Source organism: Sulfuricurvum sp., from assembly GCF_028712165.1.
Taxonomy (GTDB): Bacteria; Campylobacterota; Campylobacteria; order Campylobacterales; family Sulfurimonadaceae; genus Sulfuricurvum.
Genome location: NZ_JAQTQR010000016.1, coordinates 1 through 42324, shown reverse-complemented (window position 1 = coordinate 42324; position 42324 = coordinate 1). Strand labels below are relative to the sequence as shown.

Sequence of the window (42324 nt, the reverse complement as noted above, 5' to 3'; positions counted from 1 at the left end):
CTCGCCAAAAACATTTCCGATCTTCCCAAAGATGCCCTCTACTTTTACCTCTCAGGACAGCTTCTTACCGAAGAGAGCTATCTCTTTACAAAATTGATCAAAGGACATCTAGGAACCAACAACGTCGATGCAAACTCCCGCCTTTGCATGGCAACCGCCGTTGTCGCCCACAAAATGGCTTTCGGCAGTGACGGTCCCGTAGGCAGTTACGCCGATATCGATGATGCAGACGTCATAATCATCAGCGGTTCCAATCCCGCATGGGCACATCCGGTCATCTTCCGCAGAATACTGGCCCGTAAAAAAGCCCATCCGGAGACAAAAATCATCGTCATCGATCCGATCTATACCGAAACAGCCGAAAAAAGCGATCTCTGGATAGGACTCTCCGGCGGAAGCGATACGACCCTTTATAATGCCCTTTTAGCCGAGCTTTATCGACGCGGGGCATGCGATACCGCCTTTATAGACCGTGCAACCGAAGGGTTCGAGCAAACAATAAATGCTGCAATCGAAATACCGTTTGCAGAATCCGTCGCATCCTGTGGACTCTCTTTGAACGATGTCGAATCACTGGTTGAACTCTTCGCATCCAATAAAAAGATACTCGGATTATGGTGTCAGGGGCTCAATCAAGCGGTTGACGGAGTTATGCGCAATCTCGGATTTATCAACCTATTTTTGGCAACAGGACGCATAAATGCCCAAAAAGGGCTCCCTCTCTCACTCACAGGTCAGCCAAACGCGATGGGTGGACGGGAAGTGGGATATCTCTCTAACGGACTCCCGGGATACCGGGATGTGCGCAATCCGGACGATAGAGCAGTTTGCGAAGTGTATTGGAACCTCCCGACCAATACGATTTCCCCTACTCCCGGTATCACTGTTACCGATGCCGTCGATGCTATCTTGGAGAATAAAATCCGCTTTTTATGGGTTGCCTGCACTAATCCCCTTCTAACCCTTCCCGATCTGAAAAAGACGGAGCGGGCATTTAGTAATCCTGAGCTTTTTTTGGTTGTCCAAGACTGTGTTCTCAGTGAAACGGCATCGCTTGCCAATCTCGTCCTTCCGACACTTTCATGGGGAGAAAAAGAGGGGAGCATGACCAACTCGGAACGCTTTATCAAAAGAGTACGCCCTTTTAAATCCGGCCCTGATAAAGCCAAAAGCGACAGCGATATTATTTGCTATGTAGCACAGAAACTGGGATTTGAAGGCTTCGACTACACCGATACAGAAGCGATCTATAACGACTATAAATCCCTCACAAAAAATCGATTATGCGATCAAAGCACCCAAAAGTACGAATCCCTTTCATACCAATGGGGAGGTGAACGCCTTTATACGGATGAATGCTTTGCCACAGCAACGCTCAAGGCACAATTTCATCCGATCATCTCCTCTTCTCCTCATCTGGATACCGATACGTTTGTATTGATTACCGGCCGAACTAAAAAACAGTGGCATACAATGACCCGTACCGGGCAAGTCGAAGAGTTGCTCAAAGGAGAAGAAGCACCCTATCTTCTGATGAACAGTGATGAAGCGCTAAAGAAAGGTCTGCAGGAGGGAGACATTGCAATTATCAGTAATAATCTCGGTTCTCTCGAACTTCCCGTCCGTTTCGGAAAACTCTCACCCAACCATCTGTTTGCCCCGTTTGGTTATCCGAAAAACCCGATCAATACTCTGGTTCCTGCATTAAATGACCCTTTTTCATCCCAAAGTGCCTTAAAATCGGCTCAAGTCACTCTTAAAAATTTGGTGTGAGACTGTGTATAGGTATTTTCTCCTTTAACTTAGCAATATTCAAAAACATTGTGCTATTATCATTGATAAGTCATTCAGGATAAAGATCAAAGGAAGTTTTCCGTGCCTAACATCACTAAAGCGGTTACTCTATCCAAATATATTCCCCTTTTTATTATCGGGTTCATGATCCTTATCCTCACCTCGTTAATTTGGAATATTCATAATATCAATCAACAAATACTGCAACTTGCTACCCAAGAAGCAAAAACCAATCTAAACAAAGACCTCGCTTTCCGTTTGTGGGCAACACGCCATGGCGGAGCATATCTCACGGTCGATGAAAACACAAAACCTATCCCGTTTCTTGCCAATATAAAAGATCGTGATGTTAATATCAGCAGCGGGAAAATGCTCACTCTCTACAATCCGGCAACAATGTTACGAGAAATTATGAATGACTACGGGAAACTCTACGGAGTCAAAGCACGGATTACTGCAAAAGTATATATGAATCCCGAAAATGCTCCAGATACGTGGGAATCCAAAGCTCTTGATATCCTTTCATCAGGAAAAAAAGAGTACACAGAGATCATCCAAGTCGACGGAAAAAGATATCTACGTATGATGCAGCCGATGTATATGGAACAGGGGTGTATAAAATGTCATGCCTGGACAGGAATCCCCGTCGGCGGGTTACGGGGTGCGACCGATGTCACAATCCCTTTGGACTCATATAAACTTATTGAGCGAGATAGTATTTCAAATCTGATCTTGACCCACTTGATTCTCTGGATCATCGGTATTGGTATGATATTGTTTTTAGGACGCCGACTGATCGGAAGTGAAAAAGCGTTTGAAACAAGCCGACAGCGATTGCTAATGCTTACGCATGCATTGGAACAAAGCGGAAACGGAATCATTATCACAAACACACAAGGTATTATCGAATATGTCAATAAAGCCTTTAGTAAAATCAACGGTTATACCCGGCAAGAACTCATCGGCAAAAAACCCAATGTAATGCGAACCCATCTCAATAGCTCAGAAATATACAAAAATATGTGGGAAACAATTTCCAAGGGTTTTACATGGAGAGGAGAATTTAAAAATCAGAAAAAAAACGGTGCAATCTACTGGTGTTTGGAAACCATCTCTCCTGTATTGGATAATGATGGAAAAATCACTCATTATATCGGTGTTATCGAAGACATCGAAGATCGTAAACATACGGAAGAACATCTTCAACAATTGATTTTATTCGACCCTCTGACCAAACTTCCAAACCGTCATTTCTTCCGTGAACGTCTTAATACTCAAATCCTTGAAGCACAGGAAAACGACAAAATTTTCGGCCTTATCTATATCGACTTGGATCGCTTTAAAATGGTCAATGATTCACTCGGTCATTCAGTCGGAGATCAGCTCTTACAAAATCTTGCCGATCGATTCGCTCAGATATGTGATGAGAACCGATTCTGTGTCCGCTTAGGGGGAGATGAATTTGCGATTATAACCGAATTCTCTGACTCCAAAGAATCAATAGAAAAATCTGTTCATGACATTTTACATTTGATGAAGGAACCATTTTTTATTGATCAAAATGATATTTATATGACTGCCAGTATCGGTATTGCGTTGTATCCGCAGGATGGAGACGATGCTGAGACATTGATCAAAGCTGCCGACATGGCAATGTACGGAGCAAAAATCAAAGGCAAAAACACGTATCTCTTTTTTGAACCGACCAACGGCGATTTTGTTTCTGGAACATTGATTATCGAAAATGCTCTTCGCAAGGCGATCGGTTCGGATGAGCTCTTTCTCGTCTATCAGCCTAAATACAATACACGTGAAAAACAGTTTATAGGATTAGAAGTTCTCATACGCTGGAATAGCCCAACTCTTGGATTTATGAACCCCGCATACTTTATTCCGATTGCCGAAGAGACCGATCTAATCATTACCTTAGGTGAATGGATTCTCAAAGAGGCATTATCGAAAATGATGAAACTCTCCGAAACTACCGGTTTCATCCCCAAAATATCCGTCAATCTCTCTCCTGTCCAGTTTCGAAATCAGCATCTCAATGAGATCATTACAAAAGCATTGCAGGAAACAGGGTTCCCTTTTGAAAAGCTGGAACTTGAAATCACAGAAGGAGCTTTGGTCGATAATCCAACACTCGCTATTGAAAAGATGAACCAGCTGACAGTTCACGGTATCACTTTTTCAATCGATGACTTCGGAACCGGATATTCTTCTATGTCTTATCTAAAAAAATTCCCGGTCTCCACGCTCAAAATCGATAAATCCTTTGTCGATGATCTGGTAACGGATCCGCACGACCGAGCTATCGTTCAGGCAATTATCACAATGGCTACATCCCTAGGAATTAAAACAATAGCCGAAGGTGCCGAGACGATCGAACAAGTCACTATTTTAAATGATTTGGAATGTTTTGCTATTCAAGGATACTGGCATAGCCGTCCTTTAACTTATACGGATCTGCTCAACTATTTTGAGACGAATACATTATAAGCACCCTTAAACCACCATCCGCTATAATTTATCTATGAATAATGAGCAATTAACTTTCCATATTGATCCAACGCCTACATTGCCGACACGTCAATGCCGATTTTTTGCACGGATATTGGGATATGCACTGAGTTATGGAAACTATATTATTGCAGGGTTTGTATGGTGGACGAGTGATTGGTTTATCGTACTAGGAACGTTGCTTTTAGGTTTTATTGTCTTTGGAATCATCCGAAGCAAACTTCGCAACGATTCCATTCCCGTTGCTCAGCGTGAAACACCCTATAATGATTACGCGATTGCGACATGGTATCTCTCACGCAATCACTGTTTTTAAAGGGTATTTTTATTACTAACCCTTTTTCATTTCAAAGCGCCCTTAAATCAGCATAAGTTTCTGTAAAAGCAAAAAATTACAATACTGATTAAAAAATCATCTTATATTTATTTTTATTTAAACTTGACATAACAGAATATCCTTGTTATATTATGTATATAGATATGTGAGCGCTCAAAAACAACAATTAGGTTAAAATGAAAAAATATACGTATGTCGGAATCGGATCCAGTGCGGGTGGTTTGGAGGCGTTGCAAAAACTTGTTCCACTGCTGCCATCGGGTTTAGGCTGTATATATATTGTGGCACAGCATTTGACCCCCAATAATAAAAGTCTCCTAGCTTCTATATTAGCGCACCATTCCCTCCTCCCAGTATCCGAAGTAGACTATGACGCTGCCTTTCTTCCCGATCATATTTACATTATCCCGTCCAACTGCAATCTTTATTTTAAAAATCATCGCCTTGTCCTCGAAAAAGCTGAAAATATGCCTCATTCTCCGACACCTTCTGTCGATACACTCTTTGAAAGTTTGGCTTTGTACAAGAAAAAAAATACCATTGGAATCTTATTAAGCGGCTCTGGGCATGATGGGACAAAAGGGATGAGGTCTATTAAAGAACACGGAGGGAGAACTATAGCCCAGTCACTGGGAGAAACCCATTATGATGGAATGCCGAAAAGTGCCATTGAAGCTGGAGTTATTGACGATATTTTAACTCTGGAAGAGATCCCGGGACATCTTGATCATCTGATCCATGGATCTAAGTCACCCCTGAAAAATGCGACGATGGAACCGATGAAAACGATCCAAACCGTACTTCGTAATCAAGTTCACCTCGATTTGCGAAAATACAAAGACGAGACGGTTTCACGGAGGATTAAAAAACGGATGATGGCCCTTCACATCGATTCACTCCCGGAATATGCGGAATATTTACTGGAGCATCATGAGGAAGCACAACTTTTGTATCAGGAAATTTTGATTGGGGTCACTGCTTTTTTTCGAGATAAAGAGGCATTTAACGCTCTTGAGCATACTCTGACCTCCACCTTGGAAAAAAAATCCGAAAATCATGAATTACGCATTTGGTGCGTTGCCTGTTCGACCGGAGAAGAGGCGTATTCATTGGCAATTTTGGTTAGTGAAATTTGTAAACGTCTCCAAAAAAATCTTGATATTCGTATTTTTGCCACCGATATCGATGATGATGCACTTGCAACAGCGCGCGCAGGTTTTTATTCTAAAGAGTCTCTCCAAGAGGTGGATCAAACCTTATTGGACGAATATTTCACCCCGTTTAATGATGGGTATAAAGTAGTACAGACTCTCCGTCAATCCATTGTTTTTACCCATCACGATCTTCTCCAAGATCCCCCGTTTATCAATCAAGATCTCATCAGCTGCAGAAATCTACTGATCTATCTTTTGCCTGTCGCGCAAAAAGAGACATTTTCTCTTTTTCATTACGCCCTCAAAGATCATGGGATCCTCTTTTTGGGTTCCTCAGAATCAACCCTCTTGAGTGTCAATTATTTCACGCCGCTCAATACCCTGCATAAAATTTACGAAAAAGAATATATTCAAAACCCTCCCAAAATTTCTAACCATTATTTTTCAAAACATCTAGACCAAAAATCAGAAAAAGAACCGAATCCGGTCACCGAAATTGAAATGAAAAATATTGAAGATCAAATAGCCCATACCGTGTTTGATTTTTTTGCCCCTCACTGCATCATCGTAGATCAAAATTTTACGATGGTCTATAAAAAAGGTGCTATCCCTTATATCCGTTTTTCCGATGGTTTTCCTACCCTTAATCTTTTATTGAATCTGGATGAGTCGCTCCGTTACGATGTTAAAACGCTTCTCATTCGCGCCCTTGCTTCCAAAAATCCTGAATCAACAAAATTTATTGAAACGGCTTCAACTTCATCCGATGATACCTTTGTTCGTGTGATAGCCTACCCTTTTAACGGATTAACCGGCAGTCCAATGCTTTTGCTCTATTTTCAGGAACTAAGCAGTAGTGATCTTCAGTTTAACCCCGGAGCATTAACTCTTCCGGATGAATCAATGATGCTTAAGAATCTCACCTCTCAGCTCACAACTGCCAGAGAAGAAATCCGTTTACTATCCGATGAATTAACAATCAACAAAGAGACTTTGCAGCTCATGAACGAAGAGTTGCAAAGTTCTAATGAAGAGTTGCAAAGCTCCAATGAAGAGTTGGAAACATCGAATGAAGAGTTACAAAGCTCCAATGAAGAGCTCCATGTATCCTTGTCCCATATCGAAAATATCCAACATCAGCACGCTTTAATTCTGAACTCAACGCTCGATGGGATTCTGGGGTTCGATATGGATATGCGTCACACTTTTGTCAACGCTGCCGCCGCAAAAATGCTGGGATTGAGTGCGGATGAGCTTATCGGGAAAAAGAGTAATGAGTTCTGGCAACGTACTAAATCCGATGGAACCGCTTACCTAGAAAATGAATGCCCACTTCAAAATGTTCTTCGACTGGGTAAACACCATCGGGGAGAAGAAGTTTTTTGGCGTAAAGACGGAACCTCCTTCGAAGTCGAATTAGTCGAAAGCCCAATCATAGAAGGCGGAAAAATCATCGGTGCCGTAATCTCTTTTCACGATATCACGGAACAAAACCGACTCGAAAAAATTGCGATCCGTGAACATCAACTCTCCGATCTTTATATGAGTATTAGCGGAATGCTGGTCATGGCACTCGACACAAATGCCAATATACTGACCATCAATACTGAAGGGTGCACTATTTTAGGGCTTCCTTCTGATCAGGTTATCGGAAAAAACTGGATTGATATCTTTGTCCCATCCGAATCACGTGACAAATTTAAAGAGATATTTTCCTCGATTCTCAGTGGAGAAATACTGATTATCCCTAATAACACTTTTGCCGTAACCGACGCAAATAATGGTAGGCATCTGATGTCATGGACCAATGCCGCAATCAAAGATCAAGAAGGAAATATTACCGGAGTCATTTGCTCCGCTGTCGATATCACAAAAGAAGATGTTCTTATCCAAAAGCTTGCACAGCAAGAAAATCTTTATAAGCTCACCTTCCAAGAGGCGAATATTGGAATCGCCCATATCGGACTTGATGATAGCTGGATAGACGCCAATACATATCTCTGCACTCTTTTAGGCTATACCAAAGAAGAGCTGTTATACATGAACCTTAGTGATATTATTTATCCTGAAGATATAGCGGTAGATATTCATCTGAAAAAGCTTCTTTTGGAAAATCAACGGAACAATTATCAAGTCGAAAAGCGGTATCAGCATAAAAATGGAAATGTCATCTGGGTTAACCATTCAGCAGTTTTATTGCACGATGAATTCGGAAATCCGCTCTATTTTCTCCTCATTATCCGTGATATTTCACAGCTAAAATTCCTAATGTATGAACTGGAAATGGAAAAAGCGGAACGCCAAAATATTATCGAATACGCCCCTATCCCGATCATGTTGCATGACGATGAGGGGGATATTATCCTAACCAATTTCACACTGAAAGAGTGTACCGGGTATTCGTACAAAGAGATTCCGACACTGGATCTCTGGATGGATAAACTGTATCCGAATATAAGTTTGCCATACAAACAAGAGCTCAAATTATCGTATATTCAACCGATCCAAGGAGAACCAAAAGAGCACCATATCACGGTCAAAACCGGTGAAAATCGGGTTTGGCTGGTCAGTTCGGTACGGCTAGATCACAATCATAAAAACAAACCTTTGATTGTTTCCTCCGCTATTGACATTACCGAGATTCAGCGTAAAGATGAAATCATGATCTCACAAGCCCGTCAAGCGGCTATGGGAGACATGCTCGCGATGATTGCCCATCAATGGCGACAACCTCTGAGTATTATTTCGATGGCATCCAATACCCTCAAAGCACATCTTGAGCTCGATAATGAGATATCCGATGATGTACTCGAACAGGTGATCGAAACCATGGATGAGCAAACTCATTATCTTTCCCGTACAATTGATGATTTTCGGGACTTTTTTAAACCGGACAAAGTCAAAGACAAAGTGAATATGGCAACCATCATCGAAAAATTAGTCACCCTTATTCAAAAAGGGCTCGATAATAACGGTATCCTCTTGGAACTTCCAAAAAATCAAGAGTTTGAAATTCATACCTACCAAAATCAACTCCTTCAAGCCCTTATCAATCTTATTAACAATGCAAAAGATGCGATCAAAGAACATAATCCGACCACAGGAATCATCCGCATTGGACTCACACGTGAAGATAGGGAAATTATCATTCAGGTTTGTGACAACGGCGGAGGAATCAGCCCTTCGATCAAAAATACAATCTCCCAGCCCTACGTCACAACAAAAGCCGAAAACGGTACAGGGCTCGGACTTTATATGTCAAATATTATTATCTCCAAACATCTCGGAGGTAGACTGTGGTGGAGCAGTGACAGTGTCGGATGCTGCTTTTATATCGGATTACCGATGATACTATCTTAAAAGGCTTATGCAATGGCATATTTGAAAGAGCTCAAAGCAATCAGTTCGTCAATCTCTATTTTATATGTCGAGGATGATGCAGCCCTTCAAAAAAGTGTCGTTGATTATCTCAGACTCATTTTTCCGCAGGTAGATACCGCATCAAACGGAGAAGAAGGGCTAATCGCTTTTCGAAAAAAAATCTACGATATTATTATCACCGATATACAAATGCCCCACATGAACGGGTTGGAAATGATTAAAGCTATTAAAGAGATAGTTCCGGAACAAGAGATAATTATTACAACCGCTTTTTCGGAAGTGCCCTATCTCCTCGATGCGCTTTCCCTCCATGCCAGCGGCTATCTCGTGAAACCGATCGACTTTGACGATATCAATCTCATCCTTTTTAAAATCGTTGACAAAATCAACAAATACCGTGAAAACGAACTCTATAAAGAGTCTTTAGAAGAGATGGTAAGGGTCCGAACCGAAAAAAATATTACACTCGAAATAGAAAAAATAGAAAACTATGAAAAAACGCTCCTCTCATTCGTCGAACTGGTCGAAAAACGCGATACCTATACCGGCGGACATTCGGAACGTGTTGCAACATACTGTAAGCTCATTGCTGAAAAAATGGGGTATAGCACTAAAGAGTGTGATCTCGTATATCGTGCGGGAATTTTGCATGATATCGGCAAAATAGTGACTCCGGATTCCGTCTTGCTCAAACCCGGAAAGCTCGATGATCTCGAATACCGCCTGATTTGTGAGCACGTTACAACCGGCTCAAACATGCTGCAAAATATTCCGATGTATTTTGAACTCTCACAAATTGTTGCGGCACACCATGAACGGCATGACGGAACCGGCTATCCGCTCGGGATTCAAGGCGACGCCATACCTCCGCTCTCTCGAATTATGATTGTGGCTGATGCATTTGATGCTATGACAACAAACCGTATTTATAAACCCAGAATGAACATTGAATTGGCTATCGATGAACTCAAAAAATATTCCGGTACACAATTTAACCCTGAAGTAACCGATGCGGCCATCACCGTATTATCCGGTATCGAGATCAATACGAATATTTCTCAGCTCCCCTCGACGGAAATGGAACAGAAACGTTTTTCTTTCTTTTTTGAAGATTCATTATGTAAAATCTATAATCCCCATTATCTAGATCTATTTTTAGTTCAACATCAAAATAATCCAAATACTCTCTATCTAAAAATTATCTTTATCCATAATTTCAATCTCTATAATAACCGTTACGGATGGGACAAAGGCGACTTGTTTTTAAAGTCTTTTGCTGATATTCTACGTAAAAAATCGGAGGATGAAGTACTTTTCCGTCTGCATGGTGATGATTTTGTCCTCTTATCCAATAACCCAATCAGTTTAGATTTATCATTGTTCACACCACTTCTTCAAAAATCAGATAACCTAATCACTCTGGAACTCAAAGAATTTAATACGGATAGCTATCTGATACATTCTCTCGAAGATTTGGAAGAATTATTAAAATAAAATTCCTCCGATATAATTCATATATGTATAACAAGCAGTTATCGTTAATTACGCGATTGCGATATGGTATCTCTCACGCAATCACTGTTTTTAAAGGGTATTTTTACAATCAATCACGATCGTGATGCTTATGGTGTCCTTTATGTCTTCCATTATCATGGTGTTCTCGATAATCATCCCGATTTCTACCCTCTACATATACCGTGTTTTCTCTAGTCCCAGCCCGTGGCTGATCTTTGCTTCCGACCGCTGCTCCGAGTGCCCCGCCGACACCGCCGCCGATGATTGCACCGTTTTTACCACCGGTCGCTGAACCGACTGCTGAACCGACTCCCGCACCGACCATACTGCCCACGACTGCTCCGCCGTCTATTTGTCCTGCATTGACACTTACACTTGCTGCTAAAAGCATAGACAAGACTAATGTTAAATTTGTTTTCATACTAGTTGACTCCTCAATTGATTGCGGGAATTTTAGCACTTTTATAGTCATATAATAGTCATCTTTAGATATTAATATGAGATACCCCCTCTAAGTTCCCATCCGCTATAATTCGCTCACGTATCCTCACATAGGAATAAAACCAATATGGCATTAGTCGATCTCCTCGGTGTCAGCAAACACTACGAAGCCCAAAAAATTTTAGAAAATATCAATTTCCATATCGATGAGGGGGAACGCGTCGTCATCGTCGGCAAAAACGGCAGCGGCAAATCGACACTGATGAAGATCGTCCACGGATCACTTGATACGGATGGGGGTGAGCGGATCAACCGTCAAGGTATCGAGATCAAGATGCTCTCCCAAGTACCGAAATTTGATCCTTCTCACACGGTACGCGAAGCGATTGAAGCAGGTCTTGGTGAGCTGAAATCGGCAAAAGTCCGTTTTGATGAGATTTCCGTCCTCCTTGCCGAAGAATTTGATAATAGCGCACTTCTCGATGAACAAGCCACACTGACTAATTTCCTTGATCATCACAATGCCTGGAACCTCGATGATAAAATCGAGCGGGTGATGCACCATTTTATGCTCAAAGAGTATGAGAATAAAAAAGTCGATCTCCTCAGCGGAGGGGAACAACGCCGTGTCGCCCTCGCCTCACTCTTACTCCAAAAACCCGATATCCTTCTCCTCGACGAACCAACCAACCATCTCGACGTCTACATGGTCGAGTTTCTCGAAGAGCTGATTCTCAAAGAGCGTTTCACCCTCCTCTTTATCTCGCATGACCGTTATTTTATCGATCAGGTCGCGACCAAAACGATCGAAGTCGAAGATTGTTCTCTTCGCGAATTTAACGGGGGTTACAGCAACTATCTGGAACAAAAGCAGGAGTTGCTCCGTACCATGGCTCAACAGCACGACAACCTCCTAAAACTCCTCAAAACCGAGAACGAATGGCTCCGTCGCGGAGTCAAAGCACGTCTAAAACGAAACGAAGGACGCAAACAGCGGGTATTGCAGCTGCGCGAAGATGCTAAAAACAATCCTTCTAAAATTCGAAAAATGAAACTCGAACTCGAGCGCGAAGCAAAACACTTTAACCGTTCAGAGGGAATCAACCGCCAGAAGATGCTTTTCGAGATTGAGCATCTCGGACTTACTCTCGGAGATAAACTCCTCATCAAAGACTTCTCAACCCGAATCCTGCAAAAAGACGTCATTGCCGTAGTCGGCCCCAACGGGAGCGGAAAATCGACGCTGCTCAAAGCACTGCTCGGACGCCTCAAACCGACCAGCGGAATTATCAAGATAGGGGATCTCACAATCGGCTATTTTGATCAACACCGTGAAATGCTCGATGACAATCTCAACCTCATCGAGACATTCTGCCCTCACGGCGGAGATCGCGTCGATGCACAGGGGCAAGACTACCACGTTTACGGCTATCTAAAAAACTTCCTCTTCCCGAGAGAATTTTTGGACAAAAAGATCGGAGTCCTCAGCGGCGGAGAAAAAAACCGTGTCGCCCTCGCCCTGCTCTTTACGAAAAAAGTGGACTGTCTAATTCTGGATGAACCGACCAACGATCTCGATATTCCCACAATCAATATCCTTGAAGAAAAACTCCAAAACTTCCCGGGAGCCGTTATCCTCGTCAGCCATGATAGATATTTCGTCGACAAGATTGCCAAAAAACTCTTTATCTTCAAAGGTGACGGAACCATCGAAGAGAGCTATAAACCCTACAGCGAATACCTAGAAGATGAAAAAGAGCTCCAGGAAATGGACGCTATGGAAGCAGAGTTTGCCAAATCTGCAACCACTGCGGTAACCGCGCAAAACGAAAAACAAAAAGTCTTCAAACTCACTTTTAACGAACAACGTGCTCTCGAAAAACTCCCGACAGAAATCGAAGCCCTCGAAGCCAAGATCGATGAGCTAAACGCTTCCCTCGCCGATCCGAAAAAATACGAAAAAATCGGGATTAGCGTCCTCGCCGAAGAGCTGGAAAAAACAAAAGCGCTCTACGAGGAAAAAGTAGACGAACTCCTCACGATCGAAGAGAAAGCTGAAGAGATCGAAGCTCTGAAAAACAGTTAAGGAAGTTCAATGGACATCGAAACTCTCAACTCTCTGTATTCACACGCAGGTTATGTAACATTCAAAGATGGGCCAAACGGCTTTCCGATAGCCCTTGTCACGACACCTCACGCGACAGCAGCCATTACCCCTTACGGCGCCCATTTACTCTCGTATCGTTTTACTTCTGACACTGAGAATCTGCTGTTTCTGAGCGAAAAAGCGATTTTCAAAGAAGGAACCCCTATCCGAGGCGGAGTCCCTATCTGCTGGCCGTGGTTTGGTCCCGATCCTCAAAAACAAGGGCGTAGCGATCACGGACTTGTCCGCACCCGTATGTGGAATGTTATCTCTTCCGATCTTCTTCCCGATCAGGAGTGCAGTATCACCTTTGAGCTCACCGATACTCCTGAGACCTATGCACTCTGGCCTCATCGTTTTCGCCTTATCCTCAAACTCACCGTAGGCAAACAATTCACAATGGAACTCACGACCCACAACCTAGGGGATACATCTTTGGAGCTTACGCAGGCACTCCACACCTACTTTAGTGTAGGAGATATCACCCAAACGAGGATTACTGGGCTCGAAGGATTCACCTACACTGACAAAACCGATAACAGCCGAGAAAAACCTCAAAAAAATCCTATCTCCATCGAGGGCGAAACGGACCGTGTCTATCCTACTAATGGGGGAGAGATCATAATACATGACGATGCATACAATCGAAATATTCGTATTGAGTCTGAGGGGAGCCGTACTGCTATCGTGTGGAATCCGTGGATACGGGTATGTGAGCAAAAAGCGGATTTAAATGCAGATGATTACACAAAAATAGTCTGCGTTGAAACGGCAAATGCAGGTGATGACATCATCACACTGCAACCCGCAGAGAGTTATACGCTAAAAGCAGTCTATTCTGTAGAAAACTGACGGATAGAGAGGAGAGACGATTAACGTCCTCCCATCCCTCCGCCACCCATTCCGCCACCGCCCATGCCTGAGCCCATACCGCCACCTTGCATCATCCCTTTGCCTGAACCTTGGTTTTTCATTTTAGGAACACGATTTTCCGGTCTTTTCATGAACTTCTCATTTTGTTCTTTCGTCATCGTTTTCTGACGGCTCATAAGCTCATTATGGAGCTGTTCACGTTCTTGCTGAGTGGTCATAGTTCCCCGTTTTTCCAACAATTCATCCGTACTCATCGTACGAAATTTATTTTGGACTTCGTTTTGAACTTGTACCCGTTCTTGATTCATTGCGGCAGTTTCACCGAATGCGAATGAAGATAATAAGGCCGCAGCCGCTACAACAGTTACTAACGTTTTCATGTGATACTCCTCGAGTGATTTATACCATTATAGAACGGAAATGTTACAAAAGAGTTAATGAATAGTGTAGAAAATTATCTATTGGATATAGTCGACAACTTTGGAAAGACTCGTAACCTCTTTGATAACATTTACCACTTCTTGGTGTGCCGGATGAGGGGCATAGACATCCAACCCTGCCTGATCATCAAACGTTGATATCAGTACCAGATCAAATGATCGCTCACTTCGGCTGACATCAATTCCGACTTCCATACTGCGCAAAGTATCGATTTTAGAAGGGAGGGCTTCGAGCATCCCTTTGACTTTTACTAGATTTGCTTCTTTGTTCTCTTCTTTAAACTGAAACATAACGATGTGAACTAACATAATCAACCTTTTAAATAAAATTTTCCCAATAAAAATGGGCGAATAATACAATCAAAATAATCCCGATAATATTTAGAATCATTCCATACTTTGCCATCTCTTTGATTTTTATCACACCGCTGGACATCACGATCGCATTCGGCGGTGTCGCAATCGGCAGCATAAACGCATAACTTGAGCTGATCGTTGCCACCATCATAAAAAGGAGTGGATCAAAATGATTTTGGATCGAAAAGGAATAGATGACCGGTAGCATGACCGAAATCAGAGCCGTATTCGACGTAATTTCTGTCGTAAACGTAATCAATGCCGCAATCGCTAATATGATCATCCACGGAGCCAATGTTCCGAGTACTCCGAGACTTTGTGCCGTAGTATCTGCCAATCCCGTATCCGAAAATGCCTTGGCAATCGCAAATCCCGCACCGAATAAAAACATAATCCGAAACGGGATTTTTCCCTTATCTTCAATCCAGTCCAGCAAATTCAACTGCGGTAAGAAGAGGAGCAATCCGAACGTGAGCATTACCCCCTCTTCTGCCAATCCCAATCCGTTCCAATAGGGACGAATCGGAGCATTAACCAACAATACCGCCATCAACTCACCGAGAAGCGTCAATACCTTTCGCTGAGGCGGCGTCAACGGAGGGTGCGATTCGCTGGCATGGCTCGGCTCATTCGCCAATCCGATACCAAGTACCCAGCCCATCATCCCCAGCATCACAAATGCCAAAGGTGCCACCATCACAACCCACTGGACAAAAGGGACGACCGGAAGCGAATGTTCTCCCAATATCCCGAGTAAAATCAGATTTGGCGCCGTCCCCACAGGAGTTATGATCCCGCCGATACTTGCTCCGTATGCGATGGCAAGAAGATAGCGCATTTGGATTTTCGGAATTGTGGATAAAAACAGCCCCATCGACATCAACAGCAGTGTCGTGGTTGTATTGGAGAGGAGCGAGCTTAACATTGCCGAAGTAAATGCCAAAGCAAAAATCACCCCTTTGGCACTTTTGGGAAAGAGATTCAGTAAATGGTGGGCCATCCATCGGTGCAAACCGCTCTTCTCCACTGCAATCGCCAGTAAGAACCCGCCAAAAAAGAGGTACACAATCGGATTGGCATAATTGAGTGCCGTTGTTTTGGTATCGATAATCCCAAAGGCGGGAAAAAGGATAATCGGCAAAAGCGATACCACAGCCATCGGCAGCGCTTCATTGCTCCATAATGCCACGAGAAGGACAATTATCCCTAACAATGCCGCTTGTACCGCATTAAGAATTATAAAAGCGATAGCAAAAGTTATCAGTGCCGTTAAAAGAGCAATGATTAGTTTTTTCGATTGTTCCGACATATTCATGACTTAGCGTTCGATCAAATCACGTAAACTCGCACGCGGTGATTTCCCTTCTAAGATAGCATACACTTCTGCGGCAATGGGAAGATATACCCCTCTTGCTTCGGCAATCTCATGAAGCGCGTAGGCTGTCCCTATCCCTTCACTCACTTCACCGATCTCTTCGCATACCGCCTCTTTGTTCAAACCCTTGGCAAGTCCCAATCCGACACGAAAGTTACGTGACATTGAAGAGCTGGCGGTTAGAAACAGATCCCCCGCTCCGCTAAGACCTAAAAAACTCTCGTCTTTTGCTCCGTATGCTTTTCCAAAGCGTTGCATCTCTACCAGCCCGCGTGCGATCAAACTCGCAGCAGCGTTATGCCCCAGTCCGAGTCCCTCACAAATCCCCGCAGCGATAGCAATAACGTTTTTATACGCTCCCGTAATCTCCGCTCCGATAACATCTTCGCTCACATACGTACGAATAAATTTGGGAAATAAAGCGGCAAACTCCCGCGCCGTAGAAAGCGAAGTCGAATTAATCACCAATGCGGTCGGAAGTGACTTGATTACCTCCGCCGCAAACGAAGGACCGGAGAGAAAACAGAGATTTTCACTCGGGATATACTGCATATAGATTTCATTCAAAAATCGGCCGCTGGATGCTTCGATCCCTTTTGCCGCCACGAGGATTTTTTGTCCCGAAAAGACAAAATTTTCTTCCAGCCATTTCCCGACCTGCTGGGCCGGAACAGTGATGATGAGATACTCGCACTGCAATACTTCTTCGAGGGGTTTAAAATTTGGCCAATCCCGGGGAGTACGAGATGTAATAATCACCTCATTTTTTTCACTCATTGCAAAACTGAGTGCTTCACCCCATTTACCTGCACCGATAATCCCTACTTTTTTCATATCGATACCTCCATTAACTTCGAAAATGCAGCTATTTTATCCTCGTAACCGATAACGACTAAAATATCATCGGGATCGATGTGGTGATTATGACCGCGTGACGTAAAGCTGAATGTTGCCCCTAGCTGAAAATCCACAATGGCTAGCAGCAATACATCATACTCATTTCCCCAATCAATATCATACAGATGTTTCCCCACTACAAAACTATCTTTTGAAACGGTTATCTGTGCGATTTTCAATGTCGAATCTTCATAAAAAATATCATGAAGTACTTCAGTAACGGTCGGTTTTTCGAGCATTTCGCCAATAATCCCAGCCGTAATTTGCAAAATAGGCATCACTTTATTTGCACCGGCACTTTTCATCTTTTCAGCACTTTCATGATCTCCGGCTAAAGCAATGATAGGAATATCTTCAAACATCGAGCGTAATGAAATCGTGAGAAAGACATTTTCAGCATCATTGTCCAATGCACAAAAGACAATCAGTTCCTTGATATTAAAACGTTCTTCAATGCTCTTCCAATCTTCACTAAGGTCAAATATTTCAGCTTCAAAACCCGCTGATTGCGCCGCTGACTTTTCTGCATCATTCATAACAAAAACGGCAAAAGAGGTATATTCACCTGCTATTTGCAATACAATCTGCTTGGCGTATTCATTAAAACCGAATACCAGTGCACTGTGATGTGTCATTTTTTACCCTTTTTATACATCAGCGCTTTTAATTCATCAATGAGAGTCCGCGTACCGATAATGATTGCAACATCCCCCTCCTTGATTTCAAGTGTACTGGAAGGGTTAAAACAAAAAGAGCTCTCAGCAGTTTTATAAATCCCCAGAACAATCAGACGTTTATGAAACAGCGGAAGTTTTGAAGCCTCTAAAAAATGATCCGCCATTGAAGCATCTAATCCGATCTCTTCAATAAATACACCGCTATTTTCAGATCTTAGAGCATGAATCACCTCAAAAGCAACCGGTCTGCCACTGATCTCTTTACTGATCAATCCGATCAATTCCTGAGTATAAACAATCTCGTTAATACCGGCCAATGAGAGTTTACGACGATTCTCTTTTTGGTGCAAAATAGAAAGTATCGACACTTTTTTTGAGAGCTCGCGAATGGTTAATGCCGTATAAACATTCAGCACATCACTCTCTTGAAGCAAAATAACGGCTATAACCTGCTTCTCAAAGTCCATTTGAAGGGTCTGATAGGAATTAAGAGAGCCGGAATCATTCGCTAATGCAACAAATCCTTCCTTCTGGGCTTCTACCACCTTTTGTTTATCCCGTTCTAAAATAACAACATTTTTTCCATTTTTGTTAAAACGGTGAGCCACTTGCTGTGTAAGCGGCGTATATCCGCATATCAAATAAAATTGGTTAATTTTTGAAACATCTTCGATGAGTTTTTCCTCTTTAATCTCATCAAGCTTTTCGGTAAATGCCGATACCACAATCGACGTTGCAAAAGAGATAACCGCGATACCTGCTACGATAATCACCATAGCAACCATCCGCCCCTCATCGGTTACAGGGATAAAATCACCGTATCCTACGGTAAAAATCGTGACGACAGACCAATAGATGGCGTCAAAAAGGGTATTAATCCGCGATTCGGGATTATTGGCTTCCATTACATAAATCAAGACCGATGAAACAACGATGATCATCATCGCAAAAATACCGAGGGTAAAAATCTCGAATTTTTTAGAGGAGAGGATTGAGATGAACTGGGTCAAGCTTTTTGTATAACGAAAAAGCTTGAATACCCGAAAGAGGATAAAAACACGCAACATTCGAAGTTCATGGAAGAACGGCATAATGGCCAGTAAATCGATCATGGCAGAGAGGGAGAAAACATATGCCCGTTTACTCGCCAAAGCCAGTTTAAACGCATTTATCCATCGAAACGGACGTTGCAAAAAGAGATCGTGTTCATATTGCTCGATCACAATTTTCGATCCGTCGCTGTAGAGCCATAAACGTAAAAGATACTCGATCAAGAATATGAATGAAATAATATAGTTATTGAAATAAAGCCACTCCGGGCTCACTTCATGTTTAACATGACGGATCAGAATATAAACACTGATGACGATCAACATGATCATCGTATAATCAAAAAATTTCTTATACGGATATGAAGGATTTTCGAGGAGATTATGAAAAAATCTCTTAATGCGGCGATAGCTCGGAGACGCATGTATAAAAAATGCGAATCCTACGATCCATCTGCCAATCATATCTGTCCCTATTGCGCTAGTTTAGTTTGAAGAATCTCATTCAGCGTATTCGGGTTTGCAGAACCTTTCGACGCTTTCATAGCCTGTCCGACAAAGAATCCGAACAGTTTGTCTTTACCCGATTTGTATTCTGCCACTTTATCGGTATTAGCCGCCAAAATCTCATCGATCAGCGCTTCGAGGGCACCGGTATCGCTGACTTGTTTAAGCCCCAGTTTTTCAATCACTTCATCGACATCGCCACCCTCATTTTCGAGGAGATAATCAAGAACTTCTTTAGCTGCTTTACCGCTGATAACACTCTCTTCAATCCGTTTGACCAGAGTTCCGAGCGTTTTGGCGCTGACCGGAGACTCATACGCACTGATTCCCCCCTTGAGACGTCCCTGCAACTCTACCGTGAGCCATGTAACCGCATTTTTTGCGGTAACTCCGCACTCTAACATCGATTCAAAATAATGGGCATTTTCCAAATCAGCAGTGATAACCGCTGCATCGTACTCACGAAGGCCGAATGCCGTTACGAAACGCTCTTTTTTCGCATCAGGAAGTTCAGGAATATCCAAAACTTGAGCGTACATTGCATCATCCACGATTACTTTGAGCAAATCCGGTTCAGGGAAATAACGGTAATCCGCCGCTTCCTCTTTACCGCGCATCGAACGGGTCTCTTGTTTTACCTGATCAAACAGACGGGTTTCCTGAACAATCTCCTGCTCATACACACCATCTTCCCACGCCTCTTTCTGACGCGCTACCTCAAGCTCGATCGCACGTTGAATAAATCGAAAACTGTTGATGTTTTTGATCTCGACACGGGTATAGAGCTTTTCATCCCCACGAGGACGGATAGAGACGTTAACATCGACACGGAACGATCCCTCTTGCATGTTCGCATCGGAGATATCGATATAACGGACGATCGAATGGAGCTTTTTGAGATACGAAATCGCATCTTCGGCTGAACGCATATCCGGCTCAGAAACGATCTCGAGCAACGGCGTTCCCGCACGGTTCAAATCGACTTTTGAAATAGGTCCGTCATGGATATTTTTCCCTGCATCCGCTTCGATATGGGCACGGTTGATACGGATGGTTTTATGGCTGCCGTCTTCGAAATCGATGGTCAGTTTCCCGTGCTCGACGATAGGGGTGTAGAGCTGAGTGATTTGATACGCACTCGGGCTGTCCGGATAAAAGTAGCTCTTACGGTCGAAAAACGACGTACGGTTGATCGTCGCACCGACTGCCGTACCAAACATTCCCGCTTTACGGACTGCTTCTTTGTTCAGTACCGGCAACGCACCCGGCAAAGCAAGACAGGTTGGACAGGTGTTCGTATTTTGTTCGTGGTTAAAGCTGGTAGGGCATGAGCAAAAAAGTTTAGACTGGGTATTAAGCTGGACGTGGACTTCCAAACCGATAATGGTTTCAAACATACGAATAGTTTCCTTGGGTTATATAAAATATCGGATCGAAGCGAAGCCAAATACTCCGCATTTTTCGACCGCGTTTATTTGCTCTTCGGTCGTAATTCCGCCGAGCGCAAAAATAGGTATACTTATTTTATCCACTATTTCTTTTAAATCCTCTAAACCCTTGGGCTCTCCTTTGTTCGGAGACTCATATATCGGACTGTAGGTGATCGCATCGGCACCCAAATTCTGAGCCTTGAATGCTTCTTCATGAGTATGGGTACTGATAATGACATAAAGACCTAATGCTTTTGCCTTTACGATGAGATCAGACTGATTAGAAGTCAGATGCACACCATCCGCACCTAAATCATGCGCAAGTGTGCAATCAGCATGCAAAAGTACCGTTGGAACATTGTGGCTTCGGCATACCCTGATAAAAGTTTTTGCAAGAGTAGGATAATCAGAGGTTTGTTTATCTCTAAGTAAAATAAAATCCGGAATAGTTCGGGTAAAAACAGTTTTGAGAGAAGATGTGAGCGCCATAGGCTCACTTCCATAGTAGACGGGATCAGTGATCAGATAAGTTTTCACGCGTCTTCTGAAACTTCCTTGACACTGTCACGAATCTCTTCGAGAAGTGCTGTTTGTTTGAGCATCATTTCATGACGATCGCGATACATCGACATTGTTTCCAATACCAAGATCAAAAAAAGTGCTAAAAAGAGGAAAACAAACGTAAACATCAATGCGGGCACTAAACCCAAGAAGAGAAAGGATTTAAAAGTTACCAAGGCCCCAACAATAACGAAAGCCCAGGAAACCCCGCCAAGGAAGCTTAAAAGTGCGTCAAACGTACTTCGCTTCATAAGCATTGACTCAGTGTTCGTCGTGAAGAAGAACCGCACCGCCGAGGTAAACGTAGGTGAGCATCATGAAAATAAATGCTTGCAAGAATGCCATGAATGTCAACAATGCAAACGGAACGATTGGAAGAATCCATGGAGCCAGCATCAACAATACCATCAAGAACATATCGTCCCCTTTGACGTTACCGAACAATCGGAAGCTCAAAGAGATGATACGAGAGATGTGTGAAACGATCTCGATCGGGAACATCAACCATGCCAACCACCATACAGGACCCATAAAGTGTTTGAAGTAGCTGATGATACCGTTACGGCGGATACCTTCGAAGTTATAGTATACGAATACTACCAATGCAAGAGCAAGGGTAAAATCCAAAAACGCACTTGGCGCTTCAAAACCCGGAAGTACTCCGATAACGTTTGCAATACCGACAAAAAGACCGATAGTCGCAACAAGAGGCAGGTAACGGCGAGCTTCCGCTTTACCCATTACGTCCGCACCCATAGCAAGAACGCCGCTAAGATACGCTTCCATTACGTTTTGTGTTCCGGTTGGAACAAGACGAAGATTTGATGTCGCCATTTTTGCGATCACAAGAACAATAGCCGCTGTAAGCAACATGTGTGTGAGGAAAATGAACGTGTGTTCGTGGCTGATAAGGCCGAAGAAGGTAAACAACTCACCCATAAGTAGCGTTCCTTTGCATAGAAAATTAGTGGAATTTTACCTTTATTGATATTAAATTCCTATAAACTCAGAGAATGAAATCCCATCTTTGCGCTTATTATATGAACATTAAGTGCTTTTTTAAGCAATTTGATGGAAGTAAATTTCAGATATTGTGTAAAAATTTAACAAAAAAGAGAAAAGTTAGCAGATAGCCCCCGAAGGGGCAATGAAGAGAAGAAAAATTATTTTGATCCAAAAGTCGTAACGATGTAGTCTGCCATTTTTTCGTCGGAAATTTTCCCTTCACGCTCTTCGACTTTTTTCAAGTTCTTCTGCATTACAGAGTGAGCCGATTTACTGTCAAAGTCTTTGTTTCTTAAATCTTTCAATTTAGCCACAAGCTCTTCTTTCGTCATATTATTGAGCGGCGGTCCGTAAATATCGCTTTTTTCTTGTGACGCCATACCGTGTGCAGCGGCTTCTTCCACAGAAGTGCCAGGCTGTTCTTTAAGCTTCGGCACTCCGTTTGCTTTAAGACCATGACAGTTTGCGCAACGATTTTTATAAATCATACTCGGTGTTTCCAATGTTTTTGCACTGCAAAAACTCGACATTAACAAAGATGCAAGACCAACTACAAATAAACCACGTGTTTTCATCTACGCTCCTTAATGGGTGTACTTAATGATAACACCTTTGGTTTAAAAATATCTTATATTTTATAAGCTCAAATGACGCAACTCCGTCTTTGCAAATGCAATATCCTTTTGAATTGCCTCTTTCAGTGCATCAAGCGTTTCAAACTTCTGATTTTTACGTATAAATTTGACAAAACTGACCGATGCACTCGAACACGACTCTATCGTTTCACCCAAAATATGACTCTCAACCGCATAGCTCCCGTCCGTTGTTACACGATGTCCGACAAACACTACCGAAGGATGAAAATGCTCTTCATTGTCGATACGTGTAAACGCGGCATAGACTCCCTCATAAGGGAGCAGATAGAGCGGACACTCCAGATTGATCGTAGGGACAAGTTCGGTTTTACCGATACCCTGTCCTTTTACCACGGAACCTTTGATAGTGTAATTGTGTCCTAAAAAACGGTTCGCTCCGCTGATATCCCCGATTTGGATCTTGTTTCGGATTTTGTGGGAATGAACCGAGTCGTTATCGAGACAAACTTGCTCGATTACCCGAATTTCACCCGAAAAAAGTTCATGCAGATTGGCATGCGAATAGCGGCGGTTTTTCCCGAAATGAAAATCGTATCCAACCACTATTTTCGCCAAACGGGGGAACCGTTGCTTGAGCATAGCGATAAACTCTTCCCCCTCCAAATGACGAATATCTTCAAGTGAATAATAAAAGATCGGATAATGGGTGTAGTGTTCACGTTCACTTCCGGGAGTCAGGTTGGCATATCCCGTCTCGATGACGACAATCGCGCCATTTTCACCGAGCTCATCAAATAACCGCTGATGCCCGATATGCATCCCGTCAAATCCGCCGATACTGATCGAATCAACCTTTGATAAAGGCATAACACGTCTCCTGATTTCCCTCTTTGCCGCTAATGTGGGCTACTTCTTTGGCAATGCACTTCCATCCCATCAAAGCACAGGTGTCTTCAAAGCGGATCATTGCTTTGCCAATGGCTTTGTCGTCTTTGACAACCCCGTTTTTATCCCGTTTTACTTCGCGTCCAACCTGAAACTGCGGTTTAAAAAGGAGAATGAGGTAGTTCGAAGCCAATTGATCGATCGATTCGAGTATCAATTCCAGTGGGATAAACGCCACATCGCATGTTACGATCTCAAACGGCACTTCACTCGAAAAAGTCCGTATATCAGTATTTTCATAAAGGCTGATACGTGAATCGCCCCGTAAACTCGGATGGAGCTGTTCACTCCCTACGTCGACACAGGTTACACTGGAGACTTCGTTTTCCAAAAGCACTTGCGTAAACCCGCCGGTACTCGATCCGATATCCAATGCCCGCAGATTTTTTAGATCCCATCCGGTATAGGGGAGGAATCCTTTAAGCTTGATAGCGGCACGACTCACATACATCTCCGTGTTCGCGACTTCGACATACATTCCATCTACGACATCAAAAGAGACCTTGTCGACAATCTTGCCGTCAATGCTGACGGCATGCTCTTTTATCAACTGTTGTGCTTTGTTACGGCTTTCCACATGCCCCTGTTCAACTAAATAACTATCGAGTCTCATTCTTTTCCTTCTAAATAACGCTTATAAAATGTTTCTGCATCGAGAGGACAATCAAAATAGAATCCTTGGAATAAATCGCATCCGCTTTCACGAAGAATCTCGATCTGAGCCTGGGTTTCGACCCCCTCAGCCACAACACTAAGTCCTAAAGTATGTGCCATTGCAATCACGGCACTCGAAATTACTCTGTCATTGACGTCGATTTCAATATCGTTGATCAGCAAGCGATCGATTTTGAGTTCGTCTACTTTAAATCGTTTCAAATACCCTAATGATGAATATCCGGTACCGAAATCATCTATGGAGAGTTTAACTCCGGAGTTTTTCAACCGTTCGAGCATTCCTACCGCGCTGTGGGCATGATGCATCAAAAACGTTTCGGTAAGCTCAATGACAATGAAAGGGGCTAAATCAATATTGATACCGATAATGCGTAAAAGCGAATTGATATCATCATCGTTGAGCTGACGCCCTGAAATGTTAACCGACATACTCATCTCAACGTTGGAACGTTGTTGCCAGATACGCAACTGCTCAAACGCACGTTCCAAAACGTATTCGCCCAACTGTGAAATGAGTGCCGTTTGTTCCGCAAACGGGATGAATTCTCCTGGCAATACAAGGCCGCGTGTAGGATGATTCCATCGTATAAGCGCTTCCGCACCTCTCATTTCACCGCTGTTTGCATCGATTTTCGGCTGATAGTAGAGCTCAAAATCACGATTTTTCAATGCCTGATAGAGTTCGGTTTCAAGCCGCAGCGACGTTTTTGCCTGTTGGGTCATCTGAGCACGATAAAATGCGATACGGCGTTTCGGATCTTCTTTTGCTCTGTACATTGCGGCATCGGCATTTTTTAGCAAAGAGTCACGTTCCCGTGCGTCCTGTGGATACAAGGCGATACCGATACTCCCTTGTAACTGGTATTCATGAGAATTTATTTCAAAAGGTTCATTAAATATACTTAAAAACTTTTCGGCTACGATTTCCGCTTCAGAAATGTTTTGAAGATCTTCCAGCCACAGTACAAACTCGTCTCCCCCGACCCGCGCTATGAGATCATGTGATCGGATACGGGATGAGAGCCTATCCGCTACTTCGACAAGCATCTGATCGCCTACGGTATGGCCTAACGAATCGTTAATATTTTTAAATCGGTCCAAATCAAGATAGAGCAACGCACCGATCGCTTGGGTGCGACGTGAACGTTTGATAAATTGATCGATCCGTTCAAAAAGTTTCGTCCGATTTGCCAATCCGGTCAGAGGATCGTGAAATGCCATATAGGAGAGTTTTTCTTCACTTGCTTTGAGCTGGCTGATATCCAATGTTAATGCGAGATAATTTTTTGCCTTGGTTTGAGCATCATGAATAACCGAGATACTCATCCACTGGACAATTTCATGTCCGTCTTTATGACGATTCCATATCTCCCCGTTCCAGTACCCCTCATCATTGATTGCTTTCCACATTTGTTCATAATAGAGATGATTGTGCCGACCGGAAGCGAGGATTTTCGGGTTTTTCCCGATCACCTCTTCATAGGTATATCCGAACGCATCCATAAATGCTTGATTCACTTCTATGATCTGATTGCATTCATTGCTGATCATAATCCCTTCACGTGCTTTTTCAAAAGCGGTTCCTAATATACGAATCCGTTCTTTGTGTTCTTGGATCTGTGTACTGTGTTCTCGCCGTTTCAAAAGAATACCGACGATAAACGCTCCGATTTCCAGAAGACTTTTATGAAATGCGGTGGGAACACGTTTTTCAAATGATGAAAGGGCAAAGGTACCGATGATGGTGTTCCCCTCGCTTCGCACCGGCATAGACCAACACGCCCCCAGACCGAAAGCTTTGGCAACCGGACGGAGTTCATCCCACCGTGCATCGTTTTCGATATCGGTAACGAATTGTGCCTGTTTGGTATACAAGACGTTCCCGCATGAACCGCCTCCCGGCCCCGGGCGCAGACCGTTAAGCATCTTGATACCGTGTTGCGGAATACTCGGAGCTTCCAAAACATTCATCAATCCGGTAGACTCATCCAAAATCATAATCGATGCTACCGAACCGGGAACCAGTTTCTCTTCGAGTTCGCACAATCGATGTAAAACTTCAGTATCATCCACTCCCAACGCCATTAACTCTAATATTTGGTTCTGGAGGGTAAAAATTTCAACGTATTGGGAGGACGGAAAGGATTCGGATTCTATTGACATAGCTTCAATCGAACAGGATAACGGATGGATTGTTTCATTCATAACGTATCGTCTACCCTAATCCCTCCCAAATATCTAAGGAGCTTCTTTTTTAAATCGTGTTCAAATTATAGCCAGATACCTCTCAATAATAGTTGAGAAAGTGCATAAAATCCGCTACTATTGCAGAAAAATATTAGGGGATTTTATGAAGAGCGTTCATGTCGCTATCATCGGCGGAGGATATGGCGGAATACGCGCGGTTGAACATTTAGCTAAAAACAGCCACATCTCTATCACCCTGATTGACAAAAACCCCTACCATTACATGCAAGCAGAGGTCTATGACTTTATTGCCAACAAGGTCGATATGTCTCATATTATGATCGATCTCCCTTCTCTGTGCAAAAGTTTCGGATTGGTGGAATTTGTATGCGATGAGATCACTTCCATCGATACACCCTCTTCGACAATCTCCACACAAACCCGAACAATACACTACGATTATCTCATTATTGCAACCGGAAGCCGAACTTATTTTCCCGATTTCATCACCGGTCTTCGTGAACATTCGCACGGTGTTAAAAGTGTCCCTGCAGCACTCGATTTTAAACAACAGTTTGAGAGAGCGCTGCTCAACCGGATTGAAGCTCAATCACAAGGCTGTGATGTACAGCCTTTTAACATCGTCATCGGCGGAGCGGGACTTTCAGGCGTTGAAATTGCTGCTGAAATGGCGGCATATGCCAACAAGTTTTACCAAAACGGGAATTTCGGATGCCGCGGTATCGATGTTTACCTCATCGATGCGTATGAGAGTATCCTCTTTGGGATGGATCCGTTTCTAATTGAAAGTGCGTTTGAACGTCTCACCCATCTGGGGGTTCATGTATGGCACAACAACCGCATCAGCGAAGTCCGTGCCAATGAAATTCTTCTCGATAACGGTAAAACGCTCGGTTTCGAATTTATGATTTTCACCGGAGGAATCGCCGCATCGACTATCACCCAATATCTGGGATTTGAAACCAATAACAAAGGTCATTTAGTCGTCGATGAGATGCTCAATATTCCTTCACACAGCAATATCTACGCCATCGGGGATATTACCCAAGCCCTCGATGAAAACGGTAAATTCATCCCTCCGACCGCCCAACTCGCCGAACGGGGAGCGGAACACGCCGCACGCAATATCCTCCTCTCGATCAAAGGAAAAGCAAAACAACCGTTTCGTTTTAAAAATCAAGGTGTAATGATTGCCCTCGGAGGGGAATACGGAGCAGGAATGCTACCGGGAGGGATCAAGGTAAAAGGGTATCTCGCCTTTCTAATCAAAAAGGCTATTTTTAGGATGTACACTGCTCCCCTGCGCCGTCGGGGTACTATCGGAAAGCGGCGTTAAGGCACGAAACTCACTCTCGGTGAGTAACGCCACGCCAAGCTCTACCGCCTTATCGTATTTACTCCCTGCATCTTCACCGTACACAACGTAATCGGTCTTTTTTGAAACCGAGGATGCGACTTTCGCCCCCAGCTCTTCCAGTATCACTTTAATCTGATCACGCGGTACGCTCATCGAACCGGTGATGACGACGCTTTTGCCTTTGAACGGATTTTCTACCGCTTCTACTTTTACGGGAGCGACAGGAGTTAAAATCGATCGGAGTCTTTCGATCTTATCACTGTTGACACGGACAAATTCGAGGATCGATTCGACCATCTCCCCTCCGAACCCGTCCAACGCCAAAATCTCTTCACGACTTGCCGTGTCAAACGCCGTTCCGAATGAGATGCAGAGTGTTTTTGATGCCACTTCACCGATATGTTCGATCCCGAGGGCATTGATAAATCGCCAACAATCGCACCCTTTTACCGCCGCTATCGCATCGATCAGGTTACGGCTCTTTTTCTCTTTGAACCCTTCTAAACTGAGGAGCTGTTCCATCGTAAGACTGAAAAGATCGCTCACCTCGTTCACCAACCCCGACTGATGAAGGGCTTCGACGATTTTATCCCCTAACCCGTCGATGTTAAGACACTGTTTGGAAGCAAAATAGATGATCGAGTTAACGACCCGTGCTTCGCATGAGAGGTTTTGGCATTTGATCAATGCCCCCTCATCGAGAAGCTCAGATCCGCACACAGGGCAATGAAGAGGGCGAGGAATGACACGTTCACTGCCGTTACGCTCACTCGTGATCACTTTCACGATTTTAGGAATAACATCCCCGCTGCGCAAGATAATTACTTTGTCGCCGATGCGGATATCTTTGCGATCGATCTCATCGAAATTATGGAGTGTCGAGCGCTCTACCGTCACCCCTTCGATATCCACAGGCTCGACGATGGCCACGGGAGTGACGACACCACTGCGCCCCACTTGCAGTATCACCTCTTTGAGGGTTGTCAGTTTCTCGATAGCGGGAAACTTATACGCTGCCGCCCAGCGGGGATTTTTGACCGTATATCCCAGCTCATCCTGGACACTGATCGCATCGACTTTTATAACCATCCCGTCCAAAAGCATCGCGAAATTATCCCGTTCAAGGCGCATCTCATGATAAAACGTCTCGATTTGATCTGCACTGTCGCACAAATGGGTCATATGAGGATTACGGAAGCCCAGAGCATACACCCACTCCATCCGCTCCGAGAGATTTTTGATCTCCAATGTGTTAGAGCCTATCCCGTAAGGCATAAAGACGAGACGGCGCGACGCGGTAATACGGGTATCGAGCTGACGAAGGCTCCCTGCCGCGGCATTTCGAGGATTGGCAAACAGTGATTCGCCGTTGCGCAACCGCTCTTCATTGATCTTTTCAAAATCGTCTTTGAAAATAACAACTTCCCCCCGTATTTCGATCCGATCTTTATAGTCGATCGTTAAAGGGACACTCTGAATCGTTTTGGCATTTTGGCTAACATCTTCCCCCTCAACACCATCTCCTCGGGTGATCGCCTGAGTGAGTACACCGTTGTCATAGATCAGGTTTAAACTTGCACCGTCAAATTTCGGCTCACAGTAAAATATCACGTCACCGTAGCTTTTCGTAATACGATTTACCCATGTCTCCAACTCTTCACGGTTAAAAAGATCCTCTAAACTCCACATACGGCTAAGATGCTGTGCCTTGTCAAATTTATCCTGAGGAACGTCCCCTACCCGTTGTGTCGGAGAGTCAGGGATAATATCATTGGGATGTTCCTGCTCATACGCCACAACTTTATGATAGAGGATATCGTACTCTTCATCCGTAGTGATCGGATCATCGAGGACGTAGTAGTGGTAGGAATATTTTTTTAGTAGTTCTACGGCATTTTGGTATTCGGTGTGGGTCATTTTTAATCTCTTCGTCTGGATGAATTTAGTGTATTTATGCGGGAATCAGTCTTGAACAGTACTCTCAATCCGTTTCCATAACTCTTCGGGCTCTTTTGCCAATACATGCGCTTCTTTAATCTGGTCGGAGTTCAGCTCTTTTGCAATCACGTATCGGATATCCTGTGCCGTTTCGTTTCCGCCAGCTGCCGCCATTTCCAACAGCGCATAAGATATAATCGAATTTTTCATAATATCCTGTCCGACTCCGTACATCAATCCCAGATTGGTTTGAGCAGTGGTCTCCCCCTGTTTTGCCGCTAACAGATACCAATAAATCGCTTTTTTAATATTTTTCTCGGTTTCATAATAATCCCCAAGCAATCTTTGTGCAAGAGAATATCCTTGGTCTGCGGCTTTTTGATACCACTCGAGTGCGATGCGGATATCTTGTGCCACACCATGACCATGCGCATACATCATACCCAAACTCGTTTGACCGGGTGCGTATCCCTGCTCAGCAGATTTTCGAAACCAAATCAATGTCTGGATATAATCTCGGGTAACCCCTCTGCCGGCATCGTACATGACACCGAGATTATACTGGGCATCAGCTTCCCCTTGCAGCGCAGCTTTTCGGTACCAGTTTACTGCTTCGGCATAATCTTGTTCAATCCCTTTGCCTTTTTCATACATCCATCCCAGAGCATTTTGGGCATTTGCCTCACCGTGTTGTGCGGCTTTGGTATACCAATATACGGCTTTTGCATCATCACGCATAATACCCAACCCGTATTCATACATCTCCCCTAAATTGGCTTCTGCTTGGGTATGGGCTTGATTCGCGGCTTTGGTATACCAATAAACGGCTTTTTTATAATCTTGGGGGATATAGGAACCTAAATGGTACATGACACCCAATTTATTTTGCGCATCAGGGTCGCCCTGTTCGGCAGTCTTCTCCAATTGTTTGAAGTTTATGGCATTAAATAAAGGACGAAAAAGAGATTTAAACACACCACTCTCCTACTTTTTAAAAGTATCCATTTATCGATTATATGATTTTAGCGTTTTAAAACCAAAATCAAAGACTGACGATCTTTGAGCCGAATCTAATAACACATCAACCTTTTAACAGCTTTTGTAGCAATATCTCTTCAATATTTTGTCTCGAATCCAAAATAGCCATGATATAAACCGTATCATTACCGACTTTGTAGATAATCCGCCAAGGAGAAGCGATAACCTCTCGATAGAGTGTTATCCCTTCTTTGTGGAGTTCCGGTACAATTCTCCCTTTTAAAGGGAAAAAATTACTGGAATGAGCTACTTTTTTGATTTTCAAATAAATATCATTTGCATTACTCGGACTATCTTTTTTAATATATTCAATAATATTTAAAAGATCATTTTTAGCATTCAGCGTCCATTGCAGTTTATAGGTTTTACTCATTTATTCAGCAATTCTTCTACCGAACGAAATACATCCTCTTCACTCTCTACATTGCTGTTTTTTATATCTTCTTCTGCAAAAGATAGAAGTTTTAACAGCGAAATCGCATTTTTCATATCTTCATAACTTTGCGGGTCTTGGATAACCGCTTTAGCTTCACCGTTTTGTGTGATAATCATAGGTCTATGCGTTTCATTGATATGTTTTAGTACATCTGCCGCTCGACTCTTTAAATAGGTAATGGGTTTAATATCATTCATCAGTTGCATCATAAACTCCTTCGGTCTTAATATGATACCGAATTAAGACTGATTGTGTCAAATTTGATTTAGAGGAATTTGGAAGTGGGAACGAAAGAACTTAGTCATAATTATCACCTAACCCCTAATTCTTTCCCTCATGTTCTTAATGGTATATCAGAAATAACAATTTTATTTGATGTATCACTAACTCCAGCCTCATTTAGTAAAATATGAAATGCATCTAGAAGTGCTAAAGGATATTGAGTGGGTCCAATAATAATTTTATTAACTAAATTTGGAATACTCATACTTGTTACTTCTAAGTTTTTGTACTCTTCCAATACTAGTTTATAAACTATTTGTGGTACTCCGGCGATTGATTCAACTGATTTTTCTATTAATTCATTTGCTTGTTCTTGCATTTTAGGAAGATAAATAACTCGCCATTCTTCTTCCTCTTTAAAGCCTGGATGTTTTAAACAAACGGCTAAAGTAATTAAGTATGTTATTACATTCACTAAAACTTTGTTTGAGTCAAGTGTTTTAATAAATTCCATGTTGTCATTGATGTTATTAATCATAGAAAGCAGTTCACTTTCTAATTCTTCATAAGTAAAATATGCAGCTGGGCTTAGAATAAGTGCCAATCCTTTAATTGGTTCAGGAGGATTGTTTAATACAAGCGCAGCTTTTGCTTGATGTTCACCATATGCACGCCACATGGATAGTCGACCAGACTGATTCTCATCTGCATGGTGAATAGATATTGAAGCTATATAGATATCATTTTCTATTTTTTTCCACCATTCGTCAAATTGATTTAAGATGATATCAGACGCGTCTTCTGCAATTGAATTCATGATTTTTGAAAAATAATCTTTATGTTTCTGTGTATTGAAAAAATCAACTAGTTGGCTGTGCCCGTGTTCAATTTCCATGTAATCATTCATACATTTTGGACTTCGCATCCAGAGTCTTTTGCTCTGAATTATGTTTTTTGCATTATCTGCAGATGTATAATGTACAAATTGATTATTACGTTCTTTTAATACTTGTTGTTGTTTAGATAGGTAAGGCATACATATTTTTTGTAATTTTTCATCATCTAAACTCATCTACATTCCTCTAAATATAACAATATGATTCATTCCCAAAATCAATCAACCAAAATTAAACAAAACGACATATTTTTAAAGATTGTACTGTGAAGTGAAAAGATTTACAAGGGAAAAGGAGATAGATCCCGTATCAAGTACGGGATGACGGAGAGCTGAATTCCCGATTATGTCGGGTATGACAAAAGGAAACTGTTCATGGTTCGACACGCTCACCACAAACGGAAAGGAGAAAGAAGCCTAACGGTTATTGCCGTGACCTCTGTCCCCATGATCATTACCCCGGCCTTTGTCACCATGATCACGGTTGTCATGCCCGCGATCACCGTGTTTTTCTCTATAACGCGGAACATACTCGCGTTCGTACCAATCATCGCGCACAAAATAGACCCGCTCGCCGCAGGCGTGGTATTCGCGACAGTGATGCTTCCAATTTTTTGCGTGGCGTGGTGGGACGCGCAGATAAACTGGCGGACGATTTCTCGATATACCCCGTTCAATAATCACCGGTTGAGTATAGAGTACCCTTGGTCGTGGAAAATCGCCGATGTCAATTTGGCCATAAAAGCCGGGCTGACCGACGCTGATCGAAACACCGACATCGGCAGCGATTGCCGGAGCGGTGAAAGTAGCAGCGGCGATTACCGCTGACAGGAGAAAACGTTTCATTGTGACCCCTTTTTTTTATATATAAATATTACTATAACATAAATTTACCTTATTGAATAGTCTCTATTTTAAATTAAGAAAATACTCAATATCGGCTTCAATCTTCGGTGCAGGGGTGGTTGCTTTTTCGAGATTTCTCGCTCCCATCAAGAGAGTGGAAACAAGAGAAATCAAACAACTTGAGCTATTTATTAGGTATTTCATTCTCAATATTCATTATTTCAGCAATCCTCTCTTTACCTTTTTCCCGTCCATGTTGAATTTCGGCATTCAAATTGTCTAATTCAGATTTGCGCAGTAACTCAAATTTGTTTCCATATTCGTGACCAGCGAGGGCTTTAAGAACATAGTTCATAAGTGGACGTTTTCTTCCCAAGACACGGACTGCAGATAATACATTCTTTGTTTCTTCAATATTTGTGACAAAGAACTTCTTCATATTTAGTAACTGAGCATTCACATTAGATAAATTGTGCTGATAATTACTTTCATCTATATTCCCACCAAGTAAGGCATCTTTGGATTCCACATAAATAGAATTGATTGTATTTATGGAATCATTCAGCTTTTTCAGATGCACATCCAAAATAAATAATTCGTTTATGAGATCAATATTCAGTAACTCAAGCTTTATGTCTCCTATTAATGTGACCTCACTCAACCTGTTGCCCCACAGAAATACCTTATTTTGTATGCCACGACTTAAGTGTTCTTTATAATTATTTTCAAAAATATTTATTATATAAACATTATCATCTAGATCACTCAACAAACTATTCAATGTGTGTTCAAGTTTAATAAGAGCGTTATATCCTTTTGTGACACGATCAGAATATGATTTAAAGAAATCACCCAGCCTCACAAATAAAAAAGCCAAAAACGCACCGAGGAATGCTCCAGAAGCCGTATCAGAGAACTTATTATTTACATTAATAAATAGTTTATTGAATACTTCCGCACTGAATACTGCAATGAATGCCAATATTATGACAAATAAAGTAGCTGACATTTTTTCTCTCATTACACTTTTCCTATCTAACTATTTCTTCATTCAAAAATGCACCTTTTTACCCAATTCAAAACGGATCATCAGATGCTTAGAATATCTGAATATCAAGACCTGTCTATCAAAATTCAACAAAATGGCATAACTTTAAAGATTTTACTATTAAGTGAAAAAGTTTGCAACTAGAAAGAAGTGGTTTTTCGTTCGACCTGAGCTTGTCGAAGGGCATCCGATTCATGGTTCGACAAGCTTACCACGAACGGATACCTAAAGCCGAACGACTTTCGCCCCGAATCCGCCCAGATGTTGCGGGGCGTCCGTAAAACTTTTGACACTCGGGTGCTCTTTTAGAAACTCTTTGACAGCAAAAGAGAGTTTCCCCGTCCCGATACCGTGATAGATGATCACCTCATCGAATCCCTGCAAAAGCGCATCGGAGAGAAATTTGTCCATCCGCTCGCACGCTTCCTCTCCGCGTAATCCGTGAAGATCAAGTTTGAGACCGCTCTTTTGCTCCACCTGCATTGTATGGGTTGTTTTAGGCTTTTTCGGGAGGTTGCCGCTGGGTTTAAGATCGGTGAGCTTGACCCGCAGCCGCATCCCCTCCACCTCGATCATCGCATCTTTCGCCCCGACGCTCACGACCGTTCCGCGCTGGTTGCGATATTTTACCGTCTGCCCTACTTCGTAACGGATTGGTTCAGGTTCGGCAATTTTGATCGGCTCTGCTTTTGGCAGTTTCGCTTGCGCACGGTTCAGCTGTCGGTGGATCGCCGCCATATCCATACCTCGCGCCGCTTCTTTGGCTTCGCGTACCGCTTCGTTATACCCTGCGCGAAGCTTCGCTTTTTCAGCATCGAGTTCTGAGCGTAAGTGTTCCCGCGCCTCTTTGAGTGCGCTCTCCTGCGCTTTGAGCGCTTCGAGACGCTCGTCCACTTCGCGGTTTTTCCGCTTCAGCTCCCGCTCCAGCTCACTTCCCCGCTCGATGAGGACGCTCAGTTTTTCATGGTTTTCACCGTAGAGAGATTTCGCACGGGTGATGATGGCGGGATTGATCCCATAACGTGACGCCGTCTCGAACGCGTAGCTCTTCCCGATCACCCCTTGCAGGAATTCATAGGTCGGAAGACGACGTTCTTCATCGTAGAGTGCCGCCATCAGCTCCACATCGTCCCGATCCGCCATCAATGCGGCGAGCCGTTTGTGATGGGTGGTAACGATGATCTTCTGTCCCCGTTTGATCAACTCATCGAGAACGATGGCAAAGAGTGCCGCCGCTTCGTCGCTGTCGGTTCCCAGTTCGATCTCATCGACTCCGACAAGGGCGCTTTTGTGTTCAAACAGATGGCTAAACTGCACCATCCGACCCGCAAAGGTGGAGATGTCGTTACTGACGCTTTGGGGATCATCGATAACCGCCTCGATCCGCTTGAAACTCCCGATACGCGATTTGCTGGCGTTGATCTTCATCGGGATGAGATATTTCGCCATTAGACTCGCCGAGAGGAGCGATTTGAGGAGCATCGTTTTACCCCCCGCATTGACTCCCGTAATCATCAGAAGGTTGGAGCGGAAATCGACACTGATCGGTTTGGGTTTATGGATCGCCGGATGGGAGAACTCTTCGAGGATGATATCGGTGTTGTTTTGGGGCTTGAGAATCGCGAAATCACGTGCACGGGCAAACAATACCCGCGCTTGGTAATGATCGTACCGCTCGAACTCTCGATCACAAAAGCCGATGAACGGGACGAGATTCGAGAGTTTCGCACTGAATCGCTTCGCGTACTCATACAGTTTCGTTTCACGCTCCTGCATCGCGTAGCGAAGCTGCTCTTTGGAACGCAATACCGCATCGGGCGCGACGTAGAAAAATCCCGCACCCGTCCGTCCGACGACGGAACCTTTGAGGACATGGTTGAATCCGCCGCGCACAAGGAGACACTCTTCATCATTGACATAATGGATTTGGGTATCCACGAGATACGGGGTAAGCTTTTGAGTATGAAAGAGCCGTTTAATAGACTCGTTGATCTCCGTTTTGATCGATTTGATCCGCTGCGCGATTTTATAGAGTTCCTCATCGCGCGATTCGATAAAGTTCCCCTCATGATCGAAATACTCATCGATCTCGCCAAAGGGTTCTGGGATGATAATCGTCCCCATCCATTCGCCGATGATCCCCGGAAAATCATTGTTTCGCATAAGCCGAAAATAGCGAACCACTTTGAGGAGTTCAAAAATCTCTTCAAAGCGCAAAACACCCTGTTTTTTCAAATGGTTGATGATACTTTCAAACGATACGCTTTTCGGAGGGGCTTTGAACTCCAACGCATCAAGGGCTTGGATATAACGGAAATGACGTTCCTGATCTCCGGGGATAGCAATATTTTGCTCACGGGAAAAAAAATGCTCTAATGAGGCGATATGAGGGAGAAGATCGAGTTTTCCGAAAAGTTCGGCAAGGTTAGATGAGAGACGCGTCATTGACACTCACGCGCATTCAGTATTTGCTGTTCATGAGCTGTCCCTGGGTTACCGATAAAACTCTGAGTTCCGTCGCTGTAAGAGAAGGTTGTATTATTAACGTCAATCCCATGACAGATGAGATTTTTCCCTTGACGGTATTGGAGCTCAATCGCAATCACCCGTGAGCGCTCTCGGTCGCTTTGAATATTATAGGCTATCGCCCCTATGACAAACAGCGTTACGAGCAGAGTAATCAAACCTTTTTGACGGCTATTCAGTTCCGTAAAGTAGTGCATCAAAGCAAAAACAAGAGCAACGATCCCAAACCATACCAGATACCCCATAATTTACTTGGTTCCTCTGAGTTGATAGGTCAAATCCCCTGCCCCGAATCCGACGATCACGTTTTTGTCATACGTTTTCACCACTTCGTCTGCTACGATCACTTGGATCGCATCCCCTTCGCGGTGAAGTTTATCGGCCATAACGAGGTTGTAACGTCCGAAACGTCCCTCGAAATCGATTTCACGAGGCTCTTCGCTCGCTGCCCATACCGGAAGAATAATCAGCGTCTCACACCCTTCGAAACACTCAACAAAGGCATCGAGGTTATCGATTGTACGAGAATATTTATGCGGCTGCCAGATGGCTACGATGCGCTTAAATCCTTTTAGCTCGGTATAGGTTGTAAGCGACTGCATTGTCGCTTTGATTTCGGTCGGGTGGTGGGCGTAATCGTCGATAATGACGCGATCGCTTCCTTTGAAAATCACATCAAAGCGTTTTTTGATCCCACGGAAGTTGAGCAAATGGACACGGATAGAAGCGATACTCATCGTTTGTGCAGCTGCCATGATCGCCAATGAGGCGTCCATAGCGATGTGTTCCCCGAATCCCCAGACTTCAAACTCACCGAATCCCTTGAGATGAAAACGGGTGTAGGGTTCGTCATCGATGAGAACATAGGTAATATTGGTAATATCGACACTCGGATAAAGACGCAGTGCATCGCATGTCAGTGTTGCCATAAACGGATCTTCTGCGTTGATAACCCGTACACTTCCCATCTCGATAAAACGTTTATAGGCACTGTAAAACTCATCGAGATTGTAGTTGTAATATTCCATGTGCTCCGGTTCGGCGTTGGTCACGATCGAGCAGTACGGGTTGGAGTTGAGAAAACTGCCATCCGATTCATCCGCTTCGAATAGCATGACATCGGTACTTCCATCGTAACGAACATTGGAACCGAATCCTTTAGACTCCGCACCGATGATCGCACTTCCGTCCATTATCGCCGCCAAAATCGCCGTCGTCGTACTTTTTCCGTGTGCACCGCATACCGCATATACTTTTTTCTCACTCAATATTCGCAACAGGGCGTCACGGCGATGGAGCACTTCGATACCGCGACGATGCGCTTCTACGATTTCAGAATTGGTCGGTCGGATAATCGCCGAATGGATTACCAGATCACACCCTTCAGGGATATTTGCTGCGTCATGACCGATAAAAACTTTAATCCCGCGATCGATCAGACGCTGTGTGATATGAGTCGCTTTCATATCCGAACCGCTCACCTCATGGCCGCTGAAACGCATATATTTTGCCAATCCTGAAATACCGATCCCGCCGATTCCGATAAAGTGGATTTTCATTGTGCAATTTCCTTTTTAAAAGTGCTGATATAAAATTTCCCGCCGTTTTGTGTTGCAACCATATCGACATAGTCATCGATAAAATCATCAAACGGGATTTGAGTATCGCATGCCGCACGGTGCATCTTCATCGCTTCACCGAAAGGCTCATCATTGCTGATTCCGCCGAGGACTTCGAACAACGCACTTGCATCGCTTGCCGAACCGGCACTGTAATGCTCGATCGCATATTCATACAAAGCGCGTAACGTTGCAAAATCCTGTACTTCGTTCATATCCAGTTTTTCGAGACTCTCTAACGCATTGGTGAGACGTTCCAGTGCCAAATCGAGAATATTCGCATAATAGGCCATCAAAGTATCTTCATCAAACGTCTCATGTGCCTGCGATTCGAGTACATACAACGAGGCAATGTCCCCCTCGCTCTGCGCCTGAAAAATTTTATCTTTTAATTCTTGCATGACATTGCCTCCTTTAGGCGGTTAAGTGCTTGGATGGTACGTACCGTCTCTTCGACGAGCGCAATACGGATATAGCCGATACCGGGATTTTCACCTAGAGCATTCTCGCGTGCCAAAAACTCCCCCGGTAATACTTTCACATTATAGTCTCGATACAGACGCTGAGTCAATTCAAGCGCATTATCGACTTTGAGCCAGACGTAAAACGTCGCGTCTGAAGTATCAATCCCTAAAATTTCCTGAGCCGCTTTAAAATTCTCTGCGTACACTTTACGGGCACGTTCAACGTGTTCCTCATCTGCCCATGCCATTGCCGCCGCCGCTTGCAGAGGAAGCGGTGAAGCGCATCCGACATAGGTTCGATACTGCGCATACCCTTTGAGTATCTCAGCGTCTCCCGCGATAAATCCGCTGCGAAGCCCCGGTGCGGAAGAGCGCTTGGAGATCGAGTTGATGACGAGGACGTTTTTAAACGAGGTATTCCCTACGTAGACCGATGCTTCGAGAAGCGAAGGGACTTTCTCTGCCGTATAAATCTCGCTGTAGCACTCGTCGTTGATGAGGCAGAAATCGTGTTTGAGAGCAAGTTTTACCCACGTTCCCAACTCTTCGAGAGTGAGAACCGATGCTGTCGGATTGTTCGGGAAGTTCAAAATCACGAGATCGCATAGAGCCAGTTCGTCTTCATCGATACGGGGCTTGAAACCGTTTGCTTCGTTCAGGTTCAGATGGATCACTTTAGCACGGGAAGCAATCGCGGCCCCTTCATAAATCTGATAGAACGGATTGGTGTAGGCCATTACCGAGTTTGGTTTATCAAACAAATAGTATTGAGGGAAATTAAAAAGCACTTCGCGCGTACCGAAACTGCTGATCAGTTCATTGGGTTTGAGCTTGACACCGAAACGGCGTTCAACAAACCCGCGCATCGAGTCATTCAGGTACGTTTCCCCTGCCGTCTTCGGATAACGACGAAGCTCTTCGGAGTGTTTTGCCAGCGATTTTTGGATAAATGCCGGAGTCTCGAACTGCGGCTCCCCGATAGTCAAAGCGATAGGTGAATACGCGGGATTCGGAGTAATCCCCTCTAAAAGTTGAGTCAGTTTTTCAAATGGGTACGGTTCAAAATGCAAAGGATAATCTTTGTAATGGAATTAAGAGATATATTATAGCGTTGTGAGGCTGTATTTTATTTTATCTCTATCGGCACTCTCAATGTATCGAAATAACGCGCGGTCCCCATTCCAAAGCGTAATCCGAAATACACAACTACTCCAACAATCATTACTTGAGAGAGCATCAAGTATATGCTGAATAAGAGATGTGTTTTATCTATGCTAAAAACTATCATAGGAAAAATGGACCCAATGGTTATCAATCGAGTTAATAACATCGCATTTCCCTCTTTCCAATACCCCAACAATATCCCGAATGGAAACAAAACGATTATAGCTCCGATCAAAAATCCAAAAGCATCAATACCGACTAGCATAGCCTGTCGCTCGTTATAATCCAAGACATTACGAATCACATCCCCCATGAATGTAAAAAGATCTAATCTATTATTAATATCTATCACCAAAGCACTAAGTCCAATAGAAATTACAATCAGAGTAAGTTGAAAATTCCATGATAACTGTTTCAAATCTTCTTGGAATGATTCCCCCTTCATCGAAGCGAACCATTCATTTGATAACTTCATAAAAAGAAATACTGTTGCGACAATTGAAAGTAATGTTCTAAATACGCCTATGGCATACCCCAGATCCCATTTAGACGGTATTTGTATCATTAGACCAAAGAGTAAAACAGCGAGAGGCAAAATGAATAATAAACTTAAAAATAATAGATTTCTTCCCCAGCGATTCCCTCGCCATATTCCAAAAAGCAATACCAGTATAAAAGCGATTTGAGCTAGAAGTGCTGAATTCACATTGTGGTTCAAAACTCCTTCAATTAATCCTGTTATAAAAACAAAAGATAATAATCCTACCGCCCACTTTATCGTCCACGGTCTTTTGAGTTCTGTATTTTCTTCCATACGATTTCCATTATTTGGTTATTTTTTAATATTTAAAACCAAATATTGTATCTAATTTTATTCTGATTTTCCGAATGTGAGCTCACTACGAACACTGAAAGTTCAATACCTTTTCACCTAACTATGCCAATCCCAACATCATTTTCACACCATACTCGACTTTCGCCAATTCATCCGCACTCACATACCCGATGCACTCACCGATTCGACTTTTGGCAATATTGCGTAGCTGTTCAATCATCACGTCACTCTCATGTTTGAGTTTATCGCGCGGAGCCATCCGTATGCGCAACGGTTCAGCATCGTCTATGAGATTAGTACTAAAGGGGATGACAGTGACGAGATCGAGAATATCGTTGAGCATAGTGTCAGAGAGGATAAGGGCGGGTCGGACTTTCCCGACCTCTTCAGCTTTTTTTTGTGGATTGAAGTTGACTAAAACGATAGAACCGCGTTCATAGACCATCGTCGATGCTCTCGTTTAGCGCATTGTATTCTTCTAGTGCATGGCGACGAATTTTTCGGGCACTTTCAAGCAATTGTGCTTTCGCGCGATAGGCTTCAAACTCTTTTGCCGCTTCGACTCCCATGTAAATACCGAGGGTTTTATGCGCTTTTTTATCTTCGATAATCAATGTTTCCTGCGGATCGATCCGTAATAGCGAAGGGTTGCGCATTAATTCGCGCGTACCGATGATTTGTGTCATTAGTTCCTCCTTCTGACATCTTTATGTCAAACATTGTACACTTTTTGTGTCAATATTTCAAGAGCACTTTTTTCTTACCCCTACCGATATTTAAATATTTTCAATTATAAAATGCGTTTTTTTATGGAAACTTTTACTACTTTATCTCTATCGGCACTCTTAATGTATTGAAATAACGCGCGGTCCACATTCCAAAGCGTAATCCGAAATATGTGACAACTCCGACAATCAAAACTTTAGAAAGAAAAAATATACTAAATAGAAAAAGTGTTTTACCGACTGGAAAAGCCAATACAGGCAATATTGCCCCCATGGTTATTAAACGGGTCATAAAAAATATATTTTCTTTCTTCCAATATCCCATTAT

Annotated in this window: 39 protein-coding genes; 8 read left to right on the top strand and 31 right to left on the bottom strand. The window is 43.3% G+C overall.

What is annotated here, in order from left to right; translation table 11 throughout:
• The 5 genes from PHP90_RS04460 to PHP90_RS04440 all read left to right on the top strand — a co-directional run.
• Window positions 1–1773 (top strand): molybdopterin-dependent oxidoreductase (locus tag PHP90_RS04460; RefSeq protein ID WP_299925889.1); only part of this gene is annotated, 1773 nt, incomplete at its 5' end.
• A 102-nt stretch (window positions 1774–1875) separates the two neighbouring features.
• Entirely contained in the window at window positions 1876–4293 is a 2418-nt protein-coding gene (locus PHP90_RS04455; protein WP_299925888.1) for an EAL domain-containing protein, read from the top strand.
• Between the two features lie 34 nt (window positions 4294–4327).
• Window positions 4328–4630 (top strand): hypothetical protein, encoded by a 303-nt coding sequence (locus tag PHP90_RS04450; protein WP_299925885.1) that lies wholly within the window; start codon window positions 4328–4330, stop codon window positions 4628–4630.
• Between the two features lie 197 nt (window positions 4631–4827).
• Window positions 4828–9165, top strand: a complete 4338-nt coding sequence (locus PHP90_RS04445) for a PAS domain S-box protein (protein WP_299925882.1) — start codon at window positions 4828–4830, stop codon at window positions 9163–9165.
• A 12-nt stretch (window positions 9166–9177) separates the two neighbouring features.
• A complete protein-coding gene (locus PHP90_RS04440) occupies window positions 9178–10680 on the top strand; it encodes an HD domain-containing phosphohydrolase (RefSeq protein ID WP_299925879.1) in 1503 nt (500 codons plus the stop codon).
• 109 nt (window positions 10681–10789) lie between these two features.
• Here PHP90_RS04440 and PHP90_RS04435 read toward each other — a convergent pair whose 3' ends face one another.
• The gene (locus PHP90_RS04435; protein WP_299925876.1) at window positions 10790–11122 is read right to left on the bottom strand and encodes a glycine zipper domain-containing protein; all 333 of its coding nucleotides are present in this window, start codon (window positions 11120–11122) and stop codon (window positions 10790–10792) included.
• Window positions 11123–11269: 147 nt separating this feature from the next.
• On the opposite strand from PHP90_RS04435, the gene abc-f reads away from it, so the two are divergent.
• Window positions 11270–13228, top strand: coding sequence for a ribosomal protection-like ABC-F family protein (gene abc-f / locus PHP90_RS04430; RefSeq protein ID WP_299925873.1), 1959 nt, complete (start codon window positions 11270–11272; stop codon window positions 13226–13228).
• A 9-nt stretch (window positions 13229–13237) separates the two neighbouring features.
• Window positions 13238–14140, top strand: coding sequence for a D-hexose-6-phosphate mutarotase (locus PHP90_RS04425; RefSeq protein WP_299925870.1), 903 nt, complete (start codon window positions 13238–13240; stop codon window positions 14138–14140).
• 20 nt (window positions 14141–14160) lie between these two features.
• Here the strand turns inward: PHP90_RS04425 and PHP90_RS04420 are convergent, their stop codons facing one another.
• The 14 genes from PHP90_RS04420 to PHP90_RS04355 all read right to left on the bottom strand — a co-directional run bounded on the left by PHP90_RS04420 (window position 14161) and on the right by PHP90_RS04355 (window position 26880).
• Window positions 14161–14541 (bottom strand): hypothetical protein, encoded by a 381-nt coding sequence (locus PHP90_RS04420; protein ID WP_299925867.1) that lies wholly within the window; start codon window positions 14539–14541, stop codon window positions 14161–14163.
• Between the two features lie 78 nt (window positions 14542–14619).
• Entirely contained in the window at window positions 14620–14910 is a 291-nt protein-coding gene (locus PHP90_RS04415; RefSeq protein WP_299925864.1) for a Dabb family protein, read from the bottom strand.
• Between the two features lie 10 nt (window positions 14911–14920).
• Window positions 14921–16273 (bottom strand): SLC13 family permease, encoded by a 1353-nt coding sequence (locus PHP90_RS04410; protein WP_366141100.1) that lies wholly within the window; start codon window positions 16271–16273, stop codon window positions 14921–14923.
• Between the two features lie 3 nt (window positions 16274–16276).
• On the bottom strand, window positions 16277–17167 hold the full coding sequence (locus PHP90_RS04405) for an NAD(P)H-dependent glycerol-3-phosphate dehydrogenase (protein WP_299925861.1): 891 nt from the start codon (window positions 17165–17167) through the stop codon (window positions 16277–16279).
• Window positions 17164–17865 (bottom strand): NAD-binding protein, encoded by a 702-nt coding sequence (locus PHP90_RS04400; protein WP_299925859.1) that lies wholly within the window; start codon window positions 17863–17865, stop codon window positions 17164–17166. Before PHP90_RS04400 ends, PHP90_RS04405 begins: the two co-directional genes overlap by 4 nt.
• Window positions 17862–19421: an ion transporter gene (locus PHP90_RS04395; RefSeq protein WP_299925857.1), complete on the bottom strand. Its 1560-nt coding sequence runs from the start codon at window positions 19419–19421 to the stop codon at window positions 17862–17864. Before PHP90_RS04395 ends, PHP90_RS04400 begins: the two co-directional genes overlap by 4 nt.
• Before the next feature lie 8 nt (window positions 19422–19429).
• Window positions 19430–20860, bottom strand: a complete 1431-nt coding sequence (gatB, locus tag PHP90_RS04390) for an Asp-tRNA(Asn)/Glu-tRNA(Gln) amidotransferase subunit GatB (RefSeq protein WP_299925854.1) — start codon at window positions 20858–20860, stop codon at window positions 19430–19432.
• Between the two features lie 18 nt (window positions 20861–20878).
• A complete protein-coding gene (locus PHP90_RS04385) occupies window positions 20879–21430 on the bottom strand; it encodes a thiamine phosphate synthase (protein ID WP_299925802.1) in 552 nt (183 codons plus the stop codon).
• Window positions 21427–21585, bottom strand: a complete 159-nt coding sequence (locus PHP90_RS04380) for a hypothetical protein (RefSeq protein WP_299925800.1) — start codon at window positions 21583–21585, stop codon at window positions 21427–21429. Before PHP90_RS04380 ends, PHP90_RS04385 begins: the two co-directional genes overlap by 4 nt.
• A gap of 130 nt (window positions 21586–21715) precedes the next feature.
• Window positions 21716–22393, bottom strand: a complete 678-nt coding sequence (locus PHP90_RS04375; RefSeq protein WP_299925797.1) for a F0F1 ATP synthase subunit A — start codon at window positions 22391–22393, stop codon at window positions 21716–21718.
• 224 nt (window positions 22394–22617) lie between these two features.
• Window positions 22618–23034, bottom strand: coding sequence for a c-type cytochrome (locus PHP90_RS04370; protein WP_299925794.1), 417 nt, complete (start codon window positions 23032–23034; stop codon window positions 22618–22620).
• Window positions 23035–23094: 60 nt separating this feature from the next.
• Window positions 23095–23922, bottom strand: coding sequence for a bifunctional riboflavin kinase/FAD synthetase (locus PHP90_RS04365; protein ID WP_299925791.1), 828 nt, complete (start codon window positions 23920–23922; stop codon window positions 23095–23097).
• Complete coding sequence (locus PHP90_RS04360) at window positions 23903–24613, bottom strand: TlyA family RNA methyltransferase (RefSeq protein WP_299925788.1); 711 nt, start codon at window positions 24611–24613, stop codon at window positions 23903–23905. Before PHP90_RS04360 ends, PHP90_RS04365 begins: the two co-directional genes overlap by 20 nt.
• Window positions 24610–26880: an EAL domain-containing protein gene (locus tag PHP90_RS04355; protein ID WP_299925785.1), complete on the bottom strand. Its 2271-nt coding sequence runs from the start codon at window positions 26878–26880 to the stop codon at window positions 24610–24612. Before PHP90_RS04355 ends, PHP90_RS04360 begins: the two co-directional genes overlap by 4 nt.
• 145 nt (window positions 26881–27025) lie before the next feature.
• On the opposite strand from PHP90_RS04355, the gene PHP90_RS04350 reads away from it, so the two are divergent.
• Window positions 27026–28219, top strand: a complete 1194-nt coding sequence (locus PHP90_RS04350; protein WP_299925782.1) for an FAD-dependent oxidoreductase — start codon at window positions 27026–27028, stop codon at window positions 28217–28219.
• Here PHP90_RS04350 and ligA read toward each other — a convergent pair.
• The 16 genes from ligA to PHP90_RS04270 form a co-directional block, all read right to left on the bottom strand.
• The gene (ligA, locus tag PHP90_RS04345) at window positions 28145–30157 is read right to left on the bottom strand and encodes an NAD-dependent DNA ligase LigA (RefSeq protein ID WP_299925779.1); all 2013 of its coding nucleotides are present in this window, start codon (window positions 30155–30157) and stop codon (window positions 28145–28147) included. The two genes, PHP90_RS04350 and ligA, sit on opposite strands and share 75 nt — an antisense overlap.
• A gap of 45 nt (window positions 30158–30202) precedes the next feature.
• Window positions 30203–31153 carry a tetratricopeptide repeat protein gene (locus PHP90_RS04340; RefSeq protein WP_299925776.1) on the bottom strand — a complete coding sequence of 317 codons (951 nt, stop codon included), beginning with the start codon at window positions 31151–31153 and terminating at the stop codon, window positions 30203–30205.
• A gap of 106 nt (window positions 31154–31259) precedes the next feature.
• Window positions 31260–31589 (bottom strand): type II toxin-antitoxin system RelE/ParE family toxin, encoded by a 330-nt coding sequence (locus tag PHP90_RS04335; RefSeq protein WP_299925773.1) that lies wholly within the window; start codon window positions 31587–31589, stop codon window positions 31260–31262.
• Window positions 31586–31858 carry a type II toxin-antitoxin system Phd/YefM family antitoxin gene (locus PHP90_RS04330; protein ID WP_299925770.1) on the bottom strand — a complete coding sequence of 91 codons (273 nt, stop codon included), beginning with the start codon at window positions 31856–31858 and terminating at the stop codon, window positions 31586–31588. The genes PHP90_RS04335 and PHP90_RS04330 overlap by 4 nt, the downstream gene beginning before the upstream one ends.
• 128 nt (window positions 31859–31986) lie before the next feature.
• Window positions 31987–32946 carry a DUF2971 domain-containing protein gene (locus PHP90_RS04325; protein ID WP_299925767.1) on the bottom strand — a complete coding sequence of 320 codons (960 nt, stop codon included), beginning with the start codon at window positions 32944–32946 and terminating at the stop codon, window positions 31987–31989.
• A 240-nt stretch (window positions 32947–33186) separates the two neighbouring features.
• A complete protein-coding gene (locus PHP90_RS04320) occupies window positions 33187–33615 on the bottom strand; it encodes a hypothetical protein (RefSeq protein ID WP_299925764.1) in 429 nt (142 codons plus the stop codon).
• Between the two features lie 184 nt (window positions 33616–33799).
• The gene (locus tag PHP90_RS04315; RefSeq protein WP_299925761.1) at window positions 33800–34636 is read right to left on the bottom strand and encodes a hypothetical protein; all 837 of its coding nucleotides are present in this window, start codon (window positions 34634–34636) and stop codon (window positions 33800–33802) included.
• A gap of 252 nt (window positions 34637–34888) precedes the next feature.
• On the bottom strand, window positions 34889–37108 hold the full coding sequence (locus PHP90_RS04310) for an endonuclease MutS2 (protein WP_299925892.1): 2220 nt from the start codon (window positions 37106–37108) through the stop codon (window positions 34889–34891).
• Window positions 37105–37434 (bottom strand): hypothetical protein, encoded by a 330-nt coding sequence (locus PHP90_RS04305; RefSeq protein ID WP_299925759.1) that lies wholly within the window; start codon window positions 37432–37434, stop codon window positions 37105–37107. The genes PHP90_RS04310 and PHP90_RS04305 overlap by 4 nt, the downstream gene beginning before the upstream one ends.
• Window positions 37435–37437: 3 nt before the next feature.
• Complete coding sequence (murC, locus tag PHP90_RS04300; protein WP_299925756.1) at window positions 37438–38748, bottom strand: UDP-N-acetylmuramate--L-alanine ligase; 1311 nt, start codon at window positions 38746–38748, stop codon at window positions 37438–37440.
• Entirely contained in the window at window positions 38745–39209 is a 465-nt protein-coding gene (locus PHP90_RS04295; RefSeq protein WP_299925754.1) for a hypothetical protein, read from the bottom strand. Before PHP90_RS04295 ends, murC begins: the two co-directional genes overlap by 4 nt.
• Window positions 39197–40342, bottom strand: coding sequence for a succinyldiaminopimelate transaminase (locus PHP90_RS04290; protein WP_299925752.1), 1146 nt, complete (start codon window positions 40340–40342; stop codon window positions 39197–39199). The genes PHP90_RS04295 and PHP90_RS04290 overlap by 13 nt, the downstream gene beginning before the upstream one ends.
• A gap of 56 nt (window positions 40343–40398) precedes the next feature.
• Window positions 40399–41250 (bottom strand): hypothetical protein, encoded by an 852-nt coding sequence (locus tag PHP90_RS04285; RefSeq protein ID WP_299925749.1) that lies wholly within the window; start codon window positions 41248–41250, stop codon window positions 40399–40401.
• Window positions 41251–41371: 121 nt separating this feature from the next.
• A complete protein-coding gene (locus tag PHP90_RS04280) occupies window positions 41372–41716 on the bottom strand; it encodes a type II toxin-antitoxin system PemK/MazF family toxin (RefSeq protein WP_299925747.1) in 345 nt (114 codons plus the stop codon).
• Complete coding sequence (locus PHP90_RS04275) at window positions 41706–41957, bottom strand: hypothetical protein (protein WP_299925744.1); 252 nt, start codon at window positions 41955–41957, stop codon at window positions 41706–41708. Before PHP90_RS04275 ends, PHP90_RS04280 begins: the two co-directional genes overlap by 11 nt.
• Before the next feature lie 136 nt (window positions 41958–42093).
• Window positions 42094–42324, bottom strand: a 231-nt coding sequence (locus PHP90_RS04270; RefSeq protein WP_299925741.1) for a hypothetical protein, incomplete at its 5' end; no start/stop codon positions are given.

Bases quoted from the DNA above. Each gene is read 5' to 3' on its own strand.
- PHP90_RS04450 (WP_299925885.1), top strand. From the start codon at position 4,328: ATGAATAATGAGCAATTAACTTTCCATATTGATCCAACGCCTACATTG.
- PHP90_RS04445 (WP_299925882.1), top strand. From the start codon at position 4,828: ATGAAAAAATATACGTATGTCGGAATCGGATCCAGTGCGGGTGGTTTG.
- PHP90_RS04440 (WP_299925879.1), top strand. From the start codon at position 9,178: ATGGCATATTTGAAAGAGCTCAAAGCAATCAGTTCGTCAATCTCTATT.
- PHP90_RS04435 (WP_299925876.1), bottom strand. From the start codon at position 11,122: ATGAAAACAAATTTAACATTAGTCTTGTCTATGCTTTTAGCAGCAAGT.
- abc-f (WP_299925873.1), top strand. From the start codon at position 11,270: ATGGCATTAGTCGATCTCCTCGGTGTCAGCAAACACTACGAAGCCCAA.
- PHP90_RS04425 (WP_299925870.1), top strand. From the start codon at position 13,238: ATGGACATCGAAACTCTCAACTCTCTGTATTCACACGCAGGTTATGTA.
- PHP90_RS04420 (WP_299925867.1), bottom strand. From the start codon at position 14,541: ATGAAAACGTTAGTAACTGTTGTAGCGGCTGCGGCCTTATTATCTTCA.
- PHP90_RS04415 (WP_299925864.1), bottom strand. From the start codon at position 14,910: ATGTTAGTTCACATCGTTATGTTTCAGTTTAAAGAAGAGAACAAAGAA.
- PHP90_RS04410 (WP_366141100.1), bottom strand. From the start codon at position 16,273: ATGAATATGTCGGAACAATCGAAAAAACTAATCATTGCTCTTTTAACG.
- PHP90_RS04405 (WP_299925861.1), bottom strand. From the start codon at position 17,167: ATGAAAAAAGTAGGGATTATCGGTGCAGGTAAATGGGGTGAAGCACTC.
- PHP90_RS04400 (WP_299925859.1), bottom strand. From the start codon at position 17,865: ATGACACATCACAGTGCACTGGTATTCGGTTTTAATGAATACGCCAAG.
- PHP90_RS04395 (WP_299925857.1), bottom strand. From the start codon at position 19,421: ATGATTGGCAGATGGATCGTAGGATTCGCATTTTTTATACATGCGTCT.
- gatB (WP_299925854.1), bottom strand. From the start codon at position 20,860: ATGTTTGAAACCATTATCGGTTTGGAAGTCCACGTCCAGCTTAATACC.
- PHP90_RS04375 (WP_299925797.1), bottom strand. From the start codon at position 22,393: ATGGGTGAGTTGTTTACCTTCTTCGGCCTTATCAGCCACGAACACACG.
- PHP90_RS04370 (WP_299925794.1), bottom strand. From the start codon at position 23,034: ATGAAAACACGTGGTTTATTTGTAGTTGGTCTTGCATCTTTGTTAATG.
- PHP90_RS04365 (WP_299925791.1), bottom strand. From the start codon at position 23,922: ATGCCTTTATCAAAGGTTGATTCGATCAGTATCGGCGGATTTGACGGG.
- PHP90_RS04360 (WP_299925788.1), bottom strand. From the start codon at position 24,613: ATGAGACTCGATAGTTATTTAGTTGAACAGGGGCATGTGGAAAGCCGT.
- PHP90_RS04355 (WP_299925785.1), bottom strand. From the start codon at position 26,880: ATGAATGAAACAATCCATCCGTTATCCTGTTCGATTGAAGCTATGTCA.
- PHP90_RS04350 (WP_299925782.1), top strand. From the start codon at position 27,026: ATGAAGAGCGTTCATGTCGCTATCATCGGCGGAGGATATGGCGGAATA.
- ligA (WP_299925779.1), bottom strand. From the start codon at position 30,157: ATGACCCACACCGAATACCAAAATGCCGTAGAACTACTAAAAAAATAT.
- PHP90_RS04335 (WP_299925773.1), bottom strand. From the start codon at position 31,589: ATGAGTAAAACCTATAAACTGCAATGGACGCTGAATGCTAAAAATGAT.
- PHP90_RS04330 (WP_299925770.1), bottom strand. From the start codon at position 31,858: ATGCAACTGATGAATGATATTAAACCCATTACCTATTTAAAGAGTCGA.
- PHP90_RS04325 (WP_299925767.1), bottom strand. From the start codon at position 32,946: ATGAGTTTAGATGATGAAAAATTACAAAAAATATGTATGCCTTACCTA.
- PHP90_RS04320 (WP_299925764.1), bottom strand. From the start codon at position 33,615: ATGAAACGTTTTCTCCTGTCAGCGGTAATCGCCGCTGCTACTTTCACC.
- PHP90_RS04315 (WP_299925761.1), bottom strand. From the start codon at position 34,636: ATGAGAGAAAAAATGTCAGCTACTTTATTTGTCATAATATTGGCATTC.
- PHP90_RS04310 (WP_299925892.1), bottom strand. From the start codon at position 37,108: ATGACGCGTCTCTCATCTAACCTTGCCGAACTTTTCGGAAAACTCGAT.
- PHP90_RS04305 (WP_299925759.1), bottom strand. From the start codon at position 37,434: ATGGGGTATCTGGTATGGTTTGGGATCGTTGCTCTTGTTTTTGCTTTG.
- murC (WP_299925756.1), bottom strand. From the start codon at position 38,748: ATGAAAATCCACTTTATCGGAATCGGCGGGATCGGTATTTCAGGATTG.
- PHP90_RS04295 (WP_299925754.1), bottom strand. From the start codon at position 39,209: ATGCAAGAATTAAAAGATAAAATTTTTCAGGCGCAGAGCGAGGGGGAC.
- PHP90_RS04285 (WP_299925749.1), bottom strand. From the start codon at position 41,250: ATGGAAGAAAATACAGAACTCAAAAGACCGTGGACGATAAAGTGGGCG.
- PHP90_RS04280 (WP_299925747.1), bottom strand. From the start codon at position 41,716: ATGGTCTATGAACGCGGTTCTATCGTTTTAGTCAACTTCAATCCACAA.
- PHP90_RS04275 (WP_299925744.1), bottom strand. From the start codon at position 41,957: ATGACACAAATCATCGGTACGCGCGAATTAATGCGCAACCCTTCGCTA.